The organism is Prescottella defluvii, from assembly GCF_000738775.1.
GTDB classification, from domain to species: domain Bacteria; phylum Actinomycetota; class Actinomycetes; order Mycobacteriales; family Mycobacteriaceae; genus Prescottella; species Prescottella defluvii.
The window spans coordinates 1-50,091 of sequence record NZ_JPOC01000073.1 but is presented as its reverse complement, the minus strand read 5'-3'; the positions used below and the strand labels follow the sequence as shown (position 1 = coordinate 50,091).

Sequence of the window (50,091 nt, the reverse complement as noted above, 5' to 3'; positions counted from 1 at the left end):
GCGCTGCCGGATTTCGCTGTCACCGAGGAGAATCGGGTTGCGATCGCCCGGATCTGTCACCGCCTCGACGGTTTGCCGCTGCCGATCGAGCTGGCCGCCGCGAGGGTGCGGGCACTGTCCCCGGACCAGATTCTGGAGCGGCTGACCGACAGGTTCCGGCTTCTCACCGCGGGCAGTAGGGTCGCCCCGACGCGACAGCAGACCCTGCGCTGCTCCGTCGACTGGAGCTTCGAGCTGTGTACCCCGCAGGAACGTCGACTGTGGACCCGGTTGGCGGTGTTCTCGGGTGGGTTCGAACTCGATGCCGCGGAGGGAATCTGTGTCGAGGACGCCGCACCGGGGGAGGTGCTCGATCTCGTGGCCTCGCTGGTCGACAAGTCGATCCTCCTCGTGGAGGGCGCCGGCCCGGTGGTGCGGTACGGGATGTTCGAGACGCTGCGCGACTACGGGCTGGAGAAGCTCGAGGAATCCGGCGAGTACGAACGTTGCCGGCGACTGCACCGCGACTGGTTCCGCGGTCTCGTCGAACGTGCGGCCGCCGACTGGATCGGGCCGAGGCAGCCGGAACTGATTGCCAGACTCGATCGGGAGCAGGCGAACCTGCGTGACGCACTGGAGTTCAGCGTCACGGACCCGGGTGACGGTGACGAGGGCGTGCGCATGGCGGCCGCGATCTTCCCGTTCTGGTTCTGCCGCGGCATGTTCGGCGAGGGCCGACGGTGGCTCGTACGGACACTCGACGGGTCCGAGGATCGCCCGGATCGGGTGCGGGTGGCGGCGGTGTGCGCGGCCAGTCAACTCGCGGGCATGCAGGACGACTTCGCGGCGGCCGCGAATCTGATCGCGCACGCCGCGCATCTCGCGGAGCACATCGGCGATCCCCTGGTCGACGCGGCGGTCGCGCATGCTTGTGGGCTCCACGCGATGTACCGGCGTGATCTCGAACGGGCGACCGACTACTTCGAGCGGGCGGTCGGTCCCTTCCGGGAGGAATCCGATCCGCACTGGCTGATCTGCGTCCTGCAGGGTTCGGGACTGGTCAGCGGCATGCGCGGAGACCTCGCGCGGGCGAAGGACTGCCACGCCGAGGTCGTCGCGATCACCGCCGCGCGCGGCGAGTGCGAGTTCCGGGCGCGGGCGATGGTCATGCTGAGTGTCGCCCTGTGGTCGCAGGGCGACCACGCGCGCGCGTCCGGATCGTTCGACGAGGCGCTGCAACTTGCCTGCCGGGTCGACGACCAGTTCGCGGGCGCGGGCTGCCTCGAATCGATGGCGTGGGCGGCCGCGGCGCGGCGGGAAGGCGAGCGGGCCGCGATCCTGTCCGGGGCCGCGGAGGCCCTGCGGCAGGCGATGGGGGTGTCCGTCGCGCTGATACCGACCATGCTCGTCCACCACGAGGAATGCCGACGCCTGTGCCGTCGGATCCTCGGCGACCGGGCGTTCGAGGCGGCGTTCGCCAACGGAGCGGCGCTCGAGTTCCCGGAAGCGGTCGACTACGCGTTCGGCCGCCGGGACGGATTCGATCTCTCCCGCGCCGAGATGGCCGCCCCGACCGCGCCGATGCGGATCGTGACTCCGGAACCCGATACGCCGGTGCTGACGCGCCGCGAGAGGCAGGTCGCGGATCTCGTCGCTCGCGGGCTGACGAACCGCGAGATCGCGGAGAAGCTGGTGATCTCGCCGCGCACCGCCGAGGGCCATGTCGAACGCGTGCTCGCCAAGCTCGGGTTCGGGTCACGCGCCCAGATCGCGGCATGGGTGGCTGAGCACGAGCGTGCCTGAACTGCGCACATTCGTCCCGCGTGCGGTGCGCGTGGTGCGCGGTTCGACCGACGGGGATGTGACATAGGTCATATAGTCGGGCTGACGTGACCAACGCGGTGGAGGTGGGCATGGCAGCGCTGCTCGAGTACCCGGTCGGGCCCGATCGGCTGCGGGACGACCGGTTGGTGCGCGGTACGGACGGGCTGCTCCGGTACCGCGGGCTGAGCGCCTCGCTCACCGAGCTGCTCGACGTCGCCGCGCACCGCTTCGGTGCCGGGGAGGCCGTCGTCGAGGTCGGCGGCGAGCGTCTGACCCATGCGCAGTTGTGGACGTCGGCGGCGCGGGTGGCCGGGGGTCTGCTCGAGCAGGGGATCGACGTCGGTGACCGTGTCGCGATCCGCATGCCGAACGGGACTCGATGGGTGGAGGCGTTTCTCGGTGTGCTGCTCGCCGGCGGCGTGCCGGTGCCGATCCATCCGGGACACGGCGTCGCGGAAGCACAGCACATCGTGGCCGACAGCGGCAGCGTTCTGGTGCTGGACGGCGAACTGCCGCAGGGCGTTCCGTTCATCGACGACGGTGCGGGTCCGGCCGATTCGGCGTTGCTGTTCTATACCGGCGGCACGACGGGTCCGCCGAAGGGTGTCGAGTTCTGCCACGAGAACGTGTTGTCGACGATCGAATCGGTGATCGGGGCCTGGGGTCGTGAACTCGGCGGAGCTGCCGAGTGCGGCGGGGGGCTTCGCCACGGGATCGCGTTGCCGCTCAGCTCCGCAGCGGCGTGCGTGTCGCAACTGCTTCCGACGCTCGTGCTGGGTGGCACCGTCGTCCTGCAGCCTCACGCCGACGTCGGCGGTCTGCTGCGCGCGCTCGAAGACGAACGAGTCGAACGTCTTTCGGTGGCCGCACCGTTCCACCGGCAGATGGCGCGGGTGCCCGGCCGCGAGTGCGACACGCTGCGGTCCCTCGCGCTCGACGGCGAGCCGCTGTCGGCCCCGTTGCTGCGCCGATTGCGGGACCGCTTCCCGGCTGCCGAGGTCGGCTCCGGCTGGGCGATGACGGAGACCGGCGGTGCCGGGCTGATCCAGCGGGTGGGCGATGTCGTCGGCGACGATCGATGGCTCGAATCGTCGCATGGGGGAATGGAGTTCGCTGTCGCGGAATCCGACCCGGGTGTCGGCGAGTTGTGGTGCCGAGGGCCCAGCGTGATGCGAGGCTACTGGGGTGATCCGGCGACCACCGCGCGCACGATGGTCGGCGGCTGGCTGCACACCGGCGACGTGATGCGAGTCGGTTCGGACGGTTCGTTCCGTATCGCGGGCCGGGCAGGGGAGGCGGTCGAGTTCCCCGGCGGGGTCGTCTACAGCCGCGAGGTCGAGGTCGCGCTGCTCGAGTGCCCGGGGGTGACGGAGGCGGTGGTGGTGGGAGTGACCACTCCCGCCGGGCCGGATGTCGGTGTGGCCGTCGTCGCGGATCCTGGTGCCGGTGTCGGCCTCGACACGGTGCGCGAACACCTCCGCGCGGCGCTGTCGGGGTATCGGCCGTCGCCTCGGCTGTGCGCGAGTGTGCCCGTGCTGCCACGCACTACCACCGGACGCGTCGACCGGAGATCGGTACGGTCGTGGCTGCAGGGTGCGTCAGGTTTCAGTTCCACGACGAAGGGAAATGTCGATGTCGGATGAGGTCCTGCTCGATCGCCGCGACCGGGTGCTCGTGATCACGATCAACCGTCCGGAGGCGCGCAATGCGATCAACGGTGCGGTGAGTCGCGGGCTCGCCGCCGCGGTCGACGAGTTGGACGAGGATCCGGGCCTGTCACTGGCCGTCCTCACCGGTGCCGGTGGAAATTTCTGTGCGGGCATGGATCTCAAGGCCTTCGTGGCCGGCGAGAACGTGGTCGTGCCGGGTCGGGGTCTCGGTTTCACGCAGGCGCCGCCCCGCAAGCCGATCATCTCGGCGGTCGAGGGGTATGCCCTCGCGGGCGGTACCGAGCTGGTGCTCGCGACGGATCTCGTGGTGGCCTCGCGCGAGGCGCGGTTCGGCATCCCGGAGGTCAAGCGCGGGTTGGCGGCCGGGGCCGGCGGCCTGCTGCGGTTGCCCGAGCGCATCCCGTACCAGAAGGCGATGGAGTACGCCCTCACCGGTGATCCGTTCACCGCCGAGGAGGCCGCCGCGTACGGTTTCGTGAACTCGCTGACCGAGCCGGGCGGCGCACTCGACGGCGCACTTGCGCTCGCGGACCGCATCACGGCCAACGGCCCTCTCGCGGTTGCCAAGACCAAGGAGGTACTCGTTCGCGCCCGCGACTGGCCCGCCGACGAGGCGTTCACGCGGCAGCTCGAGGTGATCGGTCCCGTGTTCGGATCCGAGGATGCGCGGGAAGGGGCCACCGCGTTCGCCGAGAAGCGGGCGCCCATCTGGAAGGGGCGGTGACCAGCATGACCACGCTGCCGTTCGCGGAGCTGCACATGCACATCGAGGGAGCACTCGGGCCGGAGCTGATCTTCGCGTTGGCCGAGCGCAACCGCATGCACCTGCCGTACCGGGACCTCGCCGATCTCGAATCGCGCTACGAGTTCACGGATCTGCAGTCGTTCCTGGACCTGTACTACGCGAACATGGCGGTGTTGCGGACCGCGGAGGATTTCGCCGACCTCACCCGGGACTACCTGCGTCGCGCCGCGGCCGCGGGAGTGCGGCACGCGGAGATCTTCTTCGACCCGCAGGCCCACGTCTCCCGGGGTGTGCCGTTGCAGGTGGTGTTGGACGGGATCCTCGACGCGCTGGCTGCGAGCGAGCGGGAGTTCGACGTGAGCAGCGGGCTCATCGCGGCGTTCCTGCGGGACCAGCCCGTGCACGACGCGGAGGAGGTTCTCGCCGAGATCCTGCGGCTGCAGGCGCCGATCGTCGGCATCGGTCTCGATTCCGCGGAGGTCGGCTATCCGCCGACGCTGTTCGAGGACGTCTTCGCCCACGCGCGCGCTGAGGGGCTGCACGTGGTCGCGCACGCGGGTGAGGAGGGTCCGCCCGAATACATCTGGCAGGCTTTGGACGTCCTCGGAGTCGAGCGGATCGACCACGGCGTGCGGTGCCTCGAGGATCCGGCGCTGGTGCAGCGTCTGGTGGACGAGGAAATTCCGCTGACGGTGTGTCCGCTGTCGAATGTGCGACTGCGCGTGGTGGATTCGATCGCCGAGCATCCGCTGCGCACGATGCTGCGCGCGGGTCTGCGGGTGACGGTCAACTCGGACGACCCCGCCTACTTCGGTGGCGACGTCGGCGAGAACTTCGCCCAGTTGCGGACGGGGATCGGGTTGACCGACGCCGAGGTCGACACCCTGGCGCGCAACTCGATCGAGGCGTCCTTCGCATCGCCGGCTCGCAAGGCCGAACTGCTCCGCAGCTAGACCGACACGCGGCGGGCCGGTTCGACGAACCGGCTTCAGGGGACTGGCGGGATTGTGCTTGGGGAGGGCCGGTCCGGGCGCCCCCGACGGGAGCCCGGACCGGGGTCGGGTGGTTGCGGCGCCGCGGTCAGCGGACGGCGGCCGCAGCCTTCTTCTCGGTGGACGCGCCGTCGTTGGCGAGTCGGCCTCCCGTGTTCTCGAGGTGGGCGCGGATGAACCACTGGAACTTCTCCAGTTCGGCCGTCTGGCCGATCAGCATGTCCTCGGTGATCGGGTCGATCTCGCCGACCTTCGCGATCGCCTTGCGGTTGCCCTCGATCAGGCCGGTGTACACCAGGTCCAGTGCGGCGAGGTGGGCCTGCGCGCTGTCACGCCCGACGGAGTAGTCGTCCCACGACCGGTCCTTCTCGATGGCCCCGGGCGTGCCCTGGGGCGAGGCGCCCAAGGCTGCGATCCGTTCGGCGACCGCGTCCGCGTAGCCGCGAACCAGGTCCACCTGCGGGTCGAGCATCTCGTGGACTCCGATGAAGTTGGGGCCCACGACGTTCCAATGCACGTGCTTGAGCGTCAGGTGGAGGTCGTTGTAGGCGCTCAGTCGATTCTGGAGGGTGTCTGCAACCGTGGCGCCCTGGTCGGTGGTCAGTCCGGGAACGGTGAAGTTCGGCATCGTCTGTCCTTTCGATCCTTGTGTCCACACCTTCCGGCCGTTTCGAACTCTTTGTCGGCCGGATGATGTTGTCCTGTTCGACGCTACTACAAAATCTGTGTCGTGCACGGTAGATAAGTTGGTGCAGGTCGAGCGGTTGCAGCACGCGGCGCGGCCGTAGGGGACCGGCAGCGACGATGCGTATTCTCATATTCCAAGGAGTGATGGAATATGAATGTTGTCGAGTCGGATGAGGGCATGTACGACCAGCTCGCCCGCGTCGCGAAGGCCATGGCGAACGGCAGGAGGTTGGCGCTGCTCGAACTGATGGCGCAGGGTGAGCAGTCGGTCGAGACGCTCGCACGGGCGTCGGCGCTAAAGACGACCAGCGCGTCGGCCCACCTGCAGATCCTCAAGAGTGCCGGCCTGGTGCGCACCAGGCGCGACGGCACCACAATCTACTACCGACTCTCCGGGCTCGACGTCGCGCGACTGTATGTGTCGATGAAGGACGTCGGCGCGGCGCACCTACCCGGACTCGCGCACAGCGACGGCCCCGAGTTCTCCGACGAGCTTGCCGCACAGATGAGTTCGGGGTCCGTCGTCGTGCTCGACGTCCGACCGCTCCCGGAGTTCACCGCGGGCCATCTACCCGGCGCGCTGTCCATCCCACTCGAGGAACTCGGTGCGCGCGCCGACGAACTGCCGGCGGGCGTGCACGTCGTCGTGTACTGCCGCGGTGAGCTGTGCGGACTTGCCCGCGACGCCGCCGATCTCCTGCGGCGGCGAGGGCGGAGCGCGGCCGCGATGGACGAGGGCATTCTCGAATGGCGCGCCTCGGGAGTCGAACTCGCCCGGCCCGGCGGAGACGTCGCGTGACGGCGCAGCGGGCGCTCGCGGGGCCGGACATCGCCGCCAGCCAGCGTCGCATCCTCGCGGTCCTGGTCGCGGCGCAGATCCTCAGCGGTGCCGGCCTCGCCGCCGGGATCACCGTCGGAGCGCTACTGGCGCAGGACATGTTGGGTGGCACCGGACTCGCCGGTGTGCCGAGCGCCCTGTTCACGATCGGGTCCGCGGCCGCCGCGGTCACCGTCGGCCGGATCTCACAACGACTGGGCCGTCGACCCGGTCTCGCACTCGGCTACGGCGTCGGCGCGCTCGGCAGCGTGGGTGTGGTCGCGGCGGCGGTCGCCGACAATGTCGTGCTCCTGCTGATCGCGTTGTTCGTCTACGGCGCCGGAACCGCGACCAACCTGCAGGCCCGCTACGCCGGCGCAGACCTGGCGGCCCCGGCTCACCGTGGCCGCGCGGTGAGCACGGTGCTCGTGGCCACCACCGTCGGCGCGGTCGTCGGTCCGAACCTCGTGACGGTGATGGGCGAGGTCGCCGACGGGCTCGGAATCCCTTCGCTCGCCGGGCCGTTCATCCTGGCTGCGGTCGCCTACGGCGCCGCTGCCGCGGTGCTGTGGGTGATGCTGCGACCGGATCCACTGTTGCTGGCACGCGAGGTCGAGGCCGGTGCGACGGCCACTGCGGACGGGGTGCCCGGTCCGGACGCCGACCCGTCCGCGGCGCGAACGTGGAACCCGTCGGTGGTGCTGGGCACGACGGTCATGGTGGTCACGCAGCTGGTCATGGTCGGTGTCATGACGATGACCCCGATCCACATGCAGCACCACGGGCACGGAACCGGGGCCGCGGGCATGGTCATCGCGATCCATGTCGCGGCGATGTACCTGCCCTCGCCGCTGTCGGGGCGGCTCGCGGACCGGTTCGGCCCGCGTGTCGTCGCCGCCGCGGCCGCGGTGACCATGCTGGCCGCGGGCGTCACGGCCGCTGCGGCGCCGGTGCATTCGGTTCCGGCGCTGGCGGTCGCGCTGGCACTGCTCGGCCTCGGCTGGAACTTCGGACTCATCAGTGGCACCGCGATCATCACCGACGCCGTTCCGCTGGCGACCCGGGCCCGCACGCAGGGGACCGTCGATCTCACGATCGCGATCGCCGGCGCGGGCGGGGGACTGTCGTCCGGTGTCATGGTCGCCGCGACCAGCTACGGCTGGCTGGCGCTGCTCGGGTCCGCGATCTCGTTGCTCATCGTCCCTGCGCTGGCGCTGCACGCGCGGCGGGTCTGACGAAACAGTGGAGGCGGCCGGTTCCGAGAAGGAACCGGCCGCCTCCACGTGGTGCGGGAGTCGCTAGATGCGCTCGTAGATGGTGGCGTTGGCGGTGCCGCCGCCCTCACACATCGTCTGCAGGCCGAAGCGGCCACCGGTGCGCTGCAGGTGATGAACCAGCGTCGCGGCCAGGCGTGCGCCGGAGCCGCCGAGCGGGTGACCGAGGGCGATCGCGCCGCCGAGCGGGTTCATCTTCTCCGCCGACGCGCCGGTCTCGAGCTGCCACGCCAGCGGCACCGAACCGAACGCCTCGTTGACCTCGAAGGCGTCGATGTCGTCGATCGACAGACCGGCCTTCTTCAGCGCCAGCGCGGTCGCCGGGATCGGGCCGGTGAGCATCTTGACCGGGTCGTCGCCGGCGGCGACCGCGGTGTGGATGCGGGCCAGCGGCGTCAGGCCCAGAGCCTTCGCCTTCTCCGAAGTCATCACCAGCACGGCGGCCGCGCCGTCGGAGATCTGCGACGCGCTGCCCGCGGTGATGACGCCACCCTCGAGGAACGGCGACTTGAGCTGGCCCAGCTTCTCGGTGGTGGAGCCTCGGCGGATGCCCTCGTCGGCCGAGAAGACGGTGCCGTCGGCGAGGGTGACCGGTGCGATCTCGGCGTCGAACGCGCCGGCGTCCTGCGCTGCGGCGGCACGCTCGTGCGAGGACACCGAGTACTCGTCGAGCTGCGCGCGGGAGATGTTCCACTGCTGCGCGATCAGCTCGGCGCCGACGCCCTGGTTGAAGCGGCCGTTGAAGCCGGGGGCCTCGAGCGCAGTGGCGTACCGCTCCCGGGCGGGACCCGCGGAGTCGCCGGTGCCCGGAACGTTCGAGGAGCCCAGCGGAACCGCGGTCATCATCTCGACGCCACCGGCGACGATGATGTCGGCCTGACCCGAGATGACCGACGCGGCCGCCATCGAGATGGTCTGCTGCGACGACCCGCACTGACGGTCGACGGTCAGTCCCGGCACCGACTCGGGCCAGCCGGCGCCGAGCACGGCCATGCGGCCGATGTTGCCGGTCTGCATGCCGACGCTGTTGACGTTGCCCCAGAAGACATCATCGACGAGTGCTGGGTCGATACCGGTGCGCTGAGCGATCGAACGCAGGACGTGGGCGGACAGTTCCACCGCGTGCACGTCCGCGAGAGACCCCTTCCGCTTGCCGATGGGGGTACGAACTGCCTCGACGATCACTGCGTCGCGCATGGCGCCTCACTCTCGATGAAGTTGGTCGAAACTAAAGAGTTAAACGAATGTACTTCATCGGTGGAGTGGCCTCAGTGGGCGGGCAGCGGTTCCGGCGCCGGTCATCCGGTCTGCGCGCCGCCCGCAGTGGCGACGCGCCGACCGGATCCGGACGGTTCGAGCCTCGTGATCAGTCGAGAACCTGGCGGAGGTACTCGTTGTCGAACGTGCGCGACGGGTCGTGCTTGTCGCGGACCGCGCAGAAGTCGTCGAACCGGGCGTAGGCGGGACGCAGATCGTCCGCAGTGCGGGAGTGCATCTTGCCCCAGTGCGGACGGCCGTCGACGGCGCGGGCGATCGACTCCACCGCGTCGAAGTACTCGCGGTGATCACGGCGGTGGTACTGGTGCACAGCAATGTAGGCGCTGTCGCGGCCGTTCGCCGTGGACATCCACACGTCGTCGCCGGGCGCGAAGCGGACCTCGACCGGGAACGCGATCCGGCAGTCGGACCGGTCGAGCCAGGTCGAGATCTCCCGGAGCGTGTCCTTCACGGCCTCCTGCGGAATCGCGTACTCCATCTCGCGGAACCGCACGCGGCGCGGCGACGCGAACACGCGGTAGCTGCGGTCGGTGAACTCGCGGGCCGACAGCGCCCGCGAGCTGACCTGATTGATCCGGGGAATCGTCGCCGGGAACGCCGTGGTCACGCGGTTGATGCCCTCGAACAGTGTGTTCGACATCAGTTCGTCGTCGATGAGGCCGCGGATCCGGCTCACGGGCGCGAGCGGTGTGTCCCCGGGCAGTCGCGTATTCCGCTTCGTCATAACGCGATTGGTGTGCGGGAACCAGTAGAACTCGAAGTGGTCGACGGTCGCGAGATCGTGCTCGAGTCCGTCGAGCGTCTCGTCGAGTCGTGCCGGGCCCTCGACGGCGCGCAGTGCGTACGCCTGGGTGACCGCGAGGTCGAGTTTGGTGATGATGCCGAACGCGCCGAGCCCGATCCGGGCCGCCTGATAGAGGTCGGGGTTCTCGGTCTCGGAGCAATCCACGACCGAGCCGTCTGCGAGCACGATCTGCAGTCCGCGGATCAGTGTCGCGAGTCCGCCGAACCGTGCCCCCGTCCCGTGCGTGCCGGTCGAGAGCGCGCCCGCGATCGACTGGACGTCGATGTCGCCGAGGTTGATCATCGCCAGCCCGCGTCCCCACAACTGCTCGTTGAGGCTGCGCAACCGGGTGCCGGCCATGACCGTCACGACCGGCCCCTCCGGCGTCGTGCGCACGGATTCGATACCGGCGAGGTTGTCGAGGCTCACCAGAACACCGTCGGTGACAGCGACTCCGGTGAACGAATGGCCCGCCCCCACGGGTTTGACGCGTAATCCGCGCTCGGTCGCATCGGCGACCAGCGCGCTCAGTTCGGCGACCGATCGCGGTGTCTCGAATCGGTGAGGTGTCGACGAGTGGGTCCCCGCCCAGTTGCGCCACGTGTCCTGTGCCATTCCCGCCACTATTCACCTGGACGAGCGTCCAGGCAAATGTAACGCGTTATTTCCTGTTCGGGTTCTACGATCAGGGGATGTTGAATCGGCTTCCAGCGGAAGAACGCCGCGCCCAACTCGTCGAAGCGGCACTGGCCATCGCCGAACGCGGTGGGATCGCAGCGGTGACGATCCGTGCTGTCGCGGAGGAAGCGGGCGTCTCGCTCGGCGTTGTGCATTACTGCTTCGAGAGCAAGGAAGCCCTGGTCGCGGCCATGGCCGAGAGCCTGGTGTTACAACTCAGTGCCGGGATGCGGGAGTCGTTTGCGTCGGTGTGGGATTCGCAGGAACTCAGTGGCCTGCGGGATCTGCGGGAGGTGCTGCACACCGGGCTGACCGGGATGTGGCCGCTGGTCGAGGCCACTGCGGACCGTCAGTTGCTCACCTACGAGATCACCGCGTACGCGCTGCGTCACCGTGCGGCGGGCGCGCCGCTCGCCGGGAGTGTCGCCGACGAGCAGTACCGGACCATGGACATCGAGGCCACGGTGTTCCTCCAGGAGAGTGCCCGCCGGACCGGGACCTCGTGGACCGAACCGGTCGAGGCGATCGCCCGGTTCGCCCTCGCCGTCATCGACGGCATCGTGCTGCGCTGGCTCGTCGACCGTGACAGCAACGCCATCATCACCGAACTCGACGACCTGGTGCGCATCGTCGCGAGCAAGGCGGTCGAGGGTTCCGGGCCGGAAACGGACCTGGACAATCGTTCAACAGAGTGATCGACTGGTCCGGACGCCTACGACGAACGGACTGATGTGACTGCCGCGATCGACCGACTCACCGCTGCCACGGCTCATCTCGATCCGCCGCTGGCGGCGCTGGACCTGGCCACCCTGCAGATCAACGCCGCCGACCTCGTGCGGCGTGCCGCCGGCACCCCGGTGCGGGTGGCCAGCAAGTCGGTCCGGTGCCGCGCGGTGCTCGAGGTGGCGCTCGGGTCCGGGCTCACCGCATCCGGTGGGTTCCGCGGCATCATGTCCTACTCGCTGCGCGAGGCGATGTGGCTCGCGCGGCAGGGCGCCGAGGACGTGCTGATGGGCTATCCGACGGTGGACCGCGCGGCCCTGGCCGAGCTCGGCGGCGACGGCACTCTGCTGGACCGCATCACGCTGATGGTCGACGACGTCGCGCAACTCGACCTCATCCGGTCGGCAGTCGGATCCGAGAACGTCCGTCCGCGAGTGTGTCTCGACGTCGACGCGTCGTTGCGTCTCGGGCCGGCCCACCTCGGGGTGCGCCGCTCGCCACTGCGGGAACCGGGGCAGGTCGCGCGGCTCGCGCGGCTGGCCTCCGATCGCGGCTTCGCCGTCGTCGGAGTGATGTTCTACGAGGCGCAGATCGCGGGACTGCCCGACAGCAGCTTCGCCGTACGCATGGTGAAGAAGGCGTCCGCGTCCGAACTCGCCACCCGCAGAAGCACCGTGGTGGACGCGGTGACCGCGGAGGTCGGGAAGCTCGAGATCGTCAACAGCGGTGGCACCGGATCGCTCGAGGTCAGCTCGGCCGACTCCGCCGTCACCGAGGTCACCGCGGGATCCGGGCTGTACGTGCCGACACTTTTCGACCGCTACCACTCGTTCACTCCGCGCCCGGCGCTGTTCTTCGCGCTGCCGGCGGTCCGCAAGCCCACCCCGAGGATCACGACGCTGTTCGGCGGCGGCTACATCGCGTCGGGCCCCGCCGGGAACACGCGGGTGCCCGCTCCGGTGTGGCCGCGTGGCTTGAAGCTGCTGCGCAACGAGGGCGCCGGCGAGGTCCAGACGCCGGTCACCGGCGCAGCGGCCGCCGAACTGGCTGTGGGCGACCGGGTCTGGTTCCGCCACGCGAAGGCCGGCGAGCTGTGCGAGCGGTTCACCGAGGTGCACCTCGTCGACGCCGACGGCACCGCCACGTCCACGCCCACCTACCGCGGTGAGGGCAAGTGCTTCGGGTGACCCGCGCTCATTCGCACAGCCGCGTGAACGCGCCCAGCTCGGTCAGTCCGTCCGGCGTCGTCGGTAGGTAGTGGGTGAGCAGCCGTGATCGGACGATCACGGCGCACCACTTGCCGCGGGACACCGCGACGTTCAACCGGTTGCGGGACAACAGGAACGACATGCCACGTGGTACGTCCGCGGCGGTGGACGCGGTCATCGACACCAGCACCACGGCGGCCTGTCGGCCCTGGAACTTGTCGACCGTGCCGACGTGCACATCGGCGAGCCCCGCGGCGGTGAGGTGCCGCCGGATCAGGCCCACCTGTGCGTTGTACGGAGCCACGACGAGGACGTCGGACTGCCCGAGTGGGCGGGTGCCGTCGAACGCGGTCGGATCGGTCCAGGCCCGGCCCAGCAGCGCCTGGATCCGGCGCACGATCTCGCCGGCCTCCTCGGCGGATGTCGTTGCGTTCCCGCAGTGGTCGAGGACCACGCTCTGCATGCCGGGCTCGACTCCCGCGAGGTGGCGGGCGGTCGTGACCGGGTCCTCGGACTGCAACCGTCCGTCGTACGACAGCGCCGACACCCGCGCACACAGCGCGGGGTGCATCCGCCAGGTACGTTCCAGGAAGTAGCCGCGCTGTGCCGGCAGCGCGTCGTGGCCTGCCGCGAGCCATCCCAGCGCCGACTCGTCCACCGGTTCCGGGTGGGTGCCCTGACTGACCTGCGGGAGTTGCTGGGGGTCGCCGAGGAGCAGCAGATTGCGGGCCGACGCCGCCACCGCGACGGTATTCGCGAGCGCGAACTGTCCGGCCTCGTCGATCACCAGCAGATCGAGACTGCCGGGCGGGATCCGGTCGGCGTGCGCGAAATCCCAGGCGGTCCCGCCGACGACGCCCCCGGTCCCCTCGGCGTCGGCCAGGAACTGCGGGTAGGCGGCCGCGGTGATACCCGTCCACGCGCGGTCCGCCGCGCGGCCGTCCTTCTTCGCGACCAGTCGGCCGTCGAGTCCCGCGGCGACCACCGCGTCGAGCATGTTCTCCACCACCGAATGCGACTGTGCCACCACACCGATCCGCCAGCGGTGGTGGGAGGCGAGGTGCGCGATCACGCGGGCGCCGGTGTGGGTCTTGCCGGTGCCCGGTGGGCCCTGCACCGCGAGGTACGAGTGGTCGAGGTCCAACAGTGCCGCCACGATCGCCGCGCTGTGACCGCCGGCGCCGTCGGTCGCCGGCAACCCCGCACCGTTCCGGGTGCGGGGAGGGATGCGGCGCAGGATGTCGACGGCCGCGTCGGACGGCATCGCGGGCAGCGTCGCCGCCATGTTCTCGGCCGCGCCCCCGATGGCGTTCTCGATCCGCACGGTCGCGACCGGGTGGCCGGGTGTCACCGCCATCGGCAGCGCCGTGTATTCGTCCGGGCCGGTGAGTAATTCCTCCACGACGACGACGTCGTCGAAGTTCCCGTCGGTGTCGACCGACAGCACGACCGCCGTCGACGTACCGCGCCGGGTGGGGCCCGCCCCGGCCATCGCGGCCACCGGCAGCGGCGGGTCGTACAGCGTGAACACCTCCGCGCCGGGGACCACGGTGCTGCCGGTCCCGTACCGGCCCGTCAGCCGCAGATGACGACGCAGCTTTCGTTGTCGCGGAGTGCTGCGGTGCCAGTCCTGTACCACCACGGCATCGTGCACCTGCAGCACGTCACGGGTGTCGGCCCACTCGTCGACCGGCTGCGTCAACCGGTCGAAGTGCGCCCACCAGAACGGTTTACGTTCCCGGCGGTGATACCCGACCGCCGCGGCCATCAGCGCCGACGCCTGCTGGTCGGCGCTGCGCGACCCGCGGGGTCCGTCGCCGGTGAACCGGCGCAGCGCCCGTTCGGCCGGATCGCTCTCGCTCTCGTCCGCGACCGGCGCCGGCTCCTCGCGACGATGCAGCGACACGCCGTGCTCGGCGGCCAGAGCGAGCAACCAGTTGCGCAGCCCGCGCGTCGAGACGCAGTCGTACTCGTTGTAGGCGCCGATGTCCCGCAACAGTTCGGCGGCCTGCTGCGAGCGGCCCCGGTCGCGCAGGTCGCAGTAGTCGGCGTAGGCCACAACGGAATCGGCGGCACTGGTGACGGCACCCCCACGCGGGTCGGCGCCCATGTAGAGCGGCTCGAGCTTCTTGATGCTGTACGACTGCTCGCCGACCCGCAGCGACGCCCGGACGATCGGATAGAGGTCCACGAGCACCCCGTCCCGAAGGAGGGCGTCGACGGCCTCCTCGCCGACACCGTGCCGGCCGCACAGTCGCAGCAGCGCGGACTTCTCGTACGCCGCGTAGTGATAGATGTGCATGCCCGGATGCGCGGCACGACGAGCGGTGACGTAGTCGAGGAAGTCGATCAGCGCCCGGCGTTCCTGGCTCCGATCGTGGGCCCAGAACGGCCGGAACGCCGGTTCCCCGGCCGCAGTGGGCGGTTCCTCGAGCACCCCGAACAGGTACTCCAGCCCCCACTGCGGCGATCCCGGCTCCGCCCACAGCGGGTCACCCTCGAAGTCGAAGAAGATGTCGCCGGAATCGGGATGCGGCAGACCCGCGAGGGCAGTGGCGTCGAAGACCTCGAAGGGGTGGCCTCCGTGCGTTTCACCGCGAAGCTGGAGCACGGCCTGCGACCGGAGGCCGTCGAGTGTCCGCGCCGAGACGTCCGGGACCGGATCGACGCGCGCGGCGAGGGCGTCGATGGTCGACACCCCTGCCGACACGAGATGCTCACGAGTGCTCGAGCGAATTCCCGCGACCAGCAGCAGATCCCGGTGAGCCCGGACCTCGGCCGTGCAGGTTCCGCAACGTCCGCACGCCCGGTAGGCCGTATCGCCCCACCGGGCCGGTGCACTGCCGGAACGATGTTCGTCGAGGACGTGTTGAAGGCGTGCGCGGCGCGCGACGTACACCGGGACGAGGTCGGCGAGCGCGTGTACCGAGTCCGTGCCGTCGCCGAGCAGCAGGTGGGCCTGCGGAGCCGGGCGCACCCCGCCGGCCGCGAGGGCGTGGGCGTAGGCGGCCAGTTGCAGCAGCGCGGGCACCTCGACGTGACGGGCGAGCTTGGTGTCGTACACCGCATAGGTGTCGCCGTCCGGGCTGACCTCCCGGACGAGGAAGTCGCTGAAGCCGAGGAACCGGCCGTCGAAGAACGTGCCCTGGTAGATCACGGGTGCGCCGGAACGGGCGGCGGCGACGGTCGCCCGATGCGCGTCGTACAGACCGACCGTCGTGTACTCGGGGCGCGCGATGGTCACGATCCGTCCGAGACGGTGCTCGAAGTCGTCACGCAACCGACGTTCGTGGGCCGCCCCGAGCCGGGACGTCCGCTCCAGCATCGGATCGGTGGCCGGACCGGGCGTGGCCGCGACGCGGCCGAGCAGCCCGTCGAGGCGTCGGACGAGCGCGAACTCGCACGTCGCCGAGAGCGTCAGATCTCCCGTGCTGTAGACCACCACATCGTCGAGCAGGAACATCGCGCCCCTTTCCCGGTCGGTTCGGGCGATTGTGCCATCGGGCGGTGACAACCGGGGGAGGGCGCACGGCCGCCGCGGCGCCGCACCACAATGGACCCATGCCGTTCTTCACCGGGGCGACCGGGCAGATCCACTACCGTCGCTGGCCCGTCGATCAGCCACGCGCGGTGGTGGTGTTCCTGCACGGGATGGGCCAGCACACCGGTCACTATCATCGGTTCGCCGCGGGACTCGCCCGCCACGGCATCGAGATGTGGGGGATCGATCAGGCGGGGCACGGGCTGTCGGAGGGCACCCCAGGCACTCCTGGCACGTTGGAGGATCTCGCGGACGACGCGGCCCTGCTCGCGACGACGGCCGCGCAGGCGTGCCCCGGGGTGCCGCAGGTGCTGATGGGGCACTCGCTGGGCGCGGCCGTGGCGATCACCCTGCTGCGTCGCGGGTCGGAACGCTTCACGGCGGCGGTTCTCTGTGGGACACCCAGATCCGTTGTGCAGCATGCCGATACATCGGACTTCGCGAACCGCGGCTTTGCGGTGCTCGCGATTCACGGCGTCGACGACCGGTTGGCGCCGATCGACGGGCTGCGCGCGTGGGCGTCCGGCCTGCCGGGGGTGAGCGTGCGGGAGTACCCCGACACCGGCCACGACCTGCTGCACGAAAAGATCCACCGGGCCGTCACGAACGATGTCGCCGATTTCGTTCTCGACGCTACGGTGTGCTGATGGATTACACGCGTCTGCTGTCCGCTCTGCGTGACGAGGGGGAGACTCTGGCCGCGACGCCCGTCGTCGCACTGTCCGAACCCGTTCCGACGGTGCCGGACTGGACCGTCGAGGATGTCGTTCGGCACACCGGCAAGGTGCACCAGTGGGTGACCACCGCGCTACAGGCCGCGCCGCAGACACCGCTGTCGGAGATCCGTCGTTCCGGGGACATGCCCCGAGGTCCGGAATGCATTCCCGCCTACCGGTTCGCGCTCGACACGCTGCTGGACGAGTTCGACCGGATCGACCCCGAGAAGCCGGTTTCGACGATGACCGGCCCCGGCACCGCGGCGTGGTGGCTGCGTCGGCAGACGCACGAGGTCTCCGTGCACCGGGTGGACGTGTCCGACACGCTGAAGGCCGCCGGGGGTCCCAAGGCTGAGGAGTTGGATCCGGTGGTCGCGGCCGACGGTGTGGACGAATGGCTGGACGTGTTCCTCGGCCTGCTCTCCGACGGTGGCAGGCTGCCGGACTCGCTACACGGGCACACCATCCACCTCCACGGCACCGACACCGATGCCGCCGAGTGGCACCTGTCGTTCTCGCCGGGCGCGGTGGAGGTCACGCGTGAGCACCGCAAAGCCGATGTGGCTCTGCGTGGTTCGGCGCAGGATCTGTTGCTGACGCTGTGGCGCCGGCGCCCCCTCGTCGGCCTCGACGTGGTCGGTGAGGCCGCGATCGCGCGGGCACTGCTGGGCTCGGCGGCCCTGTAGCGCGACACCGGGACGGGCCGACGACGGGCCGGGCCCGGGTGCGGTATCGCACCCGGGCCCGGCCCGAAAGTCGAACGGTCAGGAGTAGATCGCGTCGATCGCGCCTGCGTGTCCCTCGTGGATGACGTTGCGCTTGAGCTTGAGCGTCGGAGTGAGCTCGCCGGTCTCGACGGTGAAGTCGACCTCGAGGATGCGGTACTTCTTGATCTGCTCCGGGTTGGAGACCTTCTTGTTGCCCTCGGAGACGGCGGCATCGATCTCGGCGACGAGGTCTGCGTGCTTGACGAGTTCCGAGATGGGGGTGTCGGCAGGCAGGCCGTTGCGTTCCTTCCAGCCGGGCAGCGCCTCCGGGTCGAGTGTGATGAGGGCGCCGATGAACGGCTTCGCATCGCCGACGACGAGGCACTGGCTGATGAGGGCGTGCGCGCGGAGGGCGTCTTCGAGGACGGCCGGGGCGACGTTCTTGCCGCCGGCGGTCACGATGATCTCCTTCTTACGACCGGTGATCGACACGTACCCCTCGTGGTCGATGGAACCGAGGTCGCCGGTGTGGAACCAGCCGTCTCGGATGGAGTCGGCGGTGGCCTGGTCGTTGTGCCAGTAGCCGTTGAACACGACCGGGCCGCGGACCAGCAGTTCGCCGTCCTCGGCGATCTTCGCGGCGTGGCCGTTGATCGGCTTGCCGACGGTGCCCACCTTCTGGCTGTCGATGGTGTTGACCGTGACGGCGGCGCTGGTCTCGGTGAGCCCGTAGCCCTCGTACACCGGCACGCCGACGCCGCGGAAGAAGTGACCGAGCCGGGCGCCGAGCGCGGCACCACCGGAGACCGCGCGGGCGCATTCGCCGCCGAGCGCGGCGCGCAGCTTGGCGTAGACCAGCTTGTCGAACAGCCCGTGCTTGAGGCGCAGGACGAGACCGGCGCCGCCCTGTTCCTGGGCCTCGCTCCACGCGATGGCGGTCTCGGCGGCCTTCGCGAAGATCTTGCCCTTGCCGCCGTCCTCGGCTTTCTGCTTGGCCGAGTTGTAGACCTTCTCGAAGACGCGGGGGACCGAGAGGATGAAGTTGGGCTTGAATACCGCGAACTGGTCGATCAGCGTGGTCAGATCGGAGGTGTGCCCGACGGTGACCTTGGCGTCGAACGCACCGAACGAGACCGCGCGGGCGAACACGTGGGCCAGCGGCAGGAACATCAGGGTCCGATTGCCCTCCTGCAGCGCGTCACCCAACGCGATCCTCACCGCGGCGGACTCGGCATAGAAGTTCGAGTGGGTGAGCTGTACGCCCTTGGGGCGACCGGTGGTGCCGGAGGTGTAGATGAGGGTCGCCGGCGATGCCGCGTTCACCTGGTGGCGACGCTCGTGCAGTTCGTCGTCGCTGATGCCGGTGCCGCGGGTGGCGAGTTCGTCGAGCGCACCCGCCTCGATCTGCAGCACCTCGCGCAGTGCGGGGGCGGCCTCGGCGACATCCTTGACGGTCTCCGCGTGGGCGGAGGTCTCGACGACGAGTAAGGACGTCGCGGAGTCCTCGAGGATCCATTGCGCCTGGTCGGCCGACGAGGTGTCGTAGATCGCGACGGTGCATCCGCCGGCGGTCCAGATCGCGTAGTCGAGGACGACCCACTCGAAGCGGGTCGCGGAGAGGATCGCGACGCGGTCGCCGAGTTCGACGCCCGAGGCCATCAGGCCCTTGGCGACAGCCTTGACCTGCTTGGCGAACTCGGCCGCGGTGACGTCGACCCATCCGCTGTTGCCCAACTTCTTGAAGGGCACGAGGTTCGGACACTCCGCTTCGTACCGGAACACAGTGTCGGCCATGGACGCGTCTTCCGGAATGGTGAACGACTGTGGAACCGAATACTCACGCACTGTGACCCCTCCAAGGAAATGACGTTACGGATGTGCATTGGATCACATTCGGGGTGTCTTCGCACGAAGTCTGGCGTCCGGTTTGTGCTTTTCTTTGCCGACCAGCGGGAATGAACGTACCCGTGAGTAGTGCTAACTTTCTCCAGGTGGGGGCGGTTGCGTGTCACGCGACGGGGTGGAAATGGTCCTCCCGGGTGCAGTGCCACCGGCGGACGGCGTGCTCGAGCGCGGCTGCCGAGACACCGAGACGTCCGGCGGCCGCGGCGAGCATCTCGGCCGGCGGCGCCGACGGCGTGGACCCTCCCGGGGTGTCCGCCAGCGCCGATCGCACGAACTCGTCCGTCGCCGTCGCGGCGGTGGCGGCTGAACCGGGTGCGCCCGCCAGGGTCAGCAGGTGCTGCCACATCGCGTCGTCGGGTCCACCGCAGCACTCGTCCCACGCGGCGCGCAGGTCGCGCCGGCGGCGGTCGTCGCGGGTGGCGCCCACCAGGTCACCGACCGAGTCGATGTGCAGGGCGTGCAGGCTTTCGGCGGTGCGCTGGATCTCGGCCGCGCGCATCGGCGCGGCCTGCTCCGAGTACCGGCGCTTGTAGCTGCCGATCTTCCCCGCCCACTGATCGGAACTGCCCACCTCCTCGAACGTGCGCAGCAGTTCACGTGCGCCGTCGGTGATCCGGCCCGGTACGCGGGCTCGCCGGTACGCGCGGTAGCGGTCGACCACGGTTCCGGCGTCGGCGTATCGATTGCCGGCGGCCTGGACCGACTCGATGATGCAGAGCGCGAGGCTGTCCCGATACTCGTCGGGAGGTACCCAGCCGGCCGGGTCGCCGAGCCGGTCGCGGCAGGACTGGACCACCGCCTGCACGTGCTGTTCCGAGACGCTCACGAATCCTCCCTCGCTGCGGAGCCCTTCCGAAACGTGTATCGGCGCCGGAGTGCCGAATGTTGCGCCGGTCACGTTCCGGGGTCGTCGGAGCGGGCGAGCAGTTCGGTGACCTCACGGTCGTCGAGTTGGTGGAAGTCGGCGTAGGCGCCGCCGACACCTCCGAGGTTGACGGGGGTGAACGGGCACACCACCTCGTCCGCGGTGACGTGCAGCCGCGACACGGCCTCCGGCGATGCCACGGGCACCGCGACGACGATCCTGGCCGCCCCCGCTGCGCGGGCAACCTGGCAGGCGACCGCGGCGGTCGCGCCGGTCGCCATGCCGTCGTCGACGAGTACGACGGTCCGCCCGGTCAGCGGCGTGCGCGCACGCCCGCCGCGCAGGGCCTCGGCGCGGCGCGCCAGTTCCCGCTGCTCCTTCGCGCGGACGGACTCGACGGCCTGCCGTGTCACGCCGCCGCGGTGGATCACGTCCTCGTTGAGGACCTCGGCGTCGCCCTCGCCGATCGCCCCCATCGCGAGTTCCGGTTGCCACGGCACGCCGAGTTTGCGGACCAGGACGATGTCGAGGGGTGCGCGTAGGGCCTGCGCGACCTCGTACGCCACCGGTACGCCGCCGCGGGGGAGTCCGAGTATCAGCGGATCGGACCCGCGGAGATGACTCAGCGACTTGGCCAGTGCCCGTCCGGCTCCGGCACGCGTCGCATAGTGCATGACGTGCTCCGTCGCAGAAGAGATTCGATCTCGATCTCGACGATACGCCGAGGACGGTGGACGAGCGCGGCGCCCGGGACCAGGTCCCGGGCGCCGCGGCCGTGGCTGTGAAACTACGGCGGACTATCCCGTCGAGACCAGGTTGCCGTCGATGTGCGCCTGGTAGGCGGGCAGGTCGAGCATGCCGTGGCCGGACAGTCCGATCACCAGCACCTCGGGCTCGGTGAGCCCGCGCGCGTACTCGGCGGCCGCGGCGATCGCGTGCGCCGACTCGGGGGCGGGGACGATGCCCTGTGTGCGGGCGAACAGCACGCCGGCGTCGAACGAGTCCACCTGATCGACGGCCTGGCCGGTGACGTAGCCGAGTTCGACGGTGTGGCTCAGCAGCGGGGCCATGCCGTGGTAGCGCAGGCCGCCGGCATGGATCGTGTCCGGCACGAAGTCCTGGCCGAGCGTGTGCATCTTCAGCAGCGGCGTCAGGCCCGCGACGTCACCGTGGTCGTAGCGGTACTCACCCTTGGTGATCGACGGGCACGCGGCGGGCTCGGCCGCGATGATCCGCGTCTGGGCCTTGCCGTGCAGCACCTCGCGGATGAACGGGAACGCCAGGCCGGCGAGGTTGGAACCACCACCGGCGCAACCGAACACGACGTCGGCGTTGGCCTCACCGGCGGCGCGCAGCTGCTCGACGGCCTCGAGGCCGATCACCGTCTGGTGCAGCACCACATGGTTGAGGACACTGCCGAGCGCGTAACGCGCGTCGGGGTCGTTCGCGGCGACCTCGACGGCCTCGGTGACGGCCATGCCGAGCGAGCCGGGGGTGTCGGGGAAGTCGGCGAGCATCTTGCGGCCCGACTCGGTGAGGTCCGACGGGCTGGGGTGCACGATGCCGCCGTAGGTCTCCATCAGGTGGCGGCGGTACGGCTTGGACTCGTACGACGCCCGCACCTGCCACACCTCGAGTTCGATGCCGAACTTCGCGCACGCGAACGACAGCGCGCTGCCCCACTGGCCGGCGCCGGTCTCGGTGGTGATCTTCTTGACGCCGTCCTGGGCGTTGTAATACGCCTGCGCGACGGCGGTGTTGGTCTTGTGGCTGCCGACCGGGCTCACGCCCTCGTACTTGACGTAGATCCGAGCGGGCGTCCCCAGCGCCTTCTCGAATTCCGTTGCACGGATCAGGGGCGCCGGCCGCCAGGTCCGGTAGGCCTCACGGATCGGTTCGGGGATCTCGATGTACTGCTCGGTCGTGGCCTCCTGCGCGATCAGTGCGCTCGGGAACAGCGCCGCCAGATCGGCCGGGGTGACCGGCTCCTTGGTGCCCGGGTGCAGGTGGGGCGGCGGGGCGACCGGCAGGTCCGCGACGATGTTGTACCAGTGGGTGGGGATGGCATGGGCCACGGAATCGGACACTGCTGGTTCCTCTCGGAGAGTGGCAGGACGGTCGTCCACATTGTGATGGCGGTCATCGCGACGTCGTATTCGGGGTCCGTGTCCAGCCCGAATACGTTCACCGACTTCCCGTTCGGCGGTCGCGGTCGCGGGGGAGAACGGTCCGATACCGGTGCAGGTGATCGAGTCGATGCACGTAGAAGGCACTCGGATCGAAGGCCATACCACGCATCGACTAAACTGACTGGTCAAATGAGTGACACCGAGCGCGACCCGCAGACCGACGACAATCCCATCACTTTCGCCGACCTCCAGATCGACGAACGTGTGCTGAAGGCCCTTTCCGACGTCGGCTACGAGTCGCCCTCGCCTATCCAGGCCGCGACCATTCCGACGTTGCTCGAGGGCAAGGACGTCGTCGGCCTCGCGCAGACCGGTACCGGTAAGACGGCCGCGTTCGCGATTCCGATCCTGTCCCGCCTGGATGTGACCCGGAAGGTGCCGCAGGCGCTGGTCCTGGCACCCACCCGGGAACTCGCGCTGCAGGTCGCGGAGGCGTTCGGCAAGTACTCGGCTCACATCCCGGGCCTGCAGGTGCTGCCGATCTACGGCGGTCAGGCGTACGGCGTGCAGCTGTCCGGCCTGCGTCGCGGCGCGCAGATCATCGTCGGCACCCCGGGTCGTGTCATCGACCACCTGGAGAAGGGCACGCTCGACCTGTCGAATCTCGAGTACCTCGTCCTCGACGAGGCCGACGAGATGCTCAAGATGGGCTTCCAGGACGACGTCGAGCGCATCCTCGCCGACACCCCGGAGTACAAGCAGGTCGCGCTGTTCTCGGCGACCATGCCGCCCGCGATCCGCAAGATCTCCAAGCAGTACCTGCACGATCCCGTCGAGATCACCGTCAAGGCGAAGACCGCGACCGCCTCCAACATCACCCAGCGGTGGGTTCAGGTGGCACACCAGCGCAAGCTGGACGCCCTCACCCGCATCCTCGAGGTCGAGTCGTTCGAGGCGATGATCATCTTCGTCCGGACGAAGCAGGCCACCGAGGACCTCGCCGAGCGTCTGCGCGCCCGCGGGTTCTCCGCCGCCGCGATCAACGGCGACATCGTCCAGGCGCAGCGTGAGCGCACGATCGGTCAGCTCAAGTCCGGTGCGCTCGACATCCTGGTCGCCACCGACGTCGCGGCCCGCGGTCTCGACGTCGACCGCATCTCGCACGTCGTCAACTACGACATTCCGCACGACAGCGAGTCGTACGTGCACCGCATCGGTCGTACCGGCCGCGCCGGTCGTACCGGTGACGCGCTGCTGTTCGTGGCCCCGCGCGAGCGGCATCTGCTCAAGTCGATCGAGCGCACCACGCGTCAGCCGCTCACCGAGATGCAGCTGCCCACCGTCGAGGACGTCAACGCGCAGCGTGTCGCGAAGTTCGGTGACTCGATCACCGAGAGCCTGAGCTCCGACAACCTGGCGCTCTTCCGCAAGCTGATCGAGGACTACGAGCGCGAGCACGACGTCCCGCTCGCCGACATCGCGGCGGCGCTGGCGGTCCAGTCCCGGGATGGCGAGTCGTTCCTCATGTCGCCGGAGCCGCCGGCTCCGCCGCGTGCACCCCGCGAGCCGCGGGAGCGGCCCGCGCGCCGGTTCGACGACGGTCCGCCGCGTCAGAACCGCGACGGCCAGGAGCTGGCGACGTACCGCATCGCGGTCGGCAAGCGGCACAAGGTCATTCCGGGCGCGATCGTCGGTGCGATCGCCAACGAGGGTGGCCTGCGACGCAGCGACTTCGGGCACATCAGCATCCGCCCCGACCACAGCCTGGTCGAACTGCCTGCCGACCTGGCCGACGAGACGGTCGAGGCGCTGCGTGCGACGCGGATCTCCGGTGTCCTGATCCAGCTTCAGCTCGACCAGGGCGCGCCCTCGGGGCGTGCGCCGCGGGGTGGCCGCGACGACCGTGCCGGCGGCAAGTTCGGCCGCGGCCGGGGCGATCGGCCGTCGGGCGGTCGTCGCCCGCGCGACTGATCGGTCAGGGCCTGTCTGCAGGACTGAGAGATGCTCGGAACGGGTGTCGGCGAGTGGAAACTCGTCGGCACCCGTTTCCTGTAAATGCGCACGATCCTGTGACGGGAGTGACGCCTGCTCGGTAACGTGCCTCACAGTTTGCGGGTCGGGGATGGGCTCACTCTTCAGCTAGGAGGCACGAGCGTGGTCCACACGATTCGTCGAGGTCTCGTCGCGGCCGCCCTGATCGCGGGTGGTGCAATCGCTCTGGCCGCACCCGCGGCGGCCGACCCCGGTTCGGGTTCGATGCCCGGGAGTTCGGGTGGGAGCGGCAGTGCGAGCCTGTTCGCCGGCAGCGGTGACATCGCGATTCCCCTGCCGATCCCCAGCCTACGTGGTCTCGCTGCCCTGGCGGCGGCCACGACGCAGTCCGGGAAGCCGTACCTGTGGGGCGGCAACGGTCCCGACGCGTGGGATTGCTCGGGTCTGGTGCAGTGGGCGTTCCGCACGGTCGGCATCGAGTTGCCGCGGACCAGTCAGGAGATGGCGCGGTTCACCGGCGGCATGCTGGTCCCGCTGTCGGTGCTGCAACCCGGCGATGTCATCACGATGGACACCTACGACATCGCCGGCCACGTCGGGATCTACGCCGGCAACGGCATGGTCTTCAACGCGTACGGCACGGGTGTCCCGACCGGGCTGCGGCCGCTGTCGGACTTCCGGATCCACAACATCCGCCGCTTCTTCTGACGCGGCGCTGCGGTCAGCGCAGCACCTCGGTGAGGACCCGGGCCCCGGAGGCGCCGGTGTCGAACTGGGTGCGGTGCAGTTCGGCGTAGCGTCCGCCGGCGGCGAGCAGTTCGGAGTGATTGCCGCGCTCGACGATTCGACCGTTCTCGACCACGAGGATCAGGTCGGCCGCGCGGATGGTGGACAGTCGGTGCGCGATCACGATCGCGGTCCGGCCGTCGAGCGCCTCGCTCAGGGCCTCCTGGACCGCGGCTTCGGAGGTCGAGTCGAGATGGGCGGTGGCCTCGTCGAGGATCACGACCCGTGGTTGCGCGAGGAGCAGACGAGCGATGGTGAGGCGTTGCCGTTCGCCGCCGGACAACCGGTAGCCGCGCTCGCCGACGACGGTGTCGAGACCGTCGGGCAGCGACTCGACGAGAGCGGTCAGCCGCGCCCGGCGCAGGACCTCCCACAGTTCGTCCTCGGTCGCGTCGGGGCGGGCCAGCATCAGGTTGGAGCGCACCGACTCGTGGAACAGGTGCCCGTCCTGCGTCACCATTCCGACGGTTCGGCGTAGCGAATCGGTGGTCAGCTCCCGGACGTCCACGCCGCCGATCAGGACGGCTCCGGCGTCCACGTCGTAGAGCCGGGGGAGGATCTGCGCGATGGTGGACTTCCCGGCGCCGGAGGAGCCGACCAGCGCGACCATCCGGCCCGGCTCCAGCCGGAAGCTGACGTCGTGCAGCACGGCGCCGCCGGTGCGGGTGTCGAGTCCGGCGACCTCCTCGAGCGACGCGAGGGACACCTTGTCGGCGGAGGGGTACGCGAAGTCGACGGACCGGAACTCGACCGACACCGGGCCCGCGGGGACGTCGACGGCGTCGGGCTTCTGCGCGATGAGCGGTTTCAGGTCGAGGATCTCGAAGACCCGTTCGAAGCTGACCATCGCACTCATGACGTCCACGCGGGCACTCGCCAGTGACGTCAACGGTGAGTACAGCCGGGTGAGCAGCAGCGCCAGCGAGACGACCGCGCCCGCCTCGAGTTGGCCGCGCAGTGCGTAGAAGCCACCCAGTCCGTACACCAGCGCGAGGGCCAGCGCCGACACCAGCGTCAGGGCGGTGACGAACACCGATTGCAGCATCGCGGTGCGGACGCCGATGTCGCGGACCCGGCGGGCGCGGACCGCGAACTCGGCGGATTCCTGCTCCGGACGGCCGAACAGCTTCACCAGCGTCGCTCCCGGCGCCGAGAACCGTTCGGTCATCTGCGTGCTCATCGACGAGTTGTGGTTGGCGGCTTCGCGATTGAGTTGGGCGAGACGTGCGCCCATCCGGCGGGCCGGCAGGACGAAGATCGGCAGCAGCAGCAACGACAGCAGGGTGATCTGCCACGAGATCCCGATCATCACGATCAGCGTGATCACCAGTGTCACGAGGTTCCCGACGACGCCGGACAGGGTGTTACTGAACGCGCGTTGCGCCCCGATCACGTCGTTGTTGAGCCGGCTGACCAGCGCGCCGGTTCGGGTGCGGGTGAAGAACGCGACCGGCATCTGCTGGACGTGGTCGAACACGGCCCGGCGCAGGTCGAGGATGAGATCCTCGCCGATGCTCGCGGACAGCCACCGGGTGACGATCGCCAGGCCCGCCTCGAGCAGTGCGATCGCAGCGATGACCAGGGCCAGGCTCACCACGACGGCGGTGCTGTCCCCCGAGACGATGGCGTCGACCACGCGACCGGCCAGGACCGGTGTGGCCACCGCCAGCGCAGCGGTGACGATGCTGAGCAGCAGGAACCATGTGATGTGGCGACGGTGCGGTCGGGCGTAGCCCGCCACCCGGCGCAGCGTGGCGCGGGAGAAGGGGCGACGGTCCTGCTCCGCGTGCATCGCGTTGTACATCGCGTTCCGCGCGGTGACTTCCATGCTCATCGATCGCCCCTCTCATCGGCCCGGTCACCATACGGCCAGGGTCCGACACCGAAGGTAAGACCTCAACATTGCTCGAGGTCAATGGGCGAGCGCCGGTGAGTGTCAGTGCGCGACGTCGACGACCAGACGGGTGGGATCGCTCAGCGTGTAGACGCGGTAGCCGACATCCCGATGGGACAGCCCGATGAGGGTCTGCGCCCGCCCCTCGAAGATTCCGGCGTCGCGGACCTCGGTCACCACGACACCCGACTCGACCTCGAGTGGGTTGGGGCCCGCGTACGGTTCGACACCGGACTGGAACGGCATGGCCGATCCCTCGATGAGGACCTGGAGGATGCCCTGGCCCGCGACCGCGAGGGGCTTGCCGCTGCCCTGCTGATTCGCGGTGGACACGATCTCGGCCTGCCATCCGGGGCTGCCGACGCCGCCGAACTCGTACACCACGCGATCGAAGTCGTCGTGCTTGCCGACCCGGATGTCGGTGATGGTCAGCGCGGCGTCGGGGGAGGCCTGGCCGGTCTGCGGGGCGGCCTCGGTCGGGGCCTCCGTCATCGTGCCGTCGGCGGCCGCGAGCGGCGCGACGTTCGACGGGGACGCCTCGGACGTCGACGTGGTGATCGGTGTCGTCGACGAGGTCTGCTCGGTGTCCGGGCTCGAGCAACCGGCGAGCGCGAACGCCGCGACGGCGACGGTGGAGATGGCGAGCGTGCGGCGGGACCGAAGGTGCGTCATGACTGGCGATGGTAGGGCGGGCACGTTCCACCGTCACGGTCCGACGCGGCGTCGTGTCCGATTCGGTATGTGTGATGTAGGACGCGTTCAGTCGCCGGCGAGAGCGTCGCGGAGGTAGGCCAGATCGTCGGCGACACCGTCGGCGGGGGTCTCGAGGATGACGGGGGCACCGGCCGCGGACACGACGGCGGTCAGCATCGCGGGGTCGATCAGGCCGGTGGTGAGGTTCGCGTGTCGATCGCGCGCCGAGTCGAACTCGTCGCGCGAGTTGTTCAGGTGGACCAGGTCGATGCGTCCGGTGATCGCCCGGACCCGTTCGACGATGCCTAGCAGTTCCTCGCCGCCCGCCCACGCGTGACAGGTGTCGAGGCAGAAGCCGGCATCGAACTCGCCGACGGCGTCCCACAGGCGTCCGATCGCGTCGAGGTGCCGGGCCATGGCGAAGTCGCCGCCGGCGGTGTTCTCGATGAGGATCGGGACCGGGAAGCCGCCCTTGTCCTGCTGGCGTTGGAACAGCTTGCGCCAGTTCTCGATGCCTGCGGCCGGATCCTCGCCGTCGCGGACGTGTCCGCCGTGGACGACGAGTCCGACGGCGCCGATGTCGGCGGCCGCGGCGGCCTGGTCGGCGACGGCCTTGCGGGACGGCATCCGGAGCCGGTTGTTGAGGCTCGCGACGTTGATGACGTACGACGAGTGGACGACGACGTCGATCGGACTCGCGAGGATCTGTTCGGTCTGCGGGTGCGGTTCGGGTTTGTCCCACTTCTGGGGGTCGGTGAGGAACAACTGGACGATGTCCGCGCCGAGACGCTCGCCGGCCCCGATGGGGTCGGCATCCTGCCGGACATGGGCTCCGATCCGCATGACGTCGAGCGTAGCGGCGGAGTGGTCCCGGTCATCGAGAAACGCCCGGCGTCGGCGGCCGACACCTGGTTACGTGTCGGTCAGCACACCGACAGATGCGGGAGATTGAGACCACATGGGCAAGTTGGACGGAAAGGTCGCGCTCATCACGGGCGCCGGCCAGGGCGTCGGTCAGGGAATTGCATTCGCACTCGCCAAGGAGGGCGCGCGGATCGCGGTTTCCGGCCGGACGGAGTCGAAGCTGATCGAAACCTGCGAGGCGATCGCGGCGTTCGGCGGCGTCGCCGAACCGGTCGTCGCGGACGTGTCGAGCGCGGACGACATCACGCGTGCGGTGGACACGACGGCCGCACTCTTCGGCGGTGTCGACATCCTGATCAACAACGCGAGCCTCAACCCGTTGGGGCCGATCAACGATCTCGAGGCGGACTTCCTCGAGCGTGCGTACACGTCGGGTCCGATTGCGGCGCTTCGCACGATGCAGGCCTGCTACCCGCTCATGAAGGAGCGTGGCGGCGGCGCGATCGTCAACATGGTCTCGTCGGTCGCAGTGCGCTGGGATGCCAGTTCGTACGGCGGCTACGCGTCGGTGAAGGAGGCCGTCCGGTCACTCACCCGTGCTGCGGCGTGCGAGTGGGGTGTGGACAATATTCGCGTCAATGCTGTTGCACCGCACGCGATGTCGCCGGGTCTGCAGCGGTGGGCCGATGCGCGCCCGGAGGAGGCTGCCGCATTCGTCGCGAGCATCCCGATGCGGCGGATCGGTGACGCCGAGACCGACATCGGCAATGCAGTCGCGTTCCTGGTCGGCCCCGATGCGGCGTACCTGACCGGTGCCACGATTCCGCTGGACGGCGGCCAGGCCCGCTGGGCGTGAGCGTAACTCGGACGTAGTCCGACGATCCGGCCCGCCGGCCTCCCGGTGCGTGTGATGATGAGACTCTCACCGCATCGGGAGGACCCGGCTATGGCTGAGGAATTCAAGGAATTCACGGGTAAGGCTTTCTCGGGCAAGGTCTCGGTCGACATCCGGGACTCGACCCCGGACTGGGCGCCGTTCGCGGAACCTCGTGCGCCCGAAGGGGCGCCGAATGTCCTGTACGTCGTGTGGGACGACACCGGCATCGGCACGTGGGACATGTACGGCGGTCTGGTCGAAATGCCCAACCTGAAACGGATCGCCGACCGCGGTCTGCTGCTCAGCCAGTTCCACACGACGGCGCTGTGCTCGCCGACCCGGGCGTCGCTGCTGACCGGTCGCAACGCGACGTCGGTGGGGATGGCCACCGTCGAGGAGTTCACCGACGGGTTCACCAATTCGAGCGGTCGCATTCCGGCGGACTGCGCATTGTTGCCCGAGGTCCTGGGTGAGCGTGGCTGGAACACCTACGCGGTGGGCAAGTGGCACCTGACGCCGCTCGAGGAAGCGAATCTCGCGGCGACCAAAAGGAACTGGCCCCTGGCGCGGGGGTTCGAGCGGTTCTACGGGTTCCTCGGCGGCGAGGCCGACCAGTGGTACCCGAACCTGGTCTACGACAACCATCCGGTCGAGCCTCCGTACGGGCCGGAGGACGGGTATCACCTGTCGAAGGATTTGGCGGACAAGTCGATCGAGTTCATCCGCGACTCCAAGGTGATCGCCCCCGACAAGCCGTGGTTCATGTATCTGTGTCCGGGTTGTGGGCATGCGCCGCACCAGGTTCCGCAGGAGTGGGCGGACCGCTACCGTGGGCGGTTCGACATGGGCTACGAGCGGTACCGGGAGATCGTCCTCGAGAATCAGAAGCGGCTCGGCCTGATTCCGGCGGACACCGAACTGTCCCCGATGAACCCGTACGCCGGCGAGGTCAGTGCGGAGGGTCTGCCGTGGCCGGAGCAGGACACGGTGCGGCCCTGGGAGTCGCTCGACGACGACGAGAAGCGGCTGTTCTGCCGGATGGCGGAGGTGTTCGCCGGGTTCCAGAGCTACACCGACGCCCAACTCGGCCGGTTGCTGGACTATCTGGAGGAATCGGGTCAGCTCGACAACACCATGATCGTGTTGCTGTCGGACAACGGGGCCAGTGGTGAGGGCGGACCCAACGGATCGGTCAACGAGTACAAGTTCTTCAACGGGTACATCGACAAGGTCGAGGACGGGTTGGCGAAGATCGACCAGTTGGGCAGCCCGGAGACCTACAACCACTACTGCCTCGGCTGGGCGATGGCGTTCAACACCCCGTACAAGCTGTTCAAGCGGTATGCCTCGCACGAGGGTGGGATCGCGGACCCGTGCCTGATCTCGTGGCCGGACGGCATCGCGGCCCGTGGCGAGATCCGCGACCACTACGTCAACGTCTGCGACATCACGCCGACCGTCTACGAGTGCCTGGGCATCGATCCACCGCTCCTGGTCGGTGGCGTCCCGCAGCGGCCGCTCGAGGGCACCAGCTTCCGGCCGATCCTCGCCGACCCCGATGCGGCAACCGGGAAGCTGACACAGTTCTATTCGATGCTCGGGACCCGCGGGATCTGGCACGACGGCTGGTTCGCGAACACCGTCCACCCCGCCGCGCCGTCGAACTGGTCGCACTTCGACGACGACCGGTGGGAGTTGTTCCACATCGCGCGCGATCGCAGCCAGGTCCACGACCTGGCTGCCGCGCGGCCGGACAAGCTCGACGAGATGCGGGCTCTGTGGTTCGCGGAGGCGGAGAAGTACGGCGGGCTGCCGCTCAACGACCTCGACATCGTGTCCGCGTTCCTGCGGTACCGGCCGTATCTCACCGGCGCTCGCGACTCGTTCGTCTACTACCCGGACGCCGCGGAGGTGGGTCCGGGTGCGGCCCTCGAGATGCGGGGCCGGTCGTTCTCGGTGCTCGCGGAGACAGTCGTCGAATCGGCGGACGACGTGGAGGGCGTCCTGTTCGCGCACGGCGGCCGTCTCGGCGGGCACACATTGTTCGTGCAGGACGGGTTCCTGAAGTACGTCTACAACTTCCTGGGCGAGGAGGAGCAGGTCGTGGTGTCCACGGAACCGGTGACACCCGGCGACCATGTCCTCGGGGTCCGGTTCGTGAGGACCGGCGCGGCCGACGACCAGTTCACGCCGGTCGGGGACACGACGCTGTATATCGACGACCGTGCGGTGGGCTCTTTCGCCGGGATGCGGGTGCAGCCGGCGATGTTCTCCGGGGTCGGTGAGGGCATTCGCGTCGGGCGCGATCCCGGGCAGTCCGTCTCGGTGCTCTACTCGGCACCGTTCCGGTTCCGCGGTGGCACCATCGCCAAGGTGGTGGCCGACGTCTCCGGCGAGCCGTACCTCGATCTCGAGCGGGAGATAGCCCGCGCGTTCTCCCACGACTGACCCGTCATCCGCAGGTCGGGGTACAAGATCAGGGATGTCCCCGATGGTGTTCTGTCGGGCCCGCGGGTGAGGATGGTGGGCATGCCAACCGAAACCGAGTTGCCCACCGAAACCACAGTCGCCGCTCGCGCAGTCAACCTGACGAAGGTCTACGGGTCGGGGGACACCCAGGTCCACGCCCTCGCGGGCGTGTCCGCGGAGTTCGAGCGGGGGGAGTTCACCGCCATCATGGGGCCGTCGGGCTCCGGTAAGTCGACGCTCATGCACTGCCTGGCCGGCCTCGATGCGGCGTCGTCGGGTTCGGTGTTGATCGGCGCCACCGATCTGACGACCCTCTCCGACAAGCAGATGACCCAGCTGCGTCGTGACCGGATCGGCTTCGTGTTCCAGGCATTCAACCTGGTGCCGACCCTCACCGCCCTCGAGAACATCACGTTGCCGCTCGACATCGCCGGCCGGAAGGCCGATCAGCAGTGGCTCGACACCGTGATCGATCGGCTCGGGCTGCGGGACCGGCTCGACCACCGGCCCGGTGAACTGTCCGGCGGCCAGCAGCAGCGAGTGGCGTGCGCGCGGGCACTGGCCGGGCAGCCGGAGATCATCTTCGGCGACGAGCCGACCGGCAACCTGGATTCGAGCTCGTCCGGCGAGGTGCTGTCGATCCTGCGGGCCGCGGTCGACGAGTTCGGTCAGACTGTCGTGATCGTCACGCACGACCCGCGTGCCGCGAGCTTCGCGGACCGCGTCGTCTTCCTGGCGGACGGTCGGATCGTCGACGAGTTGCGCGAGCCCACCGCCGAGTCGGTGCTGGACCGCATGAAGAACCTCGAGACGGTCTGACGTCATGGCAGTGACCAATTCCCCGATGCGCAAGGTGTCGTTGCGCAATCTGGCCGCCCACAAGGTGCGGCTCGCTCTGACCGTGTTGTCGGTGGTGCTCGGCACGGCCTTCGTGGCCGGTTCGTTCGTGTTCACCGACACCCTGCAGAAGACGTTCGACAGCATCTTCGACGGCACCGCGCAGGGCGTCGACGTCCGTGTCAGCCCCGAGGAGCGGGGGTCGAGCGGAGTCCCGATCGCCGACGTGGACACGATCCGCGCGGTCGACGGCGTCCGGACCGTCGCGCCGGCCGTGGACGGTCAGATCGTGGTTCTGAACTCGGCGGGCAAGCCCATGCAGAACGGCGGCGCGCCGAGCATGGGCATGTCCTACCTGCCGCCGGACCAGACTCTCGGTGAGCCGACGGAGTTCGTCGCAGGCACGCCGCCGGAGCAGCCCGGTCAGATCGCGCTCAACCAGAGCGCCGCGACCCGCGCCGGCCTGGACGTCGGCTCGCCGACGCGAGTGCTGACGATGCGCGGCTGGAACGACGTCACGGTCTCGGGGATTTACGCCCCCGAGACCGACACCGGCGGGTACGTGGGCGCGCTGTTCACGGACGCGCAGGCCCGTGAGCTGTTCACCGACGGCAGCCACGTCGGCTACATCGATGTCGCCGGTACCGGCGCGTCGCAGGACGAGTTGCGGGATCGGATCGCCGCGGCCCTGCCCGACACCAAGGTGCAGACCGGTGCCGAGGTCAAGCAGGAGGTCAAGGACGGGATCGGCGAGGCGCTGAGCTTCGTCAACTACTTCCTGCTGGCGTTCGGTGCGATCGCGCTGCTGGTGGGCACCTTCATCATCTACAACACGTTCTCGATGATCGTCGCGCAGCGCCTGAAGGAGTTGGCACTGCTGCGCGCGATCGGTGCCAGCCGCAAGCAGGTGGGACGGTCGGTGGTGTTCGAGGCACTCATCGTCGGCGTGATCGGCAGTGCGTTGGGCATCGCCGCCGGCATCGGTCTCGCCTACGGTCTGCGGGCCCTGCTCAACGCTTTCGATCTCGGCCTGCCCGACGGCCCGCTGCAGGTGGCGCCGCGCACTATCATCGTGGCCCTCGTGCTCGGTGTGATCGTCACGGTCGTCAGCGCGTACGCGCCGGCGCGCCGGGCCGCCAAGGTTCCGCCGGTCGCGGCGATGCGTGAGGAGTTCGCCTCCACGGGCGACACCTTGCGGGTGCGCACGCTGATCGGTGCGATCGCGGCCGTGCTGGGTGTACTCGCCCTGGTCGTCGGCGCACAATCCACCGGCGGGGGCGCTGCGGCGATCGTCGGACTCGGCGCGCTGGCGCTCGTACTCGCGGTCCTGCTCGCGGCTCCGGCGCTGTCGCGTCCGGTGGTCGGAGGCCTCGGTGCGGTGTTCGCCAAGCCGTTCGGTCCGGTCGGGCGTCTGGCCCGAACCAACGCCGTCCGCAATCCGCGCCGCACCGCGGCGACGGCCTTCGCACTGACCCTCGGATTGATGCTCGTGTCGGTGATCGGGGTGTTCGGTGCGTCCGCCAAGGCGAGCGTGAACTCCCTCGTCGACAAGGGCGTGGAAGCCGACTTCGTGCTCACCGGCCCGCAGGGGATCGGGGTGCCGGCGGGTGCCGCCGGCGCCGCGGCAAGGGTCGACGGTGTCACCGACGCGATCTCCCTGCACGGCGTCGCTGCCAAGTTGGACGACGAGGACGTGTTCGGCACCGCGCTCAGCGGGTCGCCGGAAGGCGTGCTCTCCTACACGATGAAGGAGGGGTCCTCGTCGGTGTCCGGCACCGACATGCTCGTCAGTGAGAGCGAGGCGTCCGATCGTGGCTGGGCGGTGGACACCCCGGTGACGCTCACCGACCGTGACGGTGAGCAGGTCGTCGCGACCGTCACCGGCATCTACGAGGACAACCAGTTGCTGGGCCCGTGGCTGGTCTCGGATCAGGTGTACCAGGAGATGACGGCGCCGAACATGCGCACCGAGTGGGCGGTGCTGATCAAGGCCGCGCCCGGCGCCGATCCGACGACGATGGCCACCGACCTCGCCGCCGCGACCGATCCGTTCGTCGTGGTGCAGGTGCAGGACCGCGAACAGTTCAAGGGCACGCAGGGGCAGCAGATCGATGCGCTGCTCGCGGTGTTGTACGGCCTGCTCGCGCTCGCGGTCGTCATCGCGATCCTCGGCATCGTGAACACCCTCGCACTGTCGGTGGTGGAGCGTCGCCGGGAGATCGGCATGCTGCGCGCGGTCGGCATGCAGCGGGCGCAGGTCCGTCGCACCATCTATCTGGAGTCGGTGCTGATCGCGGTGTTCGGTGCGCTGGTCGGGGTGATCCTCGGTGTGGTGTTCGGCTGGGGCTTCGTCCGGACGCTCGCCGACCAGGGCCTGGACCAGATCTCGGTGCCGTGGGGGCAGGTGCTGGGCATGCTGCTGGGCTCCGCTGTAGTGGGTGTCCTGGCCGCGTTGTGGCCCGCCAACCGGGCGGCGCGGACGAGGCCGCTCGAGGCCATCGCCGACATGTAGTCGCGGCGAAACCAGGGACGGTACCTTCGCCGGCTTCGGCCGCGAAGGTACCGTCTTCGCGTGAGCAACCTGCAGGACATCGGTGATCGTGACGGCTGGCGCTGTTGGCTGTGCGACGAACCGGTCGACCCGGACATGTCGGTCAACGATCCGCGGGGGCCGAGCGTCGACGGCATCAGCACCGCGAAGAAGAGCAAGGGCAAGTCGGTGCAGGAGCGTCTGGCGCACCGGGCCTGCAACACGAAGAAGGGCGCGATCAAGCCGGTCGTCGCGTGGCCGGACGAGTTGTTCGTGGTGGACCCGGCGCCGATCATCGGTGTCGTCGAACAGTTGAGCCGCAAGGGCGGCCGGGTCGCCGTGGCGCGGTGCCCCGGCGAGGCGGATGCGCGGGCGGCCGGCGAGTGGCTCCTCGACCGTCTCTCGCGGCTTGCGCCGGACCTGGATCTGACCACCCGCATCGACTCCGGCGGCGGAGGGTATCTGCTGGTCCTCGAGAGCCGCTGAGCCCGACCGGTCCCGTCCGATCCGCCCGGCCGACGCGCCGCCAAAGACTCCTGTCGGCGCACGCCAGGAGGGTAACGTTCGCAACGAGGACAGGTCCGGGTTCGTGCGTGCGGAGGTAACCATCGATGAATCTGGCGCTGACACCGGAGGAACGCGCGTTTCGCGACGAGATGCGCACGTTCTTCCGGAGTGAAGTTCCCGCGGACATCCGTGAGCGGGTGGCATCGGGCGCGACGCTCGGTCGCGACGACGTGGTCCGGACGCAACGCATCCTGAACGCGGCCGGCCTCGCGGTACCGCACTGGCCCGCCCGGTGGGGCGGCCGGGACTGGAGTGCGGTGCAGCGGCACATCTGGCTCGACGAGATGCAGTTGGCGGCGGTCCCGGAACCTCTGGCGTTCAACGCCAACATGGTCGGTCCGGTGATCGCCACGTTCGGTTCGGACGAACAGAAGGCGCGGTTCCTGCCGGCGACCGCCAACCTCGACATCTGGTGGTGCCAGGGTTTCTCGGAGCCGGGATCGGGGTCCGACCTGGCATCGCTGCAGACCCGGGCCGTCCGCGACGGCGGCGACTACGTGATCAACGGGCAGAAGACGTGGACCACGCTGGCCCAGTACGCGGACTGGATCTTCTGCCTCGTGCGCACCGATCCGGACGCTCCGAAGAAACAGGCGGGGATCTCGTTCATCCTGGTGGACCTGACGTCCCCGGGTGTGACGGTGCGCCCGATCCGCCTGATCGACGGCAGCTACGAGGTCAACGAGGTCTTCTTCGACGACGTCCGGGTGCCGGCCGAGAACCTGGTGGGGGAGGAGAATGCCGGCTGGAGCTACGCGAAGTTCCTCCTCGGCAACGAACGCACCGGGGTCACCGGCGTCGGTCGTACCAAGATCAAGCTGGCGCGCGCGAAGGAGCATGCGGCGCGCACGGCGCTCGGTGCGGGCACGTTGCTCGACGACCCGCTGTTCGCGGCCCGCGTCGCGGAACTCGAGAACGAACTACTCGCACTCGAACTCACGCAGCTGCGTGTGGTCGCGGGTTCGGCGCACGGCAAGCCGGACCCGGCGTCGTCGTTGTTGAAGCTGCGTGGATCCGAATTGCAGCAGGCCGCAACCGAACTCCTCGTCGACGTCGCCGGACCGGACTCCCTGCCGTTCGATGCCGGTGACGACATCGAGAGTCCCCTGTGGGCGCAGCGGGCCGCACCGGCGTACCTGAACTACCGCAAGGTGTCGATCTACAGCGGATCGAGCGAGGTGCAGCGCACCATCATCGCGTCGTCGATCCTCGGATTGTGAGGTGTGGCATGGACTTCGAACTCGACGACGAACAGAAGTTGCTGCGCGACACGACGCGGGAACTCCTCGCCCGCAGCTACGACCCGGAGACACTCACGGCGGTCAAGGCGACGCCCCGTGGGTGGAGCGAGGATGTGTGGCGCAGGCTCGCCGAGACCGGACTGCTCGGACTCGGGTTCTCCGAGGAGGACGGCGGCTCGGATGCCGGCCCGGTCGAGGTCGGACTGGTGATGACCGAACTGGGCCGACGGCTCGCGCCGGAACCACTGCTCGATGCGATTCTGGTACCCGGATCACTGCTCGTCGATCTCGGCTCGGAGGAGCAGCGGCGGAAGATCCTGCCCAGTGTCCTCGCCGGCGCGGTGCTGCTCGCGTTCGCGCACGCCGAATCCGGGAGTCGGTGGCCGACGATGGAGGTGGGTACCAGTGCTGTGCGGCAGGGTGATTCGTGGAACCTGACCGGTATCAAGAATCCGGTACCGCACGGGGACTGCGCCGACACCGTCGTCGTGTCCGCGGCACTGCCGGACGGTGGTGTCGGTCTGTTCCTGGTGCACGCGGATGCACCCGGTGTCGTCCGGCGGCGGTACGGGACCCACGACGGATTGCGTGCCGCGCAGATCGAGTTCAGGGACGCCCCTGCCGAGCCGTTGGGTGACGGCGGCGATGCCGTCGTCGCGATCCGCGCGGCGCAGGTCCGCGGGCAGGCCGCGCTGTGCGCCGAGGCGGTGGGTGCGATGGAGGAGACGCTGCGGCTGACCACCGAGTACCTGCGGACCCGTAAACAGTTCGGTGTGCCGCTGGCGAGTTTCCAGGCCCTGACTCACCGTGCGGCCGACATGTACGTATCGCTGGAACTTGCCCGCAGCATGAGTCTGTACGCGACGATGTCGCTCGCCGACGGTGTGATCGATCCGGTGGTCGCGTCGCGCGTGAAGCTGCGGATCGGCCGGTCGGCCAGGCACATCGGGCAGGAGGCGATCCAGATGCACGGCGGGATCGGTATGACCGCCGAGTATGCGGTGGGGCACTACGTGTCCCGGCTGACCGCGATCGAACACACCCTCGGCTCGACCGACGATCACCTGCGGGTCCTCGTCGCCGACGTCGCGGGGCACGGCATGGTCGACGTCTCGGGCTGACGGTCTGCCCGGACTGCGTGAAGGAGTGGCCGATGGCGAACGGAGTCGAGTTCGTGGTCCTGGGTCCCGTCGCGGCCGAGCGCGACGGCAGACCCGTGGTGCTCGACGAGCAGCAGCGCGCACTGCTCGCGGCGCTCCTCGTGGCGTTCCCGTATTCCGTCGACATCGAGCGTCTGCGCGCGCAGGTCCGTCACCCGCGTGCGGGGGCAGCGGGTGACGGACAGGTCGGTGCCGGGGACACCGATCCGCTCGAGCAGGCGTTGGACGGTCTGCGCAGCAGGCTCGACGGTGACCGGGCGGGGCCCGGCGACAGCGTCCTGGTGCGCGAGGGCACGCGGTATCAGTTGGCGGTCGATCGTGACGCCGTGGATTCGGCACGCTTCGTCGACCGTGTCCGTCAGGGCGACGCATTGCAGGCCAGTTCACCGGACGCGTCCGCGCACGCCTACCGGGAGAGCCTCCGCGAGTGGCGCGGCATCGCGTATGCGGGGATCCCGTCGTCGGCGTTCACCGAGACCGTGTTCATCGAGACCGAGGTGGCACAGCTGACGGCGTTGCGGTACCACGCGCGGATGTCTTATGCGACGGCACAACTCGACGGTGAGGCCCCGGCGTCTGCGGTGGTCGAGGCCGAGGCGTTGGTGGCCGATCATCCGCTCGACGAACGGGCGTGGGAACTGCTGGTGCTGGGGTTGTGTCGTGCCGGTCAGTTGCCTCACGCGCTCGCGGCGATCCGCCGTTGTCGGGCCATCGTCGACGATCGCCTCGGTACCGAGATCAGCGCGGGGTTGCGGCGCCTCGAGACCGCGATCATGACGAAGGACAGTGTGTATCTGGAGTCGGCGCGGGTGTCACCGCCACCGCGGAAGTCGGGGTCGAATCTCGTCGTGCCGCGGACCCGGCTGATCGATCGTGAGCGGGACGTCTCGGCGGTCATGCAGTTGCTCGACGAGCGGCGGCTGGTCACCCTGGTCGGCACCAGTGGCGTCGGCAAGACCCGTCTGGCCATCGAGGTGTGCCGGCGGCGCGACGATCCGGACGGGCCGTGGGTCGTCGATCTGACGAAGGTGACCGACGGTGCGTTGATCCCGTCGACGATCGCGACCCTGCTGTCGTTGCCGGGCGTGGGATCGGCGACCCATCTGGCGGAGGTGCTGGCGGCTCGCTCATGTGTACTCGTCCTCGACAACTGCGAACACGTCGCCGACTACGCGGCCGATGTCGCACGGGCGATCGTCGCGAGGTGCTCGAAGATCCACGTGATCGTCACGGGCACCGCGTCACTGGGGATCGAGGGTGAGGCCGTGTACGCGGTCGAGCCGTTGCCGGTGGACGGCGCCGCGATCGAGCTGTTCGTCGAGCGGGCACGCGGTATCACCGCCGGTTGGGAGTTGGATTCGAAGAACACGGCGGCCGTGCACACGATCTGCCGTGTGATCGACGGACTCCCTCTGGGAATCGAACTCGCTGCGGCGCAGCTGCATTGGATGCGTGAGGACCAGATCGCGGCGGGCCTGGTGGGCCGGTACGCGCTGCAGCACGGAGGCTCCACCGAGGACGCGGTTGCTCGTGGTCGGCTGTGGGACATGATCGACTGGGCGAACCGGCTCATGTCGGACGGGGAGGCCCGCCTTCTGCGTCGGGTCGCGGTGTTCGCCGGGTCGTTCGATCTGGATGGTGCTACGGCGATGTGCATGCTGGGCAGCCCCGCGGAGGTGTCCGGTGTGCTGACCGCCCTCGTTCGCCGCTGGCTGGTGCGTGTCGTTCCCGGCAGTTCGCCCACCCGCTACCGGATGCTCGCGACGGTGCGCCGGTTCGCGCGGGAGCAGACCGACGATGCGGAGTCGATCGCGGTCCACGCCGCGCACCGGGCCTTCGTCCTCGCCCGCGTCGAGTCCGTCGCGGGTGCGCTGCGCAGTGCCCGCGCGGGACAGGCGATGAGCATGCTCGCGCAGGACCAGGCGGAGCATCGGGCCGCACTGCAGTCGGCCTTCGCAGTGGACGACGCGCACTACGCGCTCGAGTTGGCCGGCGGTCTCGCCTGGTACTGGTACCGCGTCGGCAACGTCGGGGAGGGGCTGCAGTTTCTCCGCACCGCACTGGATCTGGTGGCGGGGGACTGGCGCCCACCGGAGCCTCGCGTGATGGCGCGCGCACTGGACGGACTCGCCTCGCTCACCTATCTGACCGGTGATGCCGCGACCGCGGAGGACTCGGTGCGGCGGGGCGCGCAGTTGTGGTCCTCGATCGGTGAGACGGGCGAGGTGGCACGGGACGACGCCTGGCGGGCGCATTTCGTGGCGATGCAGGGCCGGCCCGAGGAAGCCGTCGAACTGGCCCGCCACTCGGTGCAGCTGGCGGCCGACCACGATGCCGGGTGGGCCGAGGCCGAGGCCCGGATGGTGTTCGGCATGTTGCTGCGTTCGGTGGGGGAGGTCGAGGCGGCACGTGTCGAACTCCGGGAAGCGATTCGGGTTGCGGAGCGGTGCGGCCACCGATGGGCTGTGACGTCGTCGACGTGGGCGCTGATGAAGGCCGATGCGGATGCCGGCGATGTCGAAGGCGCGTTGGCGACGATGCGGGTGCTGCGGGCAGACCTCCGGGAGGAGGGCGATGTGACGTCGTGGCTCGTCATGATCCACTCCACGGCGGCGGTGCTGGCCGCAGCGGGGCGTCCCACCGACGGTGCGGTGCTGTTGGGGGCGGTCGACGCCCTCGGCGCGCAGGCCGGTTTCCTGCCGGGGTGGATCGACGCCGTGGACGGGCCGATCGAGGCAGCCGTCGTCCACGATGCCCTGGACGACGAGGAGTACGAGCAGTACGCGGCCGTCGGCTCACACCTCACCCGCGAGGAGGTCAACCGATTGGTGGGCGAACTCGTCGAGGGGCCGGTGTCGGAATCCCGTTAGAGCCAGGGTGGCATCCTGCCCCCCGGTGATGATCCAGTACAGGGCCACATCGATCGCCTCCCCGAGCAGGCCGTGAGGGAATCTGGATGGGCCCAGCGTCGGGCTGCCGCAACACCGGCGAGTGGGACGACGTCAGCCGGCCGGCCGCACCCACTCGAATGCTCTTGCCTCGGAGCGTGTTCCCTCCGCGGTGCGGGAGCGGTTGGGTTCGCCCAGTTCCGTGAGCATCGGTGCGGCGATGTCCACGAGCCCGGTGAGGGTGCTCGGGGTGAGCCATTCGGGGCGGGTCGCGAAGGCGATGTCCTCGGTGGAGGTGTTGCCGCTCGCGCCGGGCGCGAAGGGGCAGCCGCCGAGTCCGCCGAGCGAGCCGTCGACGACGGATGCCCCGGCACCTATCGCGGCGAGGGTGTTCGCGACTCCGAGCCCCCACGTGTCGTGACCGTGGAAGACGATGCGGCGCTGCGGCGATTCGGCCTTCACCCGCCCGACCAGCGCGGCCACCTGCGCGGGCACGGCCTGGCCGAGGGTGTCGGCGAGGACGATGTCGTCGGCGCCCTCCCCGCGCGGGTCGTTCGCGATCGCCAGCACGCGCTCGACGGGAACCTCGCCCTCGAACGGGCACGTGAACGACGTCGCGATGCACAACTGGATGCGCCCGCCGACCTCGCGGGTCAACTCGATCGCCGTGGGCATCGCGGCGAGGCTGTCGTCCGTCGACCGCCCGATGTTGGCGCGGTTGTGCGACTCCGACGCCGAGAAGCAGTACTGGAAGTTGCGGGCACCGGCCGCCGCGGCCTTCTCCACGTGCCGGGGCGTGGCCACCCACACCCAGCAGCGGCCGAGTTCCTCCGGCGTCAGTTCGCCGATCACCTCGAGGGTGTTCGCCATCGGCGGCACCAGATCGGGCCGCGCCATCGAGCCGATCTCGAGTTCGGGAACGCCGAGGGCCAGCAGCCCCCGCGCGATCTCCAGTTTGCGTTCGGTGGGCAGCACCTTGCCGGTCAGCTGCAGTCCGTCGCGGAGTGTGACGTCACGCAGGATCGACTGCGGTGCAAAGGAGTAGCTCATCAGGCCTCCGTCTCGGCGACGATCCGGTCGATCTCGGCGTCGGGCAGGCCGAGCACGGTCGCCAGCACCTCGCGGGTGTGTTCGCCGAGATCCGGGCCGACGTGGTCGATGGGCAGCGACTTGTCGCCGATCACCGGCACGATCCCCGGGAAGCCCACCGGCTGAGGCGATTCGGCGCCGGTGTCCACGTCGAACGTCTGGATCATGTTGCGTGCGTTGTACTGCTCATCGTCGACGATGTCGGCGGCGGTGTAGATCGGGCCGGACGGGACGTTCGCGTCGTCGAGGATGCGCAGCGCGTCGTCGCGCGTGTGACGCGACGTCCACGCGCCGATCGCGGCGTCGAGTTCGTCGCGGCGCGCCCACCGTCCGGCGTTGGTCTGCAGGTCCGCGTCCGCCGCGAGGTCGGGGCGTTCGATGGTCTCCATGTAGCGCTGGAAGATCGCGTCACCGTTGCCGGAGATGATGATGCTGGTGCCGTCGCTGCACGGGTACGCGTTGGACGGCGCGATGCCCTCCATCCGGCCGCCGACCCGCTCACGCTTGACCCCGTACGCGAGGTAGTCCGGGACGAGGGACTCCATCATCGACATGATCGACTCGTTGAGCGCGACGTCGATGATCCGCTGCGACAGCGCGAGCGGTTCGCCGACGCGGGACTGCCGCTGGAACAGCGCCATCACGGACCCGAACGCGGCGTAGAGGCCGGCGATGGAGTCCCCGATCGACACACCGACGCGCACCGGCGGACGGTCCGGGTCGCCCACGAGTTCACGGAAACCGCCGAGCGCCTCTGCGACGGCCGCGAATCCGGGACGTTCGGCGAGGGGGCCGGTCTGGCCGAACGCGGAGATCCGGGTGATCACGAGGCCGGGGTTCACCGCGTCCAACTGCGCGGGCCCGATGCCCCACTTCTCCAGCGTGCCGGGCCGGAAGTTCTCGAGCAGGACGTCGCACTTCGCCGCCAGGTCCAGCACCAGTCGGCGGCCCTCGTCGGACCGCAGATCCAGCACGATCGACTTCTTGTTCCGGTTGATCGTGCGGTACAGCATCGACGTGCTGCCCGAATACAGGCGCCAGTTGCGCAGTTCGTCGCCCGTGCGGGGACGCTCGACCTTGATCACCTCGGCGCCGAAGTCGGCCAGCAGTCGGCCGGCGGTGGGGGCGGCGATGTAGTTGCCGAGTTCGAGTACGCGCACGCCATCGAGGGGTCGGTGGGGGCGCGCCGGGATGTCCTGCGTCATGTGTCGATTCAAGCAGTTTCCACGTCGGATTGGTTTTCCCGTCCATCGGGAAGTGACATGCACGGATGCCCACGCTTACGGTGTGCTGAATGAGACGTGGGCCACACCCTCCGTGTGGTCTCCCGACGACGGTTGGAGTTGATAGTGGGTCTGAGTTCGGATCGGATCGTGGTGGTCACGGGCGCGAGCCGTGGTGCAGGAAAGGGCATCGCGCTGGCACTCGCCGAGAGCGGTGCCAAGGTGTACGTCACCGGGCGGACGCAGACCGAGGGTGACGCGCCGCTGCCGGGCACGGTGTTCGCGACGGCCGAGGAGATCACCCACCGCGGCGGCACTGGCGTCCCGGTGGTCCTCGACCACAGCGACGACACGCAGGTCGAGGCGTTCTTCGCTCAGCTGGCCGAGGAGCACGGCCGCCTGGACATCCTCGTCAACAACGCGCTGAACGTGCCGGACGAGCTCACCAAGAAGGGTCCGTTCTGGGAGAAGTCACTCTCGCTGCTCGACGTGCTGGACGTCGGCATGCGGTCGAGCTACGTCTCGAGCTACTACGCCGCGCCGCTGCTCGCCGCCAACGGTGAGGGCCTGGTCGTGAACACGTCGTCGTTCGGTGGCACCTGCTACATGCACGGACCCGCGTACGGCGCCGGCAAGGCCGCAGTCGACAAGATGGCCCACGACATGGCCGTCGACTTCCGGCCGTTCAACGTCGCGGTCGTCTCGCTCTGGATGGGTCTGCTCATGACCGAGCGCACGAAGGCGGGCTTCGATGCGAACCCGGGCGCATACGACGGGCTGGCGGCGACCGCCGAGTCCGCGGAGTTCCCTGGACGCGTCATCGACGCCCTCGCCCGCGATCCTCAGCTGATGAAGCGCAGCGGCCAGGTGCTGGTCGGCGCCGAGGTCGCGGAGGAACTCGGCGTCAAGGACCTCGAGGGGAAGCAGCCGCCGTCGCACCGGCAGTTCCTCGGCAATCCGCCGGTATTCTCAGACGCCGTCATCGAGTGAGCCCGACGGGGCGCCGAATTTCTGGAACAGTGGTGGGCAGACGGCTCCTCGAGGAGGCACCATGCCCGTTCCCGATCGGTTCCCCGGTGTGACCGAACGCCGCGCGCGCATCGACGACCAGGTCCGCAGCTGGTGCGAGCGCGCGCGGCTGGAGGGTAGGCACCCGCCGCTCTCGGACGCCGCGGCGGTGCTGATCGCGGCCGGCCGGCTCGACGGCGCCACCCGGCAGATCGTCGCGGCCCGTCGGCGCGGTGGGCGCGCGCTGCCGTCGATCGGCGGGTTCGGTGAGCTTCGCCTGCTCGCGGACGAGCACGCACGGGTCCTGCGCCGGGCCGGGGCCATGCGTCCCGGTCCGGCGCAGCTCGCCTACCGGTACCGGGCCGCCGAGCTGGGCAAGCGGCTGGACGGCCTGCGGTCGGCGATGACGCTGTCCGGGGCCCACTACGCCGGCGGCGTGCGGGCCATCCGGCGTGAGCGGCGCGACGGCATCCATCTCGATCCCGGGCAGCGTGACGCGCTGTTCGACGCGCTCACCCGCACCCCGGCGCCGCTGCCGGTGCCGCGGCCGCACCTGCACGAGGTGCGCAACGCGGTGCTCGAGGGGACGGCGGCGCGGGTCCTGCGGGTGTCCGACAGCACGCGGGCGCAGGACGCGGGCCGTCGGGCAGCCGAAGCGCTCGAACGCGCGGCGGCGCCGGACGATGACCGGTTCGCGGACCGGTACGACACCCTGCTGTTCCTCGCCGGCACGCTGTACGACCGGATCGAGGGGTCGGCGGCGTGGCACTCGGAGTATTTCTCGATCCAGCGCGCCCAACTCGACCTCGCCGACGAACTGACCCAGATCGCCGTCGACACCGTCGCGCTGCGCGGCATCGTCGGCGAACTCGACGACGCGGCCGCCTCGACGCCCGAGGCTCGCGGGCACGTGGCGTTGCGGCGGGAGGCCCTCGAGCCGGTGTGGGACCAGTTGGTCGACCGGGTTGCCTCGCTCGCCCGGATCGGGGATCTGTTGTCGCAGGCCGAGACCCAGCTGCGCGCGATGGCGTCGATGCGGTGGGCCACCAGCCTCGACACCCGGATCGACGACCTGATCGCGCGTTCGGGCAACCGGGAACTGTCCGCGGCGAACACCCACCAGGTGGGGGACCAGCTGGGCGAGGTCGAGGAACTGCTCGGCACCTTCCGCAGCACCCTGGGTGGCGACATCGCGGCGCTGACTGCGCGTGGGGCGCAGTAGGGTTCGGGCGGTCGGGGAGACCCGGGTCTTCCGGTTGCGATCCCGGTAGCGGGCCACGGCATGCCAAGCTGTCGGCATGCCTTTGCGTATTCCGGACGAACCGGTCCTGCAGAACCCGTCCGAGGAACGGGTGTGGGACGCGTTGCTTGCGCAACTCGGGGACGGCGACCTGGTCGTGGCCGGGAAGCGGGTCACCGATCACCTCAAGGACCACGAGGTGGACTTCCTCGTCGCGACCGAACGGGGGATCGTCTGTCTCGAGGTCAAGGGCGGCGAGATCTGGCACGACGGGACCGACTGGATCCAGCAGCGCCGCCGCGGACCGGCCGTGATCGAGCCCGTGCGGCAGGTGCGGGAATCGTGTTACGCGCTGCGGAGTTTCGTCGAGAGCGACCCGCGGTGGAGCCACGGCCGGGTGCACTGGGACCACATGGTGGTGTTCCCGAACGCGGTGATCCCGCAGGAGTTCGCGCTGCCCGAGTGCCCGCGCTGGAAGGTCGTCGACCGCACGGAACTCGATCAGTTGGCGCAGCGGCTGGGGAAGGTCCTGGTCAAGAACCAGATGGGGCGTCCCGATCTCGGCGGGGACGGGATCGACCAACTCGCGGACGCGCTGTCCGGACGGGGGCTGCCGCAGCGTGACGTCGTGGCGCGGGCGATGGCGAACGAGGACGCCGCCGATGCACTCACCGCGCAGCAGGCCGTCGTCCTCGACGCGATCCGGCTGCTCCGTCGGGTCGAGGTGCGGGGTGGTGCCGGCAGCGGCAAGACCTTCCTCGCGGTGGAACAGGCGCGGCGGCTGGCGAAGTCGGGGCAGCGGGTTGCGCTGATCTGTTATTCGCACGGGCTGGCGTCGTACCTCCAGCGGCTCACCGAGACCTGGCCGCGCAAACACCGACCCGCCTATGTCGGTGAGTTCCATGCGCTCGGCCAACAGTGGGGTGCGCCGGACGGCCCGGACGAGAGCATCCGCACCGCCGACACCGTCCGCTTCTGGGAGCACGACCTGCCCCGCCAGATGGCGGCGCTCGCGGCGGAGCTCCCGCCGGAGCAGCGATTCGACGCGGTCGTCGTCGACGAGGCGCAGGACTTCGCAGATGCCTGGTGGGAACCGTTACTCGCCGCGCTGGGCGACGAGGACGACGGCGGCATCTTCGTCTTCAGCGACGAGGGACAGCGGGTTTTCGACCGGCAGGGCGTGCCGCCGGTCCAGTTGGTGCCGCTGGTGCTCGACCAGAACCTGCGCAACACGAGGCAGATCGCCGGATCGTTCACCTCGCTCGTCGGACAGCGGATGAAGCTGCTCGGCGGCGACGGCCCGGAGGTCCGCTTCGTCCCCTGCACGTCAGGCGACGCTCTCACGGTCGCCGACGACCAGATCGACGCACTGATGGACGAGGGGTGGCGCCCGGAGGACGTGGCGCTGCTGACCACCGGGAGCAGGCATCCCGAACAGGTGTCGCGGCAGCAGCAGGGCAGCGAGGAGTACTGGAAGAGCTTCTGGGACGCTGACCAGGTGTTCTACGGGCACGTTCTCGGGTTCAAGGGTCTGGAGCGCCGCGCCGTCGTGCTGGCAGTGAACGAGACTGTGGTGCAAGAGCGTTCGCGAGAGCGACTGTACGTGGGGCTCTCGCGGGCTCGCGATCAGCTGGTCGTGTGCGGCGACCCCGAACTGATCACGCGCGTCGGGGGTTCCGAACTGGCCCGGCGACTGGGCATCTGACCGCCGCGGGGCACGATCGACCAATTTCGAGGAGAGATGACGATGTTCGAAGCAACTTGGGAATCGGTGTCCGGGCGAGCGCTTCCGGGTTGGTACGACGACGCCAAACTGGGCATCTTCGTGCACTGGGGCCTGTACTCCGTCCCCGCCTGGGCGCCGCAGGTCGACGACATCCAGAAGCTGATGCGTGAGCGCGGACCGCAGGGGATGCTGCGGAACAATCCGTACGCGGAGTGGTACCTCAACTCGATGCGGATCGACGGCAGCCCGACGCAGCGGCACCATCGCGACACCTACGGCGACGGGTACCCGTACGACGGATTCGTCGAGCAGTTCGATCGTGAGTCGTCGTCTGCAGACCTGGACGCACTCGCATCGTTGTGTGCGCAGACCGGTGCCGGCTACGTCGTTCTCACCACCAAGCACCACGACGGGTTCACGCTGTGGCCGTCCGATCTGGCGCACCCGCGGAAGGGCGCCTATCGCGCGAAGCGGGATCTGGTCGGTGATCTGACCGATGCCGTTCGGGCACAGGGTATGCGCATGGGCCTGTACTACTCGGGCGGATACGACTGGCCGTACAACGATGCGCTGATGGACAGCCCGGCGGACCTCGCGCTGGCGGTCCCGCCCGGAGACGACTATCGCGAGTACGCCACCGCGCACGTGCGTGAACTGATCGACCGCTACGGACCCTCGGTGCTGTGGAACGACATCTGCTGGCCCGCCGGCGGAAACCTGGCGGGGCTGTTCGCGTATTACTACAACACCGTCGACGACGGCGTGGTCAACGATCGGTGGGCCGAGCAGGATACGAAGCGGGACAAGCTTTCCGAGTCGCTGCTGCGCGGCGCCGGAGAGCTGGCGCAGCGGGCGTGGCGCTTTCTGCCGGACGACAGGAAGGAACTCGTCTTCCCGACGTCGCCGCACTACGACTTTCGGAGCCCGGAGTACGCCCAGTTCGACACCGCCGTCGCAGAGAAGTGGGAATCGACTCGCGGCGTGGGCCATTCGTTCGCTGCCAACCGGAACGAGCGTCCGGAAGACATCGTCACCGCCACCGAACTGATCCGCTCGTTCGTCGACATCGTCAGCAAGAACGGCAACCTGCTGATCGGAATCGGACCAGCCGCCGACGGAACGGTGCCGGAGGAACAGCAGGCACCGCTGCGAGGGCTGGGCGAGTGGATGGCGGTCAACCGGGACGCGGTGATCGGCAGTCGGCCGTGGACGACCGCGGCCGGTACGACATCGGAGGGCACGCAGGTTCGATACACCCGCCAGGGGACCGATGTCTTCGTGTTCCTGCTGGACCTACCCGGAACCCGGCGTTTCACGCTGCGCGGAGTCGATCTGCGCGGCGTGGGCCGGGTCGAACTGCTCGGTGTCCCCGCCGCACTGGACTTCTCGGCGAGCGACGGTGAGCTCTCTGTCGAACTTCCGCCGCAGGTCCCTGTCTCGGCCACCCACGTGCTGCGATTGTCGGGTGCAGCCGGCTGATCGGCCGGCCGCCCCGAAAGGGAAGGCCCGCGGGCGCCGCGCGTCGGGGGTACGCGGCGCCCGCGAGCCGGTTCTCACATCACCAGCCGCGCTCGGAGAGGCGGTGCGGCTGGGGGAGCTCGTCGACGTTGATGCCGACCATGGCCTCGCCGAGGCCGCGGGAGACCTTCGCGAGGACGTCGGGGTCGTCGTGGAAGGTGGTGGCCTTGACGATCGCGGCGGCCCGCTCGGCGGGGTTGCCGGACTTGAAGATGCCGGAGCCGACGAACACGCCCTCGGCGCCGAGCTGCATCATCATCGCCGCGTCGGCGGGGGTGGCGATGCCGCCGGCGGTGAACAGGGTGACGGGGAGCTTGCCGGCCTTGGCGACCTCGACGACGAGGTCGTAGGGGGCCTGCAGTTCCTTGGCCGCGACGTACAGTTCGTCCTCGGGCAGCGAGGTCAGGCGGCGGATCTCCTGGCGGATCTTGCGCATGTGGGTGGTGGCGTTGGAGACGTCTCCGGTGCCGGCCTCGCCCTTGGAGCGGATCATCGCGGCGCCCTCGTTGATGCGGCGCAGGGCCTCGCCGAGGTTGGTGGCGCCGCACACGAACGGGACGGTGAACGAGAACTTGTCGATGTGGTTCTCGAAGTCGGCGGGGGTGAGGACCTCGGACTCGTCGACGTAGTCGACGCCGAGGGACTGCAGGATCTGGGCCTCGACGAAGTGGCCGATGCGGGCCTTGGCCATGACGGGGATGGAGACGGCCTCGATGATGCTGTCGATCATGTCGGGGTCGGACATGCGCGAGACGCCGCCCTGGGCGCGGATGTCGGCCGGGACCCGCTCGAGGGCCATGACGGCGACGGCGCCGGCGTCCTCGGCGATCTTGGCCTGCTCGGCGGTGACCACGTCCATGATGACGCCGCCCTTGAGCATCTCGGCCATGCCCCGCTTCACGCGTGCAGTGCCGGTAGTGCCGATAGTGGGGGTGGTGTCGGTGTTGCTCACAGCTGATTCTTCCTT

38 protein-coding genes are annotated in these 50,091 nt (G+C 69.4%); 24 read left to right on the top strand and 14 right to left on the bottom strand.

Going from position 1 to position 50,091, the window contains the following annotated elements:
* The 4 genes from IJ15_RS0122460 to IJ15_RS0122445 all read left to right on the top strand — a co-directional run.
* On the top strand, positions 1–1,782 hold a 1,782-nt coding region (locus IJ15_RS0122460; RefSeq protein WP_031940582.1), incomplete at its 5' end, for an ATP-binding protein.
* A gap of 86 nt (positions 1,783–1,868) precedes the next feature.
* A complete protein-coding gene (locus IJ15_RS0122455) occupies positions 1,869–3,446 on the top strand; it encodes a class I adenylate-forming enzyme family protein (RefSeq protein ID WP_231569635.1) in 1,578 nt (525 codons plus the stop codon).
* The gene (locus tag IJ15_RS0122450; protein ID WP_031940580.1) at positions 3,436–4,197 is read left to right on the top strand and encodes a crotonase/enoyl-CoA hydratase family protein; all 762 of its coding nucleotides are present in this window, start codon (positions 3,436–3,438) and stop codon (positions 4,195–4,197) included. The genes IJ15_RS0122455 and IJ15_RS0122450 overlap by 11 nt, the downstream gene beginning before the upstream one ends.
* Positions 4,198–4,202: 5 nt before the next feature.
* Positions 4,203–5,171, top strand: a complete 969-nt coding sequence (locus IJ15_RS0122445; protein ID WP_031940579.1) for an adenosine deaminase — start codon at positions 4,203–4,205, stop codon at positions 5,169–5,171.
* A 127-nt stretch (positions 5,172–5,298) separates the two neighbouring features.
* On the opposite strand, the gene IJ15_RS0122440 is transcribed toward IJ15_RS0122445, so the two are convergent.
* The gene (locus tag IJ15_RS0122440; protein WP_031940578.1) at positions 5,299–5,838 is read right to left on the bottom strand and encodes a Dps family protein; all 540 of its coding nucleotides are present in this window, start codon (positions 5,836–5,838) and stop codon (positions 5,299–5,301) included.
* Between the two features lie 210 nt (positions 5,839–6,048).
* Between IJ15_RS0122440 and IJ15_RS0122435 the strand changes: the two genes are divergently transcribed.
* Complete coding sequence (locus tag IJ15_RS0122435) at positions 6,049–6,696, top strand: ArsR/SmtB family transcription factor (RefSeq protein WP_031940577.1); 648 nt, start codon at positions 6,049–6,051, stop codon at positions 6,694–6,696.
* On the top strand, positions 6,693–7,949 hold the full coding sequence (locus IJ15_RS0122430) for an MFS transporter (RefSeq protein ID WP_231569634.1): 1,257 nt from the start codon (positions 6,693–6,695) through the stop codon (positions 7,947–7,949). The genes IJ15_RS0122435 and IJ15_RS0122430 overlap by 4 nt, the downstream gene beginning before the upstream one ends.
* A gap of 63 nt (positions 7,950–8,012) precedes the next feature.
* Here IJ15_RS0122430 and IJ15_RS0122425 read toward each other — a convergent pair whose 3' ends face one another.
* On the bottom strand, positions 8,013–9,185 hold the full coding sequence (locus IJ15_RS0122425) for a thiolase family protein (RefSeq protein ID WP_031940575.1): 1,173 nt from the start codon (positions 9,183–9,185) through the stop codon (positions 8,013–8,015).
* Between the two features lie 169 nt (positions 9,186–9,354).
* On the bottom strand, positions 9,355–10,665 hold the full coding sequence (locus tag IJ15_RS0122420; RefSeq protein WP_031940574.1) for a D-arabinono-1,4-lactone oxidase: 1,311 nt from the start codon (positions 10,663–10,665) through the stop codon (positions 9,355–9,357).
* Positions 10,666–10,742: 77 nt separating this feature from the next.
* On the opposite strand from IJ15_RS0122420, the gene IJ15_RS0122415 reads away from it, so the two are divergent.
* Positions 10,743–11,423 (top strand): TetR/AcrR family transcriptional regulator, encoded by a 681-nt coding sequence (locus IJ15_RS0122415; RefSeq protein ID WP_031940573.1) that lies wholly within the window; start codon positions 10,743–10,745, stop codon positions 11,421–11,423.
* Positions 11,424–11,459: 36 nt separating this feature from the next.
* Positions 11,460–12,638 (top strand): amino acid deaminase/aldolase, encoded by a 1,179-nt coding sequence (locus IJ15_RS0122410; RefSeq protein ID WP_031940572.1) that lies wholly within the window; start codon positions 11,460–11,462, stop codon positions 12,636–12,638.
* Between the two features lie 7 nt (positions 12,639–12,645).
* Here the strand turns inward: IJ15_RS0122410 and IJ15_RS0122405 are convergent, their stop codons facing one another.
* On the bottom strand, positions 12,646–16,122 hold the full coding sequence (locus IJ15_RS0122405; RefSeq protein ID WP_031940571.1) for a TM0106 family RecB-like putative nuclease: 3,477 nt from the start codon (positions 16,120–16,122) through the stop codon (positions 12,646–12,648).
* A gap of 98 nt (positions 16,123–16,220) precedes the next feature.
* Here IJ15_RS0122405 and IJ15_RS0122400 point away from each other — a divergent pair, with 98 nt between their 5' ends.
* Positions 16,221–16,847 (top strand): alpha/beta hydrolase, encoded by a 627-nt coding sequence (locus IJ15_RS0122400; protein ID WP_031940570.1) that lies wholly within the window; start codon positions 16,221–16,223, stop codon positions 16,845–16,847.
* Complete coding sequence (locus IJ15_RS0122395) at positions 16,847–17,602, top strand: maleylpyruvate isomerase N-terminal domain-containing protein (protein WP_031940569.1); 756 nt, start codon at positions 16,847–16,849, stop codon at positions 17,600–17,602. Before IJ15_RS0122400 ends, IJ15_RS0122395 begins: the two co-directional genes overlap by 1 nt.
* 78 nt (positions 17,603–17,680) lie before the next feature.
* On the opposite strand, the gene IJ15_RS0122390 is transcribed toward IJ15_RS0122395, so the two are convergent.
* The 4 genes from IJ15_RS0122390 to IJ15_RS0122375 all read right to left on the bottom strand — a co-directional run bounded on the left by IJ15_RS0122390 (position 17,681) and on the right by IJ15_RS0122375 (position 22,480).
* Positions 17,681–19,468: an AMP-dependent synthetase/ligase gene (locus IJ15_RS0122390; RefSeq protein ID WP_031940568.1), complete on the bottom strand. Its 1,788-nt coding sequence runs from the start codon at positions 19,466–19,468 to the stop codon at positions 17,681–17,683.
* 163 nt (positions 19,469–19,631) lie between these two features.
* Positions 19,632–20,354, bottom strand: coding sequence for a hypothetical protein (locus tag IJ15_RS0122385; protein WP_031940567.1), 723 nt, complete (start codon positions 20,352–20,354; stop codon positions 19,632–19,634).
* Positions 20,355–20,422: 68 nt separating this feature from the next.
* Positions 20,423–21,067 carry a phosphoribosyltransferase gene (locus tag IJ15_RS0122380; protein ID WP_031940566.1) on the bottom strand — a complete coding sequence of 215 codons (645 nt, stop codon included), beginning with the start codon at positions 21,065–21,067 and terminating at the stop codon, positions 20,423–20,425.
* Positions 21,068–21,190: 123 nt separating this feature from the next.
* Complete coding sequence (locus tag IJ15_RS0122375) at positions 21,191–22,480, bottom strand: TrpB-like pyridoxal phosphate-dependent enzyme (RefSeq protein ID WP_031940565.1); 1,290 nt, start codon at positions 22,478–22,480, stop codon at positions 21,191–21,193.
* 231 nt (positions 22,481–22,711) lie between these two features.
* On the opposite strand from IJ15_RS0122375, the gene IJ15_RS0122365 reads away from it, so the two are divergent.
* Together IJ15_RS0122365 and IJ15_RS0122360 are read left to right on the top strand one after the other, a co-directional pair.
* On the top strand, positions 22,712–24,493 hold the full coding sequence (locus IJ15_RS0122365; protein WP_031940564.1) for a DEAD/DEAH box helicase: 1,782 nt from the start codon (positions 22,712–22,714) through the stop codon (positions 24,491–24,493).
* Positions 24,494–24,676: 183 nt separating this feature from the next.
* Entirely contained in the window at positions 24,677–25,222 is a 546-nt protein-coding gene (locus IJ15_RS0122360; protein ID WP_407984115.1) for an NlpC/P60 family protein, read from the top strand.
* A 13-nt stretch (positions 25,223–25,235) separates the two neighbouring features.
* Here the strand turns inward: IJ15_RS0122360 and IJ15_RS0122355 are convergent, their stop codons facing one another.
* From IJ15_RS0122355 to IJ15_RS0122345, 3 genes are all read right to left on the bottom strand, one after another.
* Positions 25,236–27,134 carry an ABC transporter ATP-binding protein gene (locus tag IJ15_RS0122355; protein ID WP_031940562.1) on the bottom strand — a complete coding sequence of 633 codons (1,899 nt, stop codon included), beginning with the start codon at positions 27,132–27,134 and terminating at the stop codon, positions 25,236–25,238.
* Between the two features lie 102 nt (positions 27,135–27,236).
* Positions 27,237–27,866: an AMIN-like domain-containing (lipo)protein gene (locus IJ15_RS0122350; protein WP_031940561.1), complete on the bottom strand. Its 630-nt coding sequence runs from the start codon at positions 27,864–27,866 to the stop codon at positions 27,237–27,239.
* Between the two features lie 87 nt (positions 27,867–27,953).
* On the bottom strand, positions 27,954–28,730 hold the full coding sequence (locus IJ15_RS0122345; RefSeq protein ID WP_031940560.1) for a deoxyribonuclease IV: 777 nt from the start codon (positions 28,728–28,730) through the stop codon (positions 27,954–27,956).
* A gap of 115 nt (positions 28,731–28,845) precedes the next feature.
* Here IJ15_RS0122345 and IJ15_RS0122340 point away from each other — a divergent pair, with 115 nt between their 5' ends.
* From IJ15_RS0122340 to IJ15_RS0122305, 8 genes are all read left to right on the top strand, one after another.
* On the top strand, positions 28,846–29,607 hold the full coding sequence (locus IJ15_RS0122340; protein ID WP_031940559.1) for an SDR family NAD(P)-dependent oxidoreductase: 762 nt from the start codon (positions 28,846–28,848) through the stop codon (positions 29,605–29,607).
* Positions 29,608–29,697: 90 nt separating this feature from the next.
* Positions 29,698–32,076 (top strand): arylsulfatase, encoded by a 2,379-nt coding sequence (locus IJ15_RS0122335; RefSeq protein WP_031940558.1) that lies wholly within the window; start codon positions 29,698–29,700, stop codon positions 32,074–32,076.
* Positions 32,077–32,148: 72 nt separating this feature from the next.
* Entirely contained in the window at positions 32,149–32,916 is a 768-nt protein-coding gene (locus tag IJ15_RS0122330) for an ABC transporter ATP-binding protein (RefSeq protein WP_031940557.1), read from the top strand.
* A 4-nt stretch (positions 32,917–32,920) separates the two neighbouring features.
* Positions 32,921–35,446 carry an ABC transporter permease gene (locus IJ15_RS0122325; protein ID WP_031940556.1) on the top strand — a complete coding sequence of 842 codons (2,526 nt, stop codon included), beginning with the start codon at positions 32,921–32,923 and terminating at the stop codon, positions 35,444–35,446.
* A 60-nt stretch (positions 35,447–35,506) separates the two neighbouring features.
* Complete coding sequence (locus tag IJ15_RS0122320; RefSeq protein ID WP_031940555.1) at positions 35,507–35,950, top strand: hypothetical protein; 444 nt, start codon at positions 35,507–35,509, stop codon at positions 35,948–35,950.
* Positions 35,951–36,075: 125 nt separating this feature from the next.
* Entirely contained in the window at positions 36,076–37,251 is a 1,176-nt protein-coding gene (locus IJ15_RS0122315) for an acyl-CoA dehydrogenase family protein (protein ID WP_031940554.1), read from the top strand.
* A gap of 8 nt (positions 37,252–37,259) precedes the next feature.
* A complete protein-coding gene (locus IJ15_RS0122310) occupies positions 37,260–38,393 on the top strand; it encodes an acyl-CoA dehydrogenase family protein (protein ID WP_031940553.1) in 1,134 nt (377 codons plus the stop codon).
* 32 nt (positions 38,394–38,425) lie between these two features.
* The gene (locus IJ15_RS0122305; protein WP_031940552.1) at positions 38,426–41,302 is read left to right on the top strand and encodes an ATP-binding protein; all 2,877 of its coding nucleotides are present in this window, start codon (positions 38,426–38,428) and stop codon (positions 41,300–41,302) included.
* Positions 41,303–41,434: 132 nt separating this feature from the next.
* On the opposite strand, the gene IJ15_RS0122300 is transcribed toward IJ15_RS0122305, so the two are convergent.
* On the bottom strand, positions 41,435–42,370 hold the full coding sequence (locus tag IJ15_RS0122300; RefSeq protein ID WP_031940551.1) for a hydroxymethylglutaryl-CoA lyase: 936 nt from the start codon (positions 42,368–42,370) through the stop codon (positions 41,435–41,437).
* On the bottom strand, positions 42,370–43,614 hold the full coding sequence (locus tag IJ15_RS0122295; protein WP_031940550.1) for a CaiB/BaiF CoA transferase family protein: 1,245 nt from the start codon (positions 43,612–43,614) through the stop codon (positions 42,370–42,372). Before IJ15_RS0122295 ends, IJ15_RS0122300 begins: the two co-directional genes overlap by 1 nt.
* Positions 43,615–43,758: 144 nt before the next feature.
* Between IJ15_RS0122295 and IJ15_RS0122290 the strand changes: the two genes are divergently transcribed.
* The 4 genes from IJ15_RS0122290 (at position 43,759) to IJ15_RS0122275 (ending at position 49,085) form a co-directional block, all read left to right on the top strand.
* Positions 43,759–44,622, top strand: coding sequence for an SDR family NAD(P)-dependent oxidoreductase (locus IJ15_RS0122290; RefSeq protein ID WP_051919495.1), 864 nt, complete (start codon positions 43,759–43,761; stop codon positions 44,620–44,622).
* Between the two features lie 61 nt (positions 44,623–44,683).
* Positions 44,684–45,862 carry a hypothetical protein gene (locus IJ15_RS0122285; protein WP_031940548.1) on the top strand — a complete coding sequence of 393 codons (1,179 nt, stop codon included), beginning with the start codon at positions 44,684–44,686 and terminating at the stop codon, positions 45,860–45,862.
* 76 nt (positions 45,863–45,938) lie between these two features.
* Positions 45,939–47,585 (top strand): NERD domain-containing protein, encoded by a 1,647-nt coding sequence (locus IJ15_RS0122280; RefSeq protein ID WP_031940547.1) that lies wholly within the window; start codon positions 45,939–45,941, stop codon positions 47,583–47,585.
* A gap of 42 nt (positions 47,586–47,627) precedes the next feature.
* Positions 47,628–49,085: an alpha-L-fucosidase gene (locus IJ15_RS0122275; RefSeq protein ID WP_031940546.1), complete on the top strand. Its 1,458-nt coding sequence runs from the start codon at positions 47,628–47,630 to the stop codon at positions 49,083–49,085.
* Between the two features lie 79 nt (positions 49,086–49,164).
* Here the strand turns inward: IJ15_RS0122275 and pdxS are convergent, their stop codons facing one another.
* On the bottom strand, positions 49,165–50,076 hold the full coding sequence (gene pdxS, locus IJ15_RS0122270) for a pyridoxal 5'-phosphate synthase lyase subunit PdxS (protein WP_051919490.1): 912 nt from the start codon (positions 50,074–50,076) through the stop codon (positions 49,165–49,167).
* Between the last annotated feature and the right edge of the window lie 15 nt (positions 50,077–50,091).

Bases quoted from the DNA above. Each gene is read 5' to 3' on its own strand.
- IJ15_RS0122345 (WP_031940560.1), bottom strand. From the start codon at position 28,730: ATGCGGATCGGAGCCCATGTCCGGCAGGATGCCGACCCCATCGGGGCC.
- IJ15_RS0122435 (WP_031940577.1), top strand. From the start codon at position 6,049: ATGAATGTTGTCGAGTCGGATGAGGGCATGTACGACCAGCTCGCCCGC.
- IJ15_RS0122300 (WP_031940551.1), bottom strand. From the start codon at position 42,370: ATGAGCTACTCCTTTGCACCGCAGTCGATCCTGCGTGACGTCACACTC.
- IJ15_RS0122275 (WP_031940546.1), top strand. From the start codon at position 47,628: ATGTTCGAAGCAACTTGGGAATCGGTGTCCGGGCGAGCGCTTCCGGGT.
- IJ15_RS0122415 (WP_031940573.1), top strand. From the start codon at position 10,743: ATGTTGAATCGGCTTCCAGCGGAAGAACGCCGCGCCCAACTCGTCGAA.
- IJ15_RS0122305 (WP_031940552.1), top strand. From the start codon at position 38,426: ATGGCGAACGGAGTCGAGTTCGTGGTCCTGGGTCCCGTCGCGGCCGAG.
- IJ15_RS0122445 (WP_031940579.1), top strand. From the start codon at position 4,203: ATGACCACGCTGCCGTTCGCGGAGCTGCACATGCACATCGAGGGAGCA.
- IJ15_RS0122365 (WP_031940564.1), top strand. From the start codon at position 22,712: ATGAGTGACACCGAGCGCGACCCGCAGACCGACGACAATCCCATCACT.
- IJ15_RS0122355 (WP_031940562.1), bottom strand. From the start codon at position 27,134: ATGAGCATGGAAGTCACCGCGCGGAACGCGATGTACAACGCGATGCAC.
- IJ15_RS0122405 (WP_031940571.1), bottom strand. From the start codon at position 16,122: ATGTTCCTGCTCGACGATGTGGTGGTCTACAGCACGGGAGATCTGACG.
- IJ15_RS0122395 (WP_031940569.1), top strand. From the start codon at position 16,847: ATGGATTACACGCGTCTGCTGTCCGCTCTGCGTGACGAGGGGGAGACT.
- IJ15_RS0122280 (WP_031940547.1), top strand. From the start codon at position 45,939: ATGCCTTTGCGTATTCCGGACGAACCGGTCCTGCAGAACCCGTCCGAG.
- IJ15_RS0122340 (WP_031940559.1), top strand. From the start codon at position 28,846: ATGGGCAAGTTGGACGGAAAGGTCGCGCTCATCACGGGCGCCGGCCAG.
- IJ15_RS0122330 (WP_031940557.1), top strand. From the start codon at position 32,149: ATGGTGGGCATGCCAACCGAAACCGAGTTGCCCACCGAAACCACAGTC.
- IJ15_RS0122400 (WP_031940570.1), top strand. From the start codon at position 16,221: ATGCCGTTCTTCACCGGGGCGACCGGGCAGATCCACTACCGTCGCTGG.
- IJ15_RS0122325 (WP_031940556.1), top strand. From the start codon at position 32,921: ATGGCAGTGACCAATTCCCCGATGCGCAAGGTGTCGTTGCGCAATCTG.
- IJ15_RS0122310 (WP_031940553.1), top strand. From the start codon at position 37,260: ATGGACTTCGAACTCGACGACGAACAGAAGTTGCTGCGCGACACGACG.
- IJ15_RS0122285 (WP_031940548.1), top strand. From the start codon at position 44,684: ATGCCCGTTCCCGATCGGTTCCCCGGTGTGACCGAACGCCGCGCGCGC.
- IJ15_RS0122425 (WP_031940575.1), bottom strand. From the start codon at position 9,185: ATGCGCGACGCAGTGATCGTCGAGGCAGTTCGTACCCCCATCGGCAAG.
- IJ15_RS0122295 (WP_031940550.1), bottom strand. From the start codon at position 43,614: ATGACGCAGGACATCCCGGCGCGCCCCCACCGACCCCTCGATGGCGTG.
- IJ15_RS0122440 (WP_031940578.1), bottom strand. From the start codon at position 5,838: ATGCCGAACTTCACCGTTCCCGGACTGACCACCGACCAGGGCGCCACG.
- IJ15_RS0122420 (WP_031940574.1), bottom strand. From the start codon at position 10,665: ATGGCACAGGACACGTGGCGCAACTGGGCGGGGACCCACTCGTCGACA.
- IJ15_RS0122380 (WP_031940566.1), bottom strand. From the start codon at position 21,067: ATGCACTATGCGACGCGTGCCGGAGCCGGACGGGCACTGGCCAAGTCG.
- IJ15_RS0122350 (WP_031940561.1), bottom strand. From the start codon at position 27,866: ATGACGCACCTTCGGTCCCGCCGCACGCTCGCCATCTCCACCGTCGCC.
- IJ15_RS0122450 (WP_031940580.1), top strand. From the start codon at position 3,436: ATGTCGGATGAGGTCCTGCTCGATCGCCGCGACCGGGTGCTCGTGATC.
- IJ15_RS0122315 (WP_031940554.1), top strand. From the start codon at position 36,076: ATGAATCTGGCGCTGACACCGGAGGAACGCGCGTTTCGCGACGAGATG.
- IJ15_RS0122335 (WP_031940558.1), top strand. From the start codon at position 29,698: ATGGCTGAGGAATTCAAGGAATTCACGGGTAAGGCTTTCTCGGGCAAG.